At 35.6% G+C, this 57,671-nt stretch carries 47 protein-coding genes (1 of these 47 running past the window's edge); 16 read left to right on the forward strand and 31 right to left on the reverse strand.

Annotated elements, in window-relative coordinates; genetic code table 11:
* The 3 genes from CDH49_RS09320 to CDH49_RS09330 all read right to left on the reverse strand — a co-directional run.
* Positions 1 to 1,018, reverse strand: a 1,018-nt coding sequence (locus CDH49_RS09320) for a hypothetical protein (RefSeq protein ID WP_204524817.1), incomplete at its 3' end; no start/stop codon positions are given.
* A gap of 290 nt (positions 1,019 to 1,308) precedes the next feature.
* On the reverse strand, positions 1,309 to 6,624 hold the full coding sequence (locus tag CDH49_RS09325) for a choice-of-anchor D domain-containing protein (protein ID WP_100615253.1): 5,316 nt from the start codon (positions 6,622 to 6,624) through the stop codon (positions 1,309 to 1,311).
* A gap of 569 nt (positions 6,625 to 7,193) precedes the next feature.
* The gene (locus CDH49_RS09330) at positions 7,194 to 11,303 is read right to left on the reverse strand and encodes a PQQ-dependent sugar dehydrogenase (RefSeq protein WP_162296716.1); all 4,110 of its coding nucleotides are present in this window, start codon (positions 11,301 to 11,303) and stop codon (positions 7,194 to 7,196) included.
* 256 nt (positions 11,304 to 11,559) lie between these two features.
* Here CDH49_RS09330 and CDH49_RS09335 point away from each other — a divergent pair, with 256 nt between their 5' ends.
* Entirely contained in the window at positions 11,560 to 12,150 is a 591-nt protein-coding gene (locus CDH49_RS09335) for an HPP family protein (RefSeq protein ID WP_100615255.1), read from the forward strand.
* 7 nt (positions 12,151 to 12,157) lie between these two features.
* On the opposite strand, the gene CDH49_RS09340 is transcribed toward CDH49_RS09335, so the two are convergent.
* The 3 genes from CDH49_RS09340 to CDH49_RS09350 all read right to left on the reverse strand — a co-directional run bounded on the left by CDH49_RS09340 (position 12,158) and on the right by CDH49_RS09350 (position 15,080).
* Positions 12,158 to 12,706 (reverse strand): NUDIX hydrolase, encoded by a 549-nt coding sequence (locus CDH49_RS09340; protein WP_100615256.1) that lies wholly within the window; start codon positions 12,704 to 12,706, stop codon positions 12,158 to 12,160.
* A complete protein-coding gene (locus CDH49_RS09345) occupies positions 12,707 to 13,867 on the reverse strand; it encodes an aminotransferase class V-fold PLP-dependent enzyme (RefSeq protein WP_100615257.1) in 1,161 nt (386 codons plus the stop codon).
* 124 nt (positions 13,868 to 13,991) lie between these two features.
* A complete protein-coding gene (locus CDH49_RS09350) occupies positions 13,992 to 15,080 on the reverse strand; it encodes a M42 family metallopeptidase (RefSeq protein ID WP_100615258.1) in 1,089 nt (362 codons plus the stop codon).
* A 101-nt stretch (positions 15,081 to 15,181) separates the two neighbouring features.
* On the opposite strand from CDH49_RS09350, the gene CDH49_RS09355 reads away from it, so the two are divergent.
* Genes CDH49_RS09355 through CDH49_RS09365 form a run of 3 tightly spaced genes read left to right on the forward strand, consistent with a single transcriptional unit; the run spans position 15,182 to position 17,008 of the window.
* Entirely contained in the window at positions 15,182 to 15,847 is a 666-nt protein-coding gene (locus CDH49_RS09355; RefSeq protein ID WP_100615436.1) for a DUF4294 domain-containing protein, read from the forward strand.
* A 10-nt stretch (positions 15,848 to 15,857) separates the two neighbouring features.
* The gene (gene trhA / locus CDH49_RS09360; protein ID WP_100615259.1) at positions 15,858 to 16,484 is read left to right on the forward strand and encodes a PAQR family membrane homeostasis protein TrhA; all 627 of its coding nucleotides are present in this window, start codon (positions 15,858 to 15,860) and stop codon (positions 16,482 to 16,484) included.
* A gap of 32 nt (positions 16,485 to 16,516) precedes the next feature.
* Positions 16,517 to 17,008 (forward strand): GNAT family N-acetyltransferase, encoded by a 492-nt coding sequence (locus CDH49_RS09365; RefSeq protein WP_100615260.1) that lies wholly within the window; start codon positions 16,517 to 16,519, stop codon positions 17,006 to 17,008.
* 150 nt (positions 17,009 to 17,158) lie between these two features.
* On the opposite strand, the gene CDH49_RS09370 is transcribed toward CDH49_RS09365, so the two are convergent.
* The 3 genes from CDH49_RS09370 to CDH49_RS09380 all read right to left on the reverse strand — a co-directional run bounded on the left by CDH49_RS09370 (position 17,159) and on the right by CDH49_RS09380 (position 19,118).
* Positions 17,159 to 17,587: a DUF4268 domain-containing protein gene (locus tag CDH49_RS09370; RefSeq protein WP_100615261.1), complete on the reverse strand. Its 429-nt coding sequence runs from the start codon at positions 17,585 to 17,587 to the stop codon at positions 17,159 to 17,161.
* A 111-nt stretch (positions 17,588 to 17,698) separates the two neighbouring features.
* A complete protein-coding gene (locus CDH49_RS09375) occupies positions 17,699 to 18,373 on the reverse strand; it encodes a ZIP family metal transporter (protein WP_100615262.1) in 675 nt (224 codons plus the stop codon).
* A 13-nt stretch (positions 18,374 to 18,386) separates the two neighbouring features.
* Positions 18,387 to 19,118, reverse strand: a complete 732-nt coding sequence (locus tag CDH49_RS09380; RefSeq protein WP_100615263.1) for a class I SAM-dependent methyltransferase — start codon at positions 19,116 to 19,118, stop codon at positions 18,387 to 18,389.
* 99 nt (positions 19,119 to 19,217) lie between these two features.
* Between CDH49_RS09380 and CDH49_RS09385 the strand changes: the two genes are divergently transcribed.
* Positions 19,218 to 20,375: a THUMP domain-containing class I SAM-dependent RNA methyltransferase gene (locus CDH49_RS09385; protein ID WP_100615264.1), complete on the forward strand. Its 1,158-nt coding sequence runs from the start codon at positions 19,218 to 19,220 to the stop codon at positions 20,373 to 20,375.
* Between the two features lie 146 nt (positions 20,376 to 20,521).
* Here the strand turns inward: CDH49_RS09385 and CDH49_RS09390 are convergent, their stop codons facing one another.
* From CDH49_RS09390 to CDH49_RS09420, 7 genes are all read right to left on the reverse strand, one after another.
* The gene (locus CDH49_RS09390) at positions 20,522 to 21,190 is read right to left on the reverse strand and encodes a hypothetical protein (RefSeq protein WP_100615265.1); all 669 of its coding nucleotides are present in this window, start codon (positions 21,188 to 21,190) and stop codon (positions 20,522 to 20,524) included.
* 6 nt (positions 21,191 to 21,196) lie between these two features.
* Positions 21,197 to 22,183, reverse strand: a complete 987-nt coding sequence (locus CDH49_RS09395) for an alpha/beta fold hydrolase (RefSeq protein ID WP_100615266.1) — start codon at positions 22,181 to 22,183, stop codon at positions 21,197 to 21,199.
* Positions 22,184 to 22,347: 164 nt separating this feature from the next.
* Positions 22,348 to 23,214 (reverse strand): helix-turn-helix domain-containing protein, encoded by an 867-nt coding sequence (locus CDH49_RS09400; protein WP_239970631.1) that lies wholly within the window; start codon positions 23,212 to 23,214, stop codon positions 22,348 to 22,350.
* A 637-nt stretch (positions 23,215 to 23,851) separates the two neighbouring features.
* The gene (locus CDH49_RS09405; RefSeq protein WP_100615268.1) at positions 23,852 to 24,994 is read right to left on the reverse strand and encodes a DUF3800 domain-containing protein; all 1,143 of its coding nucleotides are present in this window, start codon (positions 24,992 to 24,994) and stop codon (positions 23,852 to 23,854) included.
* Between the two features lie 137 nt (positions 24,995 to 25,131).
* Positions 25,132 to 25,893, reverse strand: coding sequence for an SDR family oxidoreductase (locus tag CDH49_RS09410; RefSeq protein WP_100615269.1), 762 nt, complete (start codon positions 25,891 to 25,893; stop codon positions 25,132 to 25,134).
* Positions 25,894 to 26,027: 134 nt separating this feature from the next.
* The gene (locus tag CDH49_RS09415) at positions 26,028 to 26,519 is read right to left on the reverse strand and encodes an SRPBCC family protein (protein WP_100615270.1); all 492 of its coding nucleotides are present in this window, start codon (positions 26,517 to 26,519) and stop codon (positions 26,028 to 26,030) included.
* 21 nt (positions 26,520 to 26,540) lie between these two features.
* On the reverse strand, positions 26,541 to 26,969 hold the full coding sequence (locus CDH49_RS09420) for an SRPBCC family protein (RefSeq protein ID WP_100615271.1): 429 nt from the start codon (positions 26,967 to 26,969) through the stop codon (positions 26,541 to 26,543).
* A 128-nt stretch (positions 26,970 to 27,097) separates the two neighbouring features.
* Here CDH49_RS09420 and CDH49_RS09425 point away from each other — a divergent pair, with 128 nt between their 5' ends.
* Positions 27,098 to 28,075 carry a GlxA family transcriptional regulator gene (locus tag CDH49_RS09425; RefSeq protein ID WP_100615272.1) on the forward strand — a complete coding sequence of 326 codons (978 nt, stop codon included), beginning with the start codon at positions 27,098 to 27,100 and terminating at the stop codon, positions 28,073 to 28,075.
* On the opposite strand, the gene CDH49_RS09430 is transcribed toward CDH49_RS09425, so the two are convergent.
* The 5 genes from CDH49_RS09430 to CDH49_RS09450 all read right to left on the reverse strand — a co-directional run bounded on the left by CDH49_RS09430 (position 28,072) and on the right by CDH49_RS09450 (position 33,755).
* Positions 28,072 to 28,989 carry a helix-turn-helix domain-containing protein gene (locus CDH49_RS09430; RefSeq protein WP_100615273.1) on the reverse strand — a complete coding sequence of 306 codons (918 nt, stop codon included), beginning with the start codon at positions 28,987 to 28,989 and terminating at the stop codon, positions 28,072 to 28,074. The genes CDH49_RS09425 and CDH49_RS09430 overlap by 4 nt on opposite strands.
* Positions 28,990 to 28,998: 9 nt before the next feature.
* Positions 28,999 to 29,760 (reverse strand): SDR family oxidoreductase, encoded by a 762-nt coding sequence (locus tag CDH49_RS09435; RefSeq protein WP_100615274.1) that lies wholly within the window; start codon positions 29,758 to 29,760, stop codon positions 28,999 to 29,001.
* 168 nt (positions 29,761 to 29,928) lie between these two features.
* Positions 29,929 to 31,200 (reverse strand): mandelate racemase/muconate lactonizing enzyme family protein, encoded by a 1,272-nt coding sequence (locus CDH49_RS09440; protein WP_100615275.1) that lies wholly within the window; start codon positions 31,198 to 31,200, stop codon positions 29,929 to 29,931.
* 62 nt (positions 31,201 to 31,262) lie between these two features.
* A complete protein-coding gene (locus CDH49_RS09445) occupies positions 31,263 to 32,132 on the reverse strand; it encodes a hydroxypyruvate isomerase family protein (protein WP_100615276.1) in 870 nt (289 codons plus the stop codon).
* Positions 32,133 to 32,216: 84 nt separating this feature from the next.
* Positions 32,217 to 33,755, reverse strand: a complete 1,539-nt coding sequence (locus tag CDH49_RS09450) for a glucuronyl esterase domain-containing protein (RefSeq protein ID WP_100615277.1) — start codon at positions 33,753 to 33,755, stop codon at positions 32,217 to 32,219.
* Between the two features lie 219 nt (positions 33,756 to 33,974).
* On the opposite strand from CDH49_RS09450, the gene CDH49_RS09455 reads away from it, so the two are divergent.
* A complete protein-coding gene (locus CDH49_RS09455; RefSeq protein WP_100615278.1) occupies positions 33,975 to 35,600 on the forward strand; it encodes an ABC-F family ATP-binding cassette domain-containing protein in 1,626 nt (541 codons plus the stop codon).
* A gap of 35 nt (positions 35,601 to 35,635) precedes the next feature.
* Here CDH49_RS09455 and CDH49_RS09460 read toward each other — a convergent pair whose 3' ends face one another.
* The 5 genes from CDH49_RS09460 to CDH49_RS09480 form a co-directional block, all read right to left on the reverse strand.
* Positions 35,636 to 35,872, reverse strand: a complete 237-nt coding sequence (locus CDH49_RS09460) for a putative signal transducing protein (RefSeq protein ID WP_100615279.1) — start codon at positions 35,870 to 35,872, stop codon at positions 35,636 to 35,638.
* A gap of 91 nt (positions 35,873 to 35,963) precedes the next feature.
* Positions 35,964 to 38,390, reverse strand: a complete 2,427-nt coding sequence (gene pheT / locus CDH49_RS09465; protein ID WP_100615280.1) for a phenylalanine--tRNA ligase subunit beta — start codon at positions 38,388 to 38,390, stop codon at positions 35,964 to 35,966.
* 98 nt (positions 38,391 to 38,488) lie between these two features.
* A complete protein-coding gene (miaE, locus tag CDH49_RS09470; protein ID WP_100615281.1) occupies positions 38,489 to 39,070 on the reverse strand; it encodes a tRNA-(ms[2]io[6]A)-hydroxylase in 582 nt (193 codons plus the stop codon).
* A 111-nt stretch (positions 39,071 to 39,181) separates the two neighbouring features.
* Positions 39,182 to 40,117, reverse strand: a complete 936-nt coding sequence (locus CDH49_RS09475) for a T9SS type A sorting domain-containing protein (protein WP_100615282.1) — start codon at positions 40,115 to 40,117, stop codon at positions 39,182 to 39,184.
* A 152-nt stretch (positions 40,118 to 40,269) separates the two neighbouring features.
* Complete coding sequence (locus CDH49_RS09480; protein WP_100615283.1) at positions 40,270 to 42,807, reverse strand: DUF559 domain-containing protein; 2,538 nt, start codon at positions 42,805 to 42,807, stop codon at positions 40,270 to 40,272.
* A gap of 76 nt (positions 42,808 to 42,883) precedes the next feature.
* On the opposite strand from CDH49_RS09480, the gene CDH49_RS09485 reads away from it, so the two are divergent.
* The 3 genes from CDH49_RS09485 to CDH49_RS09495 are packed head-to-tail and all read left to right on the forward strand — an operon-like array spanning position 42,884 to position 46,697.
* Entirely contained in the window at positions 42,884 to 44,836 is a 1,953-nt protein-coding gene (locus CDH49_RS09485) for a M1 family metallopeptidase (protein WP_100615284.1), read from the forward strand.
* Between the two features lie 44 nt (positions 44,837 to 44,880).
* Positions 44,881 to 45,789, forward strand: a complete 909-nt coding sequence (locus CDH49_RS09490; RefSeq protein WP_100615285.1) for a patatin-like phospholipase family protein — start codon at positions 44,881 to 44,883, stop codon at positions 45,787 to 45,789.
* Positions 45,786 to 46,697: a patatin-like phospholipase family protein gene (locus tag CDH49_RS09495; protein ID WP_100615286.1), complete on the forward strand. Its 912-nt coding sequence runs from the start codon at positions 45,786 to 45,788 to the stop codon at positions 46,695 to 46,697. The genes CDH49_RS09490 and CDH49_RS09495 overlap by 4 nt, the downstream gene beginning before the upstream one ends.
* A gap of 2 nt (positions 46,698 to 46,699) precedes the next feature.
* Here the strand turns inward: CDH49_RS09495 and CDH49_RS09500 are convergent, their stop codons facing one another.
* Entirely contained in the window at positions 46,700 to 47,221 is a 522-nt protein-coding gene (locus tag CDH49_RS09500; RefSeq protein ID WP_100615437.1) for a DUF7935 family protein, read from the reverse strand.
* Positions 47,222 to 47,319: 98 nt separating this feature from the next.
* On the opposite strand from CDH49_RS09500, the gene CDH49_RS09505 reads away from it, so the two are divergent.
* Together CDH49_RS09505 and CDH49_RS09510 are read left to right on the forward strand one after the other, a co-directional pair.
* Positions 47,320 to 48,891 (forward strand): hypothetical protein, encoded by a 1,572-nt coding sequence (locus CDH49_RS09505; RefSeq protein WP_100615287.1) that lies wholly within the window; start codon positions 47,320 to 47,322, stop codon positions 48,889 to 48,891.
* Between the two features lie 94 nt (positions 48,892 to 48,985).
* On the forward strand, positions 48,986 to 51,319 hold the full coding sequence (locus CDH49_RS09510; RefSeq protein WP_100615288.1) for an ATP-dependent helicase: 2,334 nt from the start codon (positions 48,986 to 48,988) through the stop codon (positions 51,317 to 51,319).
* Between the two features lie 21 nt (positions 51,320 to 51,340).
* On the opposite strand, the gene CDH49_RS09515 is transcribed toward CDH49_RS09510, so the two are convergent.
* A complete protein-coding gene (locus CDH49_RS09515; protein WP_100615289.1) occupies positions 51,341 to 52,195 on the reverse strand; it encodes an alpha/beta hydrolase in 855 nt (284 codons plus the stop codon).
* Between the two features lie 47 nt (positions 52,196 to 52,242).
* Between CDH49_RS09515 and CDH49_RS09520 the strand changes: the two genes are divergently transcribed.
* Positions 52,243 to 52,863, forward strand: coding sequence for an L-threonylcarbamoyladenylate synthase (locus tag CDH49_RS09520; protein WP_100615290.1), 621 nt, complete (start codon positions 52,243 to 52,245; stop codon positions 52,861 to 52,863).
* Positions 52,864 to 52,882: 19 nt separating this feature from the next.
* Positions 52,883 to 53,224, forward strand: coding sequence for a VOC family protein (locus CDH49_RS09525; RefSeq protein ID WP_100615291.1), 342 nt, complete (start codon positions 52,883 to 52,885; stop codon positions 53,222 to 53,224).
* A gap of 53 nt (positions 53,225 to 53,277) precedes the next feature.
* Here CDH49_RS09525 and CDH49_RS09530 read toward each other — a convergent pair whose 3' ends face one another.
* The 3 genes from CDH49_RS09530 to CDH49_RS09540 form a co-directional block, all read right to left on the reverse strand.
* A complete protein-coding gene (locus tag CDH49_RS09530; RefSeq protein ID WP_100615292.1) occupies positions 53,278 to 54,114 on the reverse strand; it encodes an OmpA family protein in 837 nt (278 codons plus the stop codon).
* A gap of 94 nt (positions 54,115 to 54,208) precedes the next feature.
* The gene (locus tag CDH49_RS09535; protein WP_100615293.1) at positions 54,209 to 55,198 is read right to left on the reverse strand and encodes a glycosyltransferase family 2 protein; all 990 of its coding nucleotides are present in this window, start codon (positions 55,196 to 55,198) and stop codon (positions 54,209 to 54,211) included.
* Between the two features lie 45 nt (positions 55,199 to 55,243).
* Positions 55,244 to 55,690 (reverse strand): type I restriction enzyme HsdR N-terminal domain-containing protein, encoded by a 447-nt coding sequence (locus CDH49_RS09540; protein ID WP_100615438.1) that lies wholly within the window; start codon positions 55,688 to 55,690, stop codon positions 55,244 to 55,246.
* Between the two features lie 98 nt (positions 55,691 to 55,788).
* On the opposite strand from CDH49_RS09540, the gene holA reads away from it, so the two are divergent.
* Both holA and CDH49_RS09550 read left to right on the forward strand, forming a co-directional pair.
* Entirely contained in the window at positions 55,789 to 56,793 is a 1,005-nt protein-coding gene (gene holA, locus CDH49_RS09545; protein ID WP_100615294.1) for a DNA polymerase III subunit delta, read from the forward strand.
* 33 nt (positions 56,794 to 56,826) lie between these two features.
* Positions 56,827 to 57,671 carry the 5' portion of an SMP-30/gluconolactonase/LRE family protein gene (locus tag CDH49_RS09550; RefSeq protein WP_100615295.1) on the forward strand. 22 nt of this gene lie beyond the right edge of the window, so 845 of the gene's 867 nt are visible here — the first part of the coding sequence; the start codon lies at positions 56,827 to 56,829; the stop codon falls past the right edge of the window.

The raw sequence follows: 57,671 nt of genomic DNA on the forward strand, positions 1-57,671 counted from the left end.
CGGCGCAGTTATCGGTGGCTGAGGAGCCATCGACCACGTTCGGTATCGTTACGGTGCACGCCGCTCCAAGGGCTACGTTCTGGTCAGCCTCCTTGGTGAGCACTGGGTCGATATCATCCGTGACATTAATTGTAACCGTTTCAACATTGGTAAAGGTTGAAGAAGAGACGGTAAATGACAAAAGATAAACACCAACCGAAGTGGGGGTGAAACTTGATGGAGGGGTTGTAATACCGTCATCTGTAATATTTCCTGATAAAGAACCTGTACTTATAGGAGTAATTGAGCCATCTGGGTTGATAATATCCCAAGAGTATGTTACACTGTCACTTTCTGTTCCTTCATATCCTCCCGTGAACGAAATAGATTCACAAGAATTTGTTATCGTTGCTGTAGCTGGATCTGTTATTTCCGCATTCAAAACCCCTCCAGAAAGTGTGACTTCCCCAAAGGTATATACGGTTGCTCCACCACCAGCACAACTTGCATAGCGACGAGTCCCAATGTAAATTTCATTATTGTTATTACATGTAGAAGCAACAATAGATCCACCACTATCAATAGCAATAGCGGTAGACGCAGGTAAATTTAGTCTTACTCTGGTACCAACAAAATTAAGAGTACCAGTACTAGAAATATCAATATTAGAAGAATTTAAATCGATTATATCCGGGTTTCCATTTCCTGATATATCAAGAATCAAATCTCCCTGAATAGTCAGAATGCCCATATTTGATGTGGCAATATTAGAAAGCAAAGTAATTGTATGCCCAGCTTGAATAGTCACCGTATACGTACCAGAATTCTGGCCTGGGAATTCTGTAGCAGCAACCCAATCAGTTCCATCCCATCTTTCCCAAGAACCAATATTTGTCCAATCACCACTAGCAGTTGATCTAAAATCACCTGTGACATCAGCAGCTACGGCAAGCGCTGTTGATGTTGAGAGGTTTTGATTGGTTTTAACACTTGAATTCTTATTGGTTTGTAACTCTTTGTTTGGAGAAAACAAATTCACAAAGAAAGAAGCAATCTTATATTGTAAATGTTGGGTTGGTAAAAAATTATAGGATGCTAAACTATTTAAATTACGTGCGTTTAAATTACAACTAATAAGTAAAATTAGCAGAAAACGAATGACTTTGATGAGAGTAATTTTTTTTATCATATGTAGGATTTAGTTGGGACTAAATAGCAATATATCCGTATTTTATATCAAAGAAAATTAACCGCTTTCTTTAAAGCAATAAAATTCGATAAAACACTAAAAACGTTGATAATAAGTTTGTTAAATGCCTTTTGATTCCATTACTTGATTAATACTTTTTTAGAAATGGCGCCCTTTTCGGTTTGTATCTTAATAAGATACACTCCCGCACTTAGTTGATTTGTTTTATATTCCATATAATCAAGAGTATTGTCTATATTGAATGTATTCATTGATTGCCCTAGAATGCTTATTAATTCAACTGATTTCAAATGTTTTGAAGAAGGGTTATGAATGACAATGCTTTCTTTTTCATTTGAAAAGTATACTTGGATATTTTCATTTACAACATCGTCGGTATCTAATGATTGTGAATCGGCATTTTTAAACGTTATTTCAAAGCGATTTAAATAAGTGCCTGGAGCCAGATATACTTCATAGGGACTATTTTTTAAATGGTGCTGGATTCCTAATTCATTATCATTTAGATAAATATCCAAATCGTTAGCGATATTTTCAAGGGCATCAATTTTAATTTTAGTGATGCCAGCTTTGTCTATTTTTATACCTAATGGAAGCAATTGTTCATTGCCAAAATTGCTAACAGCCTGAATTATAAATTTTTTGTTGTTGAAAACCCAAAATATGTCCTCTTTATTGGTTTCAATCAAAGGCGCATCATATCCAATGTCAAAGGCATTGGTAGCATTTTCATCCACACCAGCCAATAATTGACGATGATATCCTTTAGGGGAGTCGAACATTAATCTGATTTTTTCTCTTTTGTCACCCTCAGTTTCTTTTAAAGTTGTGGTCTTGGATTTATCATGGCTTGGTTTTATAAAAAATGAGGAACCCGATGCTTCTGTTTGGAAAATACGCTGGCTATTTTTAAATGTGACTTGTCCGCCAACAACAGGAGATGTTAACCCATCGTCCACTAAATTGGCATCTAAAATGGAAGACACAAAGAATCCTTGGGACACTGGGATGTATCTATCTGGAACTTTTGTCCCAACAGCGCCTGTAGCCGCAATTCTCGTATCATTTGATATGGCGGCCGTACCACCCATTAATGTATAGGTTGCATAACCTCCTTGATATTCGGCTAAAGTATGTGTATTGCTGGCGAAATGATCCCAGAAATACAAGGCACCATTAATGATGTTGGTTGTAGCTCTACCAGATCCATCTTGTATGTGGTCTAATATAAACTCATCTGCATCCAATGCAGACGGATAGGGGTTGCCGATTAAATAATCGTTTCCTGGAGATATGGTAAGCGAAATATTGCCATTATTGGGCTTACCATTAAAAACATAATTTTGTTGTAACGTAATGGCGCCTCCCGTATTTTGAACACCTTTCATTGTAAAACCTTCACCCGCTAACACCGTGCCTGTTCTTCTTATGTGTTGCCATTGGGAATAGGTGTTGCTAATTCTATTTGAATATTTCCATATCCAATAGTCTGCAATGCTTATGGGTGTTGTACCGGGGTTACCAGGATTTCCATTATAGCCAGAACTTAAAAAAGTAATGTTAACAGGTGCGGCGGCAACTGAACCATCCCTTAAAACACTTGGAAGGGTAAAACTATTGTTGTTGCTGGAACTATTGCGTATGCCTACCGGCGACGACCAATAATTATATGTAAATAAATCTTTGGTGCCTTGTTGATCTCTTTCAATATAGCCAGAACTTGTAGCGTCCAATTCGCTATCTGCTCCTTGAACTAATTGCGATTCGCCTTCCAAATCTATAAAACCATCTAATTTTAAATACCAGCTTATATTGAGTTCAGAGTCATTTTGAACACTGAATTCGATAGGATTAGAACTTCCATCTGTGGCATCCACAATAAGGCCCACATGTTTTTGATTTGCATTAAAGGTGACATCATCATGCGAAATTTTTACAATAGACCAATCGTAATTAACAACATCATTTCCGTTTACGCCATTTGCAGGAATATTGACGGCTAAAGGTAAACTTCCGCTTTGTTGCGTTATAAAAGGTAGCGGTGCCGACTGTACGTCAATTATTTTGGTATTGTAAATATGGGCTCCTGTTTCGGTATCTATATTAGTTGTTGTGAGATCATCTATGATATCATCTTTATAAACATCCATTCTAAAATAACGTGCTAGCCCCGACCAATTAAGGGGTGTTATGGTGCCTTCATCTACAAAATCTGTTACATTTTTTGGGATAATAACGCCACGGGTTATACCAGAATTATTTTCAATTTCCTGATAAATCATTTTATGCAATTCATCTTCAGATAGGGCTTTACTAAATACCCGTAGTTCATCCATATAACCATGAAAGTGTTTGTTGCCTGCAGATGATCTTCCTATAATAAAGTTTGATGTATCTGATATGCCGCCAGAAGTGTCACTAGCTTCTTCAACACCATTAATATATAGTTTGGTGCTTCCGGATTTTGTGGTTGCGGCTATGTGAGTCCAAATCCCGTCTGTAATAGCAGTGGTAGATGTAAGTGTGGTTCCTTCTACAATTAAACTTACTGTATTATTGGCATCATTAATCCTTAAATAAAAGTCCTCTTGCCCTGCAATTATTCTATCCTCATTTAGTGTATTGTTTCCGTTAGATTTGATAAAAACCATGATACTGGCTTCTCCAGAACTTATAACATTAGTGTCTTCTCCATAATCATTGCGCCCATCAAAAAATAAATGTAATTTTCGGTCTAAATCCCTTGGTGATCCAAAAATAGTGTCATCTGTATCAAACAAGTCCACAATACCATCTCTGTCCGCATCATTGGTATCATCTATAACGCCATCGTTATTGGCATCAAGATGTGCATATAAAGTTCCTGCAATATCATAAGTTGAACCATTGGACATGGTATCTAGATAATCTGGTATACCATCTAAATCGGTATCCTTAACATAATAAACGGTTCCTGTTACCGTGCCTTGACCATTATTGCCATAAGAACCAGCATAATTATTGGCAGAACTATGAAAATCATAGATGTCCAAGATGCCATCTCCAAAGTATTCGGGCATACCATTACCGTAAACGTCTTTTTCTCGGAATGCTTCAGAGTCTGGACCATCCCCAACACCATCGCCGTTAATATCGCCATCCCCATTTTGGAAGTATATGTCTCCCGAATTTCCAGCGCCAGATTCATCTACGTCGAAAATGCTGTCATTGTCACTGTCCAAATCCAGATAGTCTGGTACACCATCACCATCTGAATCTATTGGTAAGTGGCCAGCAGCACTATCGTGTAAACCATCCCCATTGGCATCAACCCAAGCAACGTCTATTTTGCCTGTTCCATTACTTAAGTGTCCTAAACCAACTTCAATAATATCTGGAATACCATCATTGTCTGAATCTAGATCAAATATATCTGCTATGCCATCATTATCAGAATCACACAAGGTTTGCCGTATTTCGATATCGTCAATGGCTAAATCATTACCCAATCCTCCGGGAGCATCATTATAAAAAATAACTTGAAATTCATTCACGCTAAGAATTAGGTCTTCAGAAAAATTAAACCATCCATTGTCGGGATTTGCTGGATTCCATGGGTCTATATCACCAGTTTCAAAAAAAGCATCAGCGGTTCCTGGCGTGGCTAAATTATCTAATATGTTGCCATTTAAATCTTGGAATTCCACCCTAATACTTGGTCTTATACGTGTTGCTATGTCTGGATGATTCCACCTATCTAAATTGAGGGCATAAAAGCTGTAAGTAACAGGTACATTTGGTAATGCACCCGTAATTTGTGCCGTATAAAAAACACCAGGGTCAAAAGAAGCATTAAAAACGGCCATTCTACCGTTGGTGTCTCCGGGTGTGTGGTCTTCACCAGTATACCATAAATTATCAGCCCAACTGGCAAGTTCACCATTGGGTGTTTGGTTAATGCCATCCCCATTTGCAACTTTGTAATATACCGTGTATTCACCATCGTCTAAATCGGCATCATCAGAAGCTGAATTTGTACAATCATCACCAGTGCCATCTTCCCAACAATAATCGGTCATTGCGGCATAACTTGTATTAATAGTTGTTCTGGTAGTTCCCGTGCCGAACGTTTCTTCAAGAAATTTATAATTTACGGAATATGATGTGGGTGAAGCACTACAATTATTTTCTTCTACAGAATCAATAATACCATCGTTATCGTCATCGATGTCCTGATCATCAAACACGCCATCGTTATCACTATCATAAAATAATTGAACAGTGGTGCCTTCAATAACAAAATCGTAAACCGATTCATTGGGGTCGTTATTATTGATGGTTACCGTACAGGTTTGTGAACCAACAGCAGTATCTGTGTACGTTATGCCGAATGTTGTTGTGCCCCCAGCAGCTACTGGAGAACTGTATGATGTTGTAATTGAAAAATTAGTGGTATTTGATAGCGTAATACTAGAAATGGTTAAACTGGCCGTGCCCGCTGTATTATCAATGGTGAAAATTCTTTGTAATGAATTCCCGACGTTTACATTGCCAAAGATGGTTCCATCTCCGTTTTGTGGTGTTGTATCGCCATCTACTATTTCCGTAAGAACAGAGCCCCCCATGATTTTAATTTCTGGGAATGGGGTTGTGGCAGTTCCTGTAATATTAAAATTATATGGGTTCTCATTACTATCATTGTTGGCTATGGATAATGATGCTGTTTTAACACCAGCAGAAGCTGGGTTAAATTGAATACTAAATGTCGTACTACCGGCACTCGCAATTGTGGGATTAGGTATCGCAGTCACTGCAAAATCGGAGGCATTCGCGCCCGAAATAATAACATAAGGTGACACATCTGTTAAACTTAAGCTTGCGTTTCCTGTATTTTGAATTGTGAATGTTTTGGTTGTTGGAGAACCAACAGAAACGGTACCAAAATTAGTATTGTCCGTAAGCGACGGTGTTGTGTCGTCGTCAAGAATCGTTACTCCATTGCTCTGTATGTTTATTTCAGGGGCTCTTACTGCTCTTATGGTAAAGGTCCAATTACCTCCATTGGAACTATTTACAGTGACTGTGGATGTGTAAGTGCCAGCTGTTAGAGTGGTTAGAGTAATATTGAAATATATATTGTTTCCATCTTGTTTGTAAACCATGTACGGCAATGAAATGGGATTTGACGAAAGGTCTCTAATGTTAGATATGGAAAAGTTAGTAGTGTTAGATAAAGAAATACTTGTAATATTTAAACCTGAACCATTTGAGTTATTGTCAATCTCGAAAGTTCTTGAAGTCGTATTTCCAAAATCTGTATTATCTTCAATTCGAGGTGTGATATCACCATTGGGTATTACTATATTATTTCCTTCAATAGAAATTACCTGTGCGTTCAGCGTACTGATAAATAGCAATAATATTATAGTAGAAAAAGCGAGAGTTAATTTTTTCACAATAGGTTAAATTTTAGCTTGGGGCTAATTATTAGCTGTCAAATATATATTTTTTATCGATGTAAAGCAAAAATAATCGATTAAATGTATTAGTAATTTTTAAAACATTGATAATCAATTATTTAATCTATAAAAAATAAATACGGTGTTCACATTTTTTAGCTATTAAAGAGATATATTTAAAGTATTGTTTTGGGTTTGTTTAATAAAAAACGGCTATATTTAAAGTCAACTATTTGATAATTAATTAATTACAATAATTAACTTTTATTGACTTATGCATAATTCTGATTCCTAATTTCTTTATCAAATAATTTTATGATGAAAAAGAAGGTTTTAAACGCACAGATATGAACTGGTAGAAATCGCAAATCAATACTCGAAAGTAATTTTAAAAATCATAAATTTTTTTAATATTTTTTAATAGCGATAAATTTGTTTAAACTCTTTAAAATGCTAAAAAATCCGATAAAATGTGTTGTTGAATGAGAGGTTAACGATTTACTTTATAACAAAAAATAGGGCGTGCAATTAGCACACCCTGAAAATTTCATGATATATGGAATAGATTACTTTCCTTTAATAATAATGCGATCATTTTTGAGTAATTCCCCATTATTACCAATTACTCTAATGAAGTATAATCCTTCGGACAGTCCATTTATATCTATTTTTTGTCTTTTAGCATTATCGAGAATTGTCGATTTAATTAATTGACCCGTAACATTATATAAATTAAAATGGGCTCTTCTTTCATAACCAATGTAATCAATGAATAATTCCGAAGATGCCGGGTTTGGATAAATCTTAATATCTATATTATTTTCAACTTTTCTACTAATTGAACTTTTTGAAGTAGTATTGTTGGTACAATCTGTAATAATAACATCATCAAAATAAATTTGATCTCCTCTATTAGATGCATTACATCTTATTCGGAAGCGGGTGTTGCTTGTTAATGTTATTCCTGTTACTAATGTTGTTTCATTATAAAAGGTACCATTATTGAAATGAACACCATTTGTCCAAGTTCTGTAAATAGAATAACTGGAACCTCCATTAGTTGAAATTTCTAAAAAGAAGTTCTCATTAGAACTTAGTGTGCTACTATAGAACGAGAAATTAACATATACCTCAGGATGGCTACTTAAATTGATATTGTTAGTGAATATGGAAGCTCCTGTTCCAAAATTTCTTAGCTGTACACAATAAATTCCACTACTTGGAAAGGAGGTTGACAAATTGGCATCTTTTCCGCCTGACATCCAATTAATTAAACCATTTTCAAAACTATTATCATCTAAAATATCTTGACAAAATGGTTCATCATCAGACGTCGCTGGATTACAATCATCATCAATACCATTTCCTGTAACTTCTGTGGCATTTGGATTTACAGCAAAGTTGGTATCGTCGCAGTCAGCATTATTAGTTGAATAACCAGCTGGAGGCGTAGAACTACACAATAATTCTGTTACATTACCACCAAATCCGTCACCGTCGGAATCAACAAAATATAATTGAGGCGTATTAACAGAGCTATCGTTATCATCACAGTCTGTATTGTTTGTCGCATATCCTGTTGGTGCTATGGAGCTACAAAGTAATTCTATAGTATTGGAACCGAAACCATCTCCATCTGCATCAATATAAAAATGTTGAGGCTCATTAACACCAGAATCATTATCATTACAATCGGAGTTATTTGTTGAGTATCCAATAGGAGCAGACGTTTCACATAAGTTTTCAATAATGTTTGAGCCAAATCCATCACCATCACTATCTACATAATATGGAATAGGGGAACTTATAGCTGGATTATTATCATCACAATCTGTATCTGAGTTCACCCCATCATTATCTGCATCTATAGTGTCTGGTGTTGCTGGATTACAATCGTTATCAATACCATCGTATAGTATTTCTACAGCGCCAGGGTTTACTGTGGCATCATTATCATCACAATCATCAGCAATGGCATAACCGTCACCATCTATATCGTCATCTTGTGTAGCGGGATTGCAATCGTCATCAATACCGTTACCTGGGATTTCTGTTTTAGACGGATTTATTTCTGCGTTATTATCATCACAATCATTGATTTCAGGCTCTATGGTTGAGTATTCAGGCCCTGGTGATTCACACTGTGTCAGCGAACTTACACTTCCGAAAAAGGTATCTCCGTCTAAATCTATACCGGCATACCAAATGGTATCGGGGTTTATATTTGGTTTTGTATCATCACAATCATTTGCCTGTATAAAACCATCACCATCCAAATCATCATCTAGAGTAATCGGTTTGCAATCGTTATCTATGCCATCGTATGGAATTTCAGTGTTTCCGGGGTAGGCAAGGGCTTCTGTATCATCACAATCAGTATTGTTCAAGCTGAAACCCTCTCCTGGATCTGATGCATATGCTGTCCCTGGGTCATTGATGTCGCCATACCCATCGCCATCCGCATCCACGTAATAGGTGGTGCCGGTGCTTTCTGGGGCACCAGTATATTCAATTTTTATAACGACTCCTGGGTTTTGTATTGTTTGAGGTGTTGTTCCCGAAGGCCCAGAGGTGCTGCCGCTGGAGTCGGTAATGGCATAGAAGGTTCTGCCGTCCGGTGCGGCGATCACGTCCCTGTATCTGTCGTTTGAGGAGTGGAACTCCTCGTATACCTGGCTTTCCAGTCCGTCTCCCGATGCGTTAAGCTTTGCCCTAAAGATGGTTCCCTTTTTAAGTGTAGGTATCAGCAGTGAGTTTCCCCAACCGGGTACCACGCCGCCCTCATAAACGGCAATACTGGACGGTGCCACCGTTGGCCAGGCAAAGAAGCCGCCAAATGGATCTGCCAACGCGGTAGTGTTATAGGTGCCTATAGGTGGGGCAAAATTTGGGAGTATGGCATTGTTTATGGGGTCGAACTCTGCCGTGCTCGTGGCCCCAACGGGACAGCCGTTCTCACTGAAAGGGCTACAGCTCGCTCCTGCGCTCGACCAGTTGCAGTATTGGTACGCTAGGTTGTCGTAATAGCCCGAAATGGCGGGCCAACCATAGTTCTTGCCGGCCTCGATGACGTTCAGCTCATCATCTACCTTAGGGCCGTGCTCGGATGAGTAGAGCTTGCCGTTGGATGCAAAAGCGATGCCCTGTGGGTTTCTGTGCCCGTAGGTATATATGTGCGTTCTGAAACCTCCCAAGGTTGGGTTGTCCGCTGGGATGGAGCCATCCAGTTCAATCCTCAGTATTTTCCCCTTGTACTCGGCCTTATCGGCAATGGAGGTTGGTGTCTGTCCGCCACTTGTTGGCAGGTATTGAGATCTGATCTCATCGCAGGAGTTGTTATACTGGTTAGCCCCTTGGTCACCCGCGGTATAATAAAGCTTCATGTCTGGACCGAATATGAGTTTGCCCGAGTTGTGGTCGTTGCTGGCATCAAAGCCTTCTAGTATGGTGGTTGCGCTTGAACTATCCAATAGGCCAGTTCCAGCGTTATAGGTATATCTTACAATTCTTAATTTTAGTCCACCGGAACTGTATGTGTATGCCAGATAGACAAAGTTATTTGAGGTATTGATGTCAGTGTAAAGATCGGGGTGGACTGCCATTCCCATGAGGCCATCTTGGCTTCCAGAGGTGGCGGTGGCCAGACCTGTAAGGTCGAGCATCACAGTCTTGCTTCCACCAAGTTCAGGGTCGACCTTCACGACCTTTCTGCCTAAACGTTCCGTGATCCATAGGTTGTCGTCCGGGCCATACACAATGGTATTGGGATTATTCAGTTCAAAATTGGGCGTAAGGTTGCTAACGGTCCAATCGGGACCATCGGTAATAGGGGTGTACACAATGTTATTGCAAGTGCCCGTCAAGATAATGATGTATGGGGCTTCACCACCATCGGGATCATCGTTGTCGATGCTTAGCGTGGCGGTATGCGATCCGCCTGCCGAAGTTGGACCGTATTCTACGGTGAATGTCCCAAAGGAGTTTCCTGCGATTGTGTTTGAACTGGGCTGTAATGCAATTGAGAATTCTGGATCCCCCGAAATGGTTACATAATTTGGGCCTGTCCCCTGAAGGGTCAAGGTAGCTGAAGTGGTATTTTTTATTTTGAAGGTCTCTGATGCGGTAGAACCAGGTGCGACCGTCCCAAAATCGAAGGTCCCCCCACTGTTGATGTAGCTATCGGAACCATCGGTTACATCGATCTCTGGGGTCGGTGCCACGCCCGTACCCTGTATCGTGAAGGTGTACGGCGAGTTTGTGCCATTGGAAAAGGTAACCGTGACCGTAGCTGTCTTAATCCCTGAAGAACTGGGAGTAAACGTTACAAAACGACTTATAGGGTTATCACTTCCTCTTAAATTTCCATGGTTGGTCGATAAAGGACTAAAATCATTGGAACCAGAAACGGTTACTATAATGTTATCCAACCTCTGTTTCGGGCTACCGCTACTACTTGTATTGTCTAGTATAAATAGTAAGGTTTTGTTTTGTCCAACCTCAACATTTCCAAAGTTGGTGTTGTTACTTATTATAGGATTTGTTGATCCTGAAGTAATGGTATTGCCATTGCCACTAACTAATAGTGTTCCTTGACAATAAATATTTGAGCTTGATAAAAGTAGGAAAATTAAATAAAAAAATTTGGTTTTTTGGTTGCTTTGTAAGCATTTAATCATATGGTTAGTTTTATCATAAAATAAATACATTTTATTTTTTCGATGTAGACTTTATTGTTATTATTTTTTTAAAAATATTAACACTTTGTTAACAATTCAAAAATCAATAAACAGGCTTATTTTAGATAAAATTCATACAGTTTTTTTAAAACCAAAATTGTAATGAGGTTTACTCAAGCTAATAATTCTTTACTATTTAATCTCTTTGAATGACTTTCTTTAATTAATTATTATTTTTGCCGCTCAAAAATGCATTATGATTAAAAAAATAAAAAGAACTGCTCGAGTTTCAAGATATATCATCTACAGAGAGACCTTGGTTGATCATAAGGAGTCCTTTTGGTCTTTTCTTGGGGCGTTTATTGGTATTGGGGTCATTTCTTTTTTACAGACACTCTTTTTGAGTGATCTTGAGAATATATTTTTAATAGGCTCGTTTGGTGCTTCTAGTGTATTGATTTATGGGGCTGTAGAAAGTCCTTTAGCACAACCAAGAAATTTAATTGGTGGACATGTGGTTTCTGCCATTGTAGGTGTCACCATTAATATGGTTTTACCGGACATCGTATGGCTTACGGCTCCATTGGCAGTTTCTTTATCTATTGTATGCATGCAGTATACCAAAACGTTGCACCCACCAGGAGGTGCTACCGCATTAATTGCTGTTATAGGAACGGGAAAAATTCAAGAATTGGGCTATTTGTATGTGTTATCGCCAGTATTATCTGGTACGCTTATTTTGTTAGTTATAGCATTGATATTTAATAATATATCTAAGAGTAGGGAATATCCAGTGAATAGTCGTTTTAAACTAAAACGAGCTGTTGAACGAATTAATAATAATTAATGTCGCGTTAGTTTTCTTTTTGAATCGCTTTTAAAACCCTCTTATAATAAGGTGTATTCGAAGCTACAAAATGCCCATTAGTTTCACTATGTTTCAGTAAGTTTTCAAATTCATTAAAGGAGACTAGTTTTAAGGCTTCAACTTCTTCTATTTGAGGTTTTAATTCAGATAATGGTACTTTTAATTCAGCTATATAGGTGTTATGGAATTCATTATCAACAATGCCACTTTCATAACTTTGGAAACATTCAAAAACACCGATTTTTTTTAAATCTGATTCTGATAACGTTAAGCTAATTTCTTCTTGACATTCCCTAATGGCTCCCTTTATAATGGATTCGCCTGCATCGATATGACCAGCCACAGATACATCCCACATGAGCGGACAAATACTTTTTAATGGAGACCGTTGTGATAAAAGTATTTCTCCCTTTTTGGTGTATAGCCATATATGTGCTGTGTGGTGGTATAGTCCTTTTTGATGTATGACCGATTTTAATTCTGAAATCCCCAATAATGTCCCAGTGGCATCAGCAATATCTATATATTCATCCATTTAATTGGTTTTTATAACTTTAGATAAACATTCAAAAAGTGTTTCAAAATCTTTGTTTGTATTGAATAGATGGCAGGACACTCTAATGTAGTGTCCTCTAAATGCTACAAAAACATGTCGTTTTTCAAATTCAGCTTTTAAAATATCACTATTTGTATCTTTTGGTAATTCTATTCCAAACAAGTGCTTCGATCTAAATTCTGAATCTTCAATATTACACCCTAAGGCTCTTATAGATTCTATGACATCCTTTGAAATGGCATGGCAATACTTTTGAATGCCTTCAGGTGTCCATTCCAGCAACAATGCGATAGATTCCTTAAGCATCGATACCGCAATAAAATTGGCATTTTCGCCTACATTATATCTGCTGGCAAAAGGTTTATAGGCGTCTTCATAATTGGTGAGCCCAGCAAAGTTCTCACTATGTAGGCGATTAGACCAGTTTTCCTCAATGGGGATGCCATTGTCGAAATAAGGCCCATAATAAGCTAATCCGCTCGAATAGGGTCCAAATAACCATTTGTAACCAGCGCAAATTAGGGCATCGGGTTGTATGTCTTTAACAGAAAAGGGGAGAGCACCAACAGATTGTGAGCCATCTATGATCAGAAGTGCATTGTGTTTTTTTGTTTTTTTGCTAATGGTTTTCAAATCAAATAAAGTACCATCAGCCCAATGTATATGTCCCATGGCAACCACTGCTGTTTTATTGGTGATGGCATCTAAAATGGCTATGTTCCATTGTCTTCCACAATGTTCTTTTAATACGGGTTTTTTCACTGTTTTTATAACAGCATTGTATTTGTCGGTTAGACGTTTCCAAGAGTAATAATTACTAGGAAATTCGTTTCCAACTAGCAAAATTTCATCTCCAGCGTGAAGTTTTATATTATTTGCAACCGTCGCAATGCCATAGGAAGCCGAAGGAATACTGGCAATACGCAAAGGTTCTTCTAAATCTATAAGTTTAGCATACCTGGATTTAAGTTCTAAAAGCGGATTAAAAAAATCATCCGCTTTAGTCATGTATGGTCTGCTTTTTCTGTCTAAGGCCTGTTTGCCAGCTTCATTAGTGATATTAGGAAGTGGTGATAGATTGGCAGCATTTAAGTAAACAATATCATCAGGAATATCAAATAGATGTTTTTTGTTTTCCATAGAGAGCACTTAAATTTTTAATAGAAAAGAATTCCTCGACGCTTTGTGTCGGGGTTTCCATTGAAATTGTCATTGACTTCGTCGAATCTTCGATTTCCCATGAAAACGGGAATCCAAATGAAAACTATTCAAAATAGCTAAACGTATCGTTTTCTTTAATGTTTAAAAGGCTTTCGTAAATTAATTTAATAACGTTTTCAACATCTTCTCTGTGTACCATTTCCACCGTGGTGTGCATGTAACGCAGCGGTAACGAAATTAAAGCAGAAGCTACGCCACCATTGCTGTATGCAAACGCATCGGTATCTGTTCCGGTAGCTCTTGATAGGGCATTTCGCTGAAACGGTATTTTTTTTGCTTCGGCGGTATCGGTTATTAAATCACGTAATTTTTGTTGTACTGCGGGAGCGTAAGCAATAACGGGACCTTTACCGATTTCCAAATCACCTTGTATTTTCTTTTCAATCATAGGTGTGGTGGTATCGTGCGTGACATCCGTAACAATCGCCACATTCGGTTTTATGCGGTGTGTGATCATTTCGGCACCACGTAAACCAATTTCTTCTTGTACCGCATTCACAACATACAATCCGAAAGGCAAGGTTTTTTTATTTTCTTTCAGTAATCTAGCTACTTCAGCAATCATAAAACCTCCCATACGGTTATCGAGGGCGCGACATACAAATTTATCACCATTTAAAATATGGAATTCATCAGGATAGGTAATAACACAACCTACATGAACGCCTAATTTTTCAACATCATCTTTCGTTTTACAACCACAATCAATAAAAATATTCTCGGGTTTTGGTGGTTCTTCACTACCACTTTTTCTGGTATGTATGGCTGGCCAACCAAAAACGCCTTTTACAATACCATTTTTGGTATGGATATTTACCACTTTACTCGGTGCAATCTGGTGATCACTACCACCATTTCGTATTACATAAATAAGGCCGTTATCACTTATATAATTCACATACCACGATATTTCATCGGCATGTCCTTCAATAACGACTTTGTATGCTGCTTTCGGATTGATAACACCGACCGCAGTGCCATACGTATCAGTGATAAATTCATCAACATACGGTCTAAGGTAATCCATCCATAATTTTTGCCCTGTCCATTCATATCCCGTGGGGGCTGCATTGTTCAAATATGCTTCTAAAAAGTCCATTGACTTTTTATTCAGTATGCTCTTGTTTGCCATCTATAAAATTTTGCACTAAAATAATAATATAAATACAAAAAGAATGTTTTACAGAATGTAAATTATTAATTTTGTGTATGATGGCTCCAACACATTTACAGATGCAATTTTTAAGGTATATATTCTTATTTTTTCCGGTTTTACTTGTTGCGCAAATAACGGATGACGTAAATGACTCCACATCTGATGGGTATTTTATTTTTGAAGGAGATTCCATTCCAACCGTAGAGTTAGATGAAATTGTTCTTTTAAATAAGCTCCGTTTTGCGAATAGTGAAGATAGAATGCGTTATTTGATTTTAAGACGAAAAACATTAAAAGTCTATCCATACGCGACATTGGCTGCTGATAGATTGGAAGATTTAAACGAACGCTTGGCTCTACTAAAAAAGAACAGTGAAAAAAGGCGTTATACCCGAATGATTCAAAAATACATTGAAGGTGAATTTACGGATGAATTAAAAAAGCTGACGAGAACAGAAGGACAAATTTTAGTGAAACTCATTCATAGGCAAACAGGCATAACCACATTTGATCTTGTTAAGGAATTACGAAACGGTTGGCGAGCCTTTTGGTATAACACCACGGCTAGCATGTTTAATATTTCATTAAAGCGGGAATTCGACCCCATGAACGTTCAAGAAGATTATTTGATTGAAGATATTTTACAGCGTAGTTTTCAAAGTGGCTTATTGCCTCGACAAGACTCGAAGTTGGACTTTAAGCTTTCGGATGTAGCCGAAAAATGGGCAGCCAAATCTAAATAAACCTTAATTCATGCGCATACAATCCGATTTTGAGGAAAGACTTAATGCTATTTCTCATGGCATTGGTGCTTTGCTAGGTATTTGCGCTTTAATTCTATTAATAGTTTACGATACCAACAAAACAGATTATAGTTTGTTTAGCGTTATGATGTATGGTATATCCATCATCGTACTTTTCTCGGCGTCTGCCTTATACCATTCTGTTAAAAACGAGAAAAACAGGCATCTTTTCAGAATTATAGATCATATCAGTATTTACTTTTTAATTGCTGGCACGTATACGCCTGTGCTGTTAATCACGTTGGAGCAAAGTAGTGGTTGGATCTTATTTTATACGGTTTGGGGCATCGCTTTATTTGGGGTGGTTTTAAAGTTGTTTTTTACGGGACGGTTTGAAATATTTTCCACAGTGTTGTACTTGGTTATGGGTTGGCTTATTGTATTCGATTTTTCAAATCTATCCGAAGCTATTGGAAGCAACGGTATTTTATGGTTATTTGCAGGAGGCTTATCCTATTCCATTGGCATTATTTTTTATGCCATTAAGTTGATTCCATTCAACCATGTCATTTGGCATATGTTTGTTTTGGGAGGTGCTGTATGTCATTTTTTTATGATTTTCCTTTATGTGATTTAGAATACCATTAATCCGTATACTTAAAAACCGTTATGATTAAAATTCAGCCAGCCACTACTACAGCCGATTTTGAATGCATTTCAAAATTAGCACACGTGATTTGGCATGAACATTACCCTTCCATCATCAGTGTGGAGCAGATTGCCTATATGCTGGAAAAATTTAATTCAGTAGCGGCAATTGACAAACAAACCAAAGAAGGGGTCTTGTTTTTTTACATGACTTATGATTATGCGCCAGTTGGCTACACGGCCATTAAAAAGCAAGCTGATTTTTTATTTTTAGAAAAACTTTATATTTTGGAAGGTTATAGAGGAAAAAAGATTGCCACCGCCACTTTGCAGTTTATGGAAGCGTTTGCCAATTACTTAGGCATATCCAAGATAAAGCTCAACGTCAATAAATTTAATGTGTATTCTATTCTAGCCTATAAAAAAATGGGCTTTGTAGAAACAAAATCCATGGTTATGGATATCGGGAATGGGTTCGTGATGGATGATTATGAAATGGAGAAAGTTTTTTAGTTAGATGGTTAGATTGTTAGAAGGTTAGATAGTTAGATGGTTAGATTGTTAGAAGGTTAGATAGTTAGATGGTTAGATTGTTAGAAGGTTAGATAGTTCGAAAGTTTAATTTTACTTAACCTAAGACCCAAAACCCAAGACCCAAACCCATCAATCCTCAATCACCTCTCGATACTCCTCAAAAAACGCTTCAAAAAGAGCCATTTTTTCATTAAAAAAGACCATGACATCACGCCAATTGTTTTTATTGTGTATGGATACTTTTTGGTCTAGAAGCACATAAATCCGAGAGATTTCTTTACCGATTTCAAGTATGTATGCTTCTTCATAAATGGCTTCTGGTAGATACTCATCCGTTAAAATGGATTTCAAAGACACTAATTTTTCCCAAAACTTGATCCTGCTTTCCAAGTCATCTTCTAAATCCAATGCAACTAAAGCCGACTTCGTATCAAAATGAAATTTAAAAGAGAACCCTTTTAGCTTGGTATCATACAAAATCCATTTTCTAGGAAACGATTTCCCATAACTGGTCCAAAATTCTTGTCGTAATAAGCGGGATTCTTCTTTGCTAAACACGTTTTAAGTTAAGAGTTAAAAGTTAATTTTGCTAAGACCTAAGACCTAAGACCTAAGACCTAAGACCTAAGACCTAAGACCTAAGGCCTAAGACCCAATACCCAGCCCCCACTAAATCAAATAAGCCATACCAACTCCTAAAACAATGGCAGTAAGTTTTGATAAATTGAATTTATGTCCTTCGCTACTTTCAAATAAAATGGTTGTCGAAATATGGAAAAAGATACCAATCACAAAGGCATTGATGATATGGGTATAGCCTTGAACAGCACCAACGGTATTTGAAATTAAGGTTCCTAGTGGCGTCATTAATGCAAAGATTATCAGGAAACTAGCTATTTGTATTTTGCTGTAATTGGATTTCAGTAAAAACATAGAGATAAGTGCGGTAATGGGTATATTATGTATCACGATACCATACACCATATCGTTATGGTCATTTATGGAAAAACCTTCTAAAAAACTGTGGATACATAGACTTATAAACAGCGCCCACGGAAAAGCTGTTGCGTTTTTGTGGATATGGATGTGTCCGTGTTCGGCACCTTTAGAGAAATATTCCAATATGATTTGCAATAAAATACCGCCCATGATAAACAGGCCGGTAAGTTTTGAATCCAAATGTTCGTAAACCTCGGGTAGCATTTCAAATAGGGTCAAAGCCAATAAAAACGCTCCACTAAAAGAGAGTAGGAGCCTGGTGTTAAACATTCTTTTTTTGGTAGTAATAATGGCTAGAACCACTCCAAAAATAACTGACAGTATAGGAAAAAGATAGTTGTTCATTAATTTACAAAGACTATTTAAAAATCATTACCAAACGTTCCGAAGTTTGCGGCCTAAATTTATTCAATTTATAGTCACCAAAAACATCCAATAAATAGGTATCTGCTTGGTCAAAAAGGGCTTCAAAATCTTTCAGGGAAAACGCTTTTACACGTTCTTGATAATGATGCGCTTCGCCATCCGCTTCAAAGGTAATATCTTTTATAATATACCCATTCTCAACAAAGCGTTTCAAGTTAAAATCAATCTCCCCAACAGTTTTAGTTTCTTCAGGTACTAGGTTTTCAATCACCACATCACGGTTCATAAAATCAATCACCCCAAATCCCGTGTCGTTTAAATTAGCTTTGATGGCTTTGATGGTATTTAGGTTACCTTCATCAAAATCGAAATACCCAAAGCTGGTAAAAAGATTAAAAACCGCATCGAATTGGCGTTTGTAGGGTTTGCACATATCGTGCACATCAAAATGCAAGCGGTGGTTTTCAAATTTTTTGGCATGCTTGATGTTGTTTTCAGATAGGTCGACGCCAGTCACATCATACCCAATGGTGTTGAGGTACATGGCGTGTCGGCCCCTGCCACAAGCCAAATCTAAAATAGTGCCTTGTTCTGGAATGTTCAAGTAATTGGTGAGCGTTTCCATAAAGGCGTGCGCTTCGGTATCATTGCGATCCCTATATAAAATATGATAATATGGTGTGTTAAACCATGATGAAAACCAATTAGAAGTGTCTTTACTCATATACTTTTTTAGAAGGTTTTCACAGATAACCTTAAATATCAATAAATAGGATGTTTGCCACAAAATTACATTATTTTTGCAATGTATTTAATGTAAATAATGGAAGAAAATTTTAACATGGTCGCCAAAACCTTATTTGGTTTTGAAGAGCTATTGGCAAATGAATTGACCCAATTGGGCGCACAAGATGTAAAAACAGGCATTCGTAGTGTTAGTTTTACAGGTGATAAAGGCTTTATGTATAAAGCCAATTTGGCGTTGCGTACCGCCATTAAAATTTTAAAACCCATAGAAACCTTTACGGTAAGTAACGAGCAAGATTTGTACAACAAACTCTACGCCATGCCTTGGGAGCAGTATGTAAAGTCAACGGGCACTATTGCTGTTGACGCGACTATCCACACCGAATTGTTTACAAACTCCCTATACATTGCCCAAAAAACAAAAGATGCCATTGTGGATAAGTTTAGGGACACTACGGGCGACCGCCCAAATGTGGACTTAAAATTTCCCGACTTAAAAATCAATGTGCATATAGATCGACAACAATGCACTATTTCGTTGGATTCCTCTGGGGAATCTTTGCATAAACGAGGCTATAAAACAGCGACCAACATTGCACCCATCAACGAGGTGCTGGCAGCAGGATTGATTATGTTGTCTGGTTGGGACGGACAAACCGATTTTATGGACCCCATGTGCGGAAGCGGAACTATGTTGGTAGAAGCCGCCATGATAGCCTGCAACATTCCGCCAAACCTCATGCGTAAGGAATTTGCTTTTGAGCGTTGGCAAGATTGGGATGTGGATTTATTTGAAAAAATTGAAGAATCCCTACTGAAAAAAACTCGTGATTTCCATCATAAAATTACAGGATACGATAAAGCCCCAAGTGCCGTAACCAAAGCCAAAGAGAATATTAAGAATGCCAATCTAGAAGACTTTATTGAAGTTAAGCATGAAGACTTTTTTAAAACCCAAAAAGGAGGCGAAAACAAATTGCACATGGTATTTAACCCGCCATATGGAGAACGTTTAAACATAGATTTACAGGACTTTTATAAAAGCATTGGCGATACCCTAAAACAAAGTTACCCGAATACCGACGCGTGGTTTATTACCAGCAACCTAGAAGCCTTAAAGTTTGTTGGTTTGCGTCCTTCTAGAAAAATACATTTGTTTAATGCCAAGTTGGAAGCCCGTTTGGTGAAGTTTGAAATGTATGCAGGTAGTAAAAAGGGGAAGTATATGAAATAATCGTCATTGCGAGGAACGAAGCACTCTGTACGTCATTGCGAGGCACGAAGCAATCTGTTGAATTTTAGTTCTACATCATGAGATTGCTTCGTGCCTCGCAATGGACGTGGCATGGATGTTAATTTTCTGGCCTTCCCGATTAATAATTATATTTTGTAGTTGTATCCAAACATTAAATAATACGGAATTAAAGGAGTGGTCTTGAAGTCTTGCGTGGTTACGAATCCGATATTGAGTGTGATATCTGACTTCTTAAAAGAATAACCTGATTGAATTCCGTAAAGAAAATGGCCTCCAGTGGTAGGTTCATACCAACCGTCTTTCACATCTTGATAGATGATTTCTCTATAGGATTGCGAGTGCTTGAAATGCGTTACAATGGCTTTATCAAAACCAACTTCTCCTGCCACAAACCACCTAGGTTTATAATATCCAAATGATCCTTTAAACTCACTTCCAAAATTTTGTAATCTTACTAATGGGTTCTCATATCGGCGATAAATGCCATTCAAGGATAAGGCTCCTTTTAGGTTAGGCTTATTTAAGAGTATAACTTGTACACCAATTTTTGTTTTAAAGTCATCCAAAAGCGTTTCGCCTGAGGGTATTGAAAAATTAGCATGGAGAATAAAAGGAGTATTTGTGTCAACTTTATATGCATAACCTAGACTGTAATACAAGCTATAATCCCATCCTATACCTACATTAACAATATGTTTTGTTGAATCTAAAGAATTCCAGTTTAATGTTTGAGAATAGAGATGTAAAGAACCAATCAAAGCTATGGCTACTATGATGATTTTTGTAGGTTTCATATATTTTTAGTTTAATGAGTTTAAATAATTAAGTACTATAGGATGAACTGCATTCCATTTAAAATAAATCATTTCATGTCCTGTATCATCAATCTGTACTATTTCGGAATTTGGAAAAAAGGCAGCCTCTTTTTGTGCAAAGCCCAATCCGTAGGATTTATTGTTTTCACCATAAATAAATAATACATTGGTTTGAAATTGATTTAAGTTTGTGGTAAAATCAAAACCTTCGTTCTCTGCAATATCCATAAAAGCCTGTAAAACAACAGCTCCATTACGCCAAAATGGTGATGGACCTTCAATCCCCTCGTCATTTCCATTTGTATATGAAAAACTTGAAGCGAGTGATAATTTGTAATCTAAAATCTCGTGCTCATTTTGTTTTCCTGTTAGGAATTGATCAAAATACATGACATCATTGGTGGCTTCCGAAAACAAATTCAGTTTTCTGCTTGCTTCTCCATACTCGTCTAAAAGTTGTTTGTTAAAACCTCCTGCTTCTGCAAATATGGCTCCATCAATGCTATCGGGGTATGAATTAATGTAAGCCGCTGCAAGCATAGCTCCCCACGAATGCCCAAAAAGAAATATCTTTTGATTGGGAGATGTTCTGTAATGTTCAATAACACTTGAAAGATCATCTAAATACAATTGAATAGAATACGATTCCTTATCATGTCTTTGGGACAATCCTGTGCCTCGTTGGTCATAAAACAAGACAAAGTAACCATTGTCAGCTAATTGTTTAACATGAAGTCCATTTTGATAATCTGCTCCAGGGCCTCCGTGTAGAAATACTACTATTGAATTATCAGGATTGCCATAGGTTTCAACATGTAAAAGTGTTTCATTTATAGATATAGATGGTAAATTGGGATCTTCAACTACTGTTTTCGGTACTAAATTGCCTGGTTCATTAATATCAAGTTCCTTGTCGCAAGACATAATCAACAGACACGTTAAAATAACAATTGATAAAATTTTAGTGTTCATACTTATTAGATTTAAATTTCAGCACAAAAGTGATACTTATGGTACTGGAAATCGCCCCAAAATGAAAAGTGGAACACATTTACTATCTGGTTAATCTAATAAGTAATAGTATGACAATTAAATATTTATGATGATTAAACCTTTGGTATGAGAAAAGAAATCGATTATTTCAGTGTTATTTTTATTTCTTTCAAGTATTCAGTCGGAGATTTACCTGTTAGGTTCTTAAAGTTTCTGTTGAATGATGTTTTGGAATTGAATCCGCATTCGTAAGCAAGAAATAGTAATGTATATTTTTGATTCTCTGGGTTGGAAACGCGCTCCTTAAATTCTTCAACTCTCAGTGTATTTATGTAATCAAAAAAGTTTTTTTGCTCTACACTATTGATAACTTGTGATAGCGTGTTTGGATGCACATTGAGTTCTTGGGAAACTAGTGTCAATGTAAGTTCGGGTGTAAGGTGTAATTTCTTTTCCTTCATTAGTAGGAGCAATTTATCATGTATCTGTTTAATTTGGTCATCTGTAAGTGAAGATTTTTCATATTTTACATTTTCGGAAAGCATCTCAGGCAGTGCTACTGACACAGTAGAATTCACAGCCAAAGTAAATTCCGGAGGTAGCGGATTGTTAAAAATACCCACTTGTTTGATTCCATAATAACCTATCAACAGCACAAATAGTACAACCGAAGAAAATATAATTTCATCATCAGCAAAGAAAACGATTATCCAAATACACGATAAACCAATGACTAATTTAAAAAGCCATTGCAAATTTATTTTTTCAGTATAGGAATAATTCTCTTTAATCTCATTTTTGTGTTTTATTAATGAACGAATGGATAAAATGGAGTATATAACTCCAGAAAGAATAATCCCCGAAAAAATGATGCTTGTTATAGTGGAATAAGCCTCGCCATCATTCTGATACACCATAATTTTATTTTCTGAACTTAGTAGCAAAAAGGGTATAATGGCTAATAGCACTAATAAAAAAGGCATAAAATGGAAAACCTTTGCGAAAGTCATTCTCTGTCCTTTTGTGAGTGATGTTGTATAAAGAAAAAGAAAAGGGCCATGCAAAAAGGGTAGAGGTAATTCAAGTCCCAAGAGGTGAGGAAACCTGATAAACTCTTGGGATGAAATTATGGCAAATAGGATTAAATGTATTAAAATTACACCTAGCCAGCCTAAGAGTATTTTGTCAGCAGAGATTTTATTCTTTTTTGTCAATAAAATGAATGACAGGAAAAAAGTGATACTAATTCCAATTATGTATATCATTTATAAAATCTATTTCTATTTACTAAAAACACAGCGCCAAAGATATAAATCTGTATAAAGATTTCGGTTTTGTTAAGCACAATATTATAATTTCAGACGATAGTCAAATTTAGAATTTTATCATATCATTTTCTCATAACTTTGATTAGTAAAAGGTTAATTGTTTTGACTTTTGATTTTATATTTAATAATACCGAAGATATTATGTTTGATTCTGGAGGAAACTTATTAAACGTCATTGCGAGGAGGCACGACGAAGCAATATGTTTGTCATTGCGAGGAAGTATGATGAAGCAATCTGTTTGTTTTTAGTTCTACATCATGAGATTGCTTCGTGCCTCGCAATGACGTGAAATGCATACTTGTAACTGAAAAGGAAATTTTAGTTGCCACTGTCTATTAACTCTTTTAATTTTATATAATCTGGTTCGCTCAAAATATCATATTTATTGGTTGTTGCTAGTAAAATTGCATTTCGACATTCTTCAATTCGACGAAGTACTGGTAAAACAATACTTTTTCCATGATTTATAAATTTTTTCATATCACTTGCAGAAGTTGGTATTTTATATCCATCTCTACTACTTGCAATTAAAATTCCTTTGTCTCTTAAATGACCTATAACTGTAGAACTAAATTGTTCTTTGCTTAAAGGTTTATCTCTGTTAACACTTAAATGCCTGACAAATTCAGTTGATGTTGTATATTTTCTTGGATGATTTGATTGATGATATAAAAGTAAAAGCTTTAGAAAGTTTATTCGGTCACGATTATCTTGGTTGTTACCTGTCGTTTTATCAATAAAATCAAACGCTCTATTCAGACTTAAGGTAGCAATAGTTTCATCGTATTCACTAAAAGTTTCTTTTTCGCTGAACTCTTCAGACTTGTATTCCTTGGGAAATTGATTTAGGCTTATTAACTTTTCGTTAATGAGTTCTGCAAATTCTATTGATTTATCCGATTTTTTGAGTTCATCGAAAATATAGCCTAAAGTTCCAGCTATCATATCTGCCAACTGTACCCCAAGGTCATTATGACTTTTTTGAATATGAAAATCAGAGCCAGCAAAAAGATTCCTTATGTGATTTTTTTCAACATATTTTTTGAAGCTACGCATAAAATCATTCCCTCCATGTTCGTCAACTTTTAACTCAAGTTGCGGAAAAGTTCGATAAAGCTCTTTATATAAGATCCCATTCAAATATTTGTAGAAAGATTGTTTATATTTAAATCCTTCTCCATATAGTTTTCTTTTATCTATAACTACTGCATATATTGAAAAGTTCACTTTTTTAAGGTCTCTTAAAATAAGAATTCTACGATTGTGATTATTTTTAACTTTACTTGATTTTATTTCTCCTGTTTGGAAAAATTTCTTTCTTATTTCTTCAAGTTGGGCTTGAATTATGTATAGTTCATCCTCATTCATTATAACACTTGCAATAATAAAATGGCTTCCTTGATTTTCAAAATCAAAAGAGTTGTTTCCAAATTCATCTGCAAAAGCAATTACTTTTTTCATTGTTATGAAATTTTTGGTATTATGAGAATCTAATTCATTTTAACCAAGATAGTTAGAATCAAATTTAGAATTTTCCCACTAAAATAAAGTAAAAACTTATAAAGAGTTTTGAACAAAAAACACTGTATATAAAAGAATTACAACATCATACCGCCAGTGACTTCAATACGTTGCCCGTTAATCCATTTAGCATCTTCGGTACATAAAAAAGCGACCACGCCTCCAATGTCATCAGGGTTTCCCATTCTGCCCAATGCTGTAGAACCAGAAATAAACGCTATTTTTTTCTGATTGGTTTTGTTTTCGCCACCACCAAAATCGGTTGCAATGGCACCTGGAGCAACTGTATTTGCAGCAATTTTTCTAGGTGCTAATTCTTTAGCTAAATATCTGGTGAATACTTCTATGGCACCTTTCATGCAGGCATAAGCCGAAGCGCTTGGGAATGAATACCGAACGAGCCCAGAAGATATATTAATAACCCTACCACCATCATTCAAATACGGCAAGGCTTTTTGGGTTAAGAAATAAACGCCTTTAAAATGGACATTGTACATCTCGTCCAATTGGTCTTCGGTAGTGTTGGTGATATTTTGATAAATGCCTGTCCCTGCATTATTGATTAAAAAATCGAAACGGTTTGTTTCTGTTTCCGACATTAAATAGCTGGAAAGTTGACTGAAAAAATCATCAAATCCTTTGGTGCTACTGGTATCTAATTGAAAAGCTTTTGCTTTTTTACCTAATTTGTTGATTTCGGCAACAACCTCATTCGCCGCAGTGGTATTCGAATGATAAGTAATTATAACGTTGATGTCTTTTTTCGCTAGACTGATAGCTATATCCCTCCCTAAACCTCTACTGCCACCTGTTACAAGTGCAAATTTATTTGTTGACATGTTGAATGCTTTTGTTTTTTACAAAGTTGATAAAATAACCAAACCAAGTGTAGTTAAACTTACACTTTTTCTTGTAAAAAACAAAAACTCCAAGGCTAATGCACTGGAGTTTTAAATATTAGATAAGGGAATTTTTAGTTTAGCTGCCATTTTTCGGCGAGCTCGGCATTAAAACCATCTTTATCTTTTGGGTTTGGTTCTCCTTTGCCAGTAGTAATCAATTTATATAAACTGTTGGTGATGTAGCCAGTCCACGCATCGTTACAAACGGCAAAACACTCGTAAGTAGGCACTAAACCTTCGTGGGTAAAGGTTATTTGTGTTTTAGTATCTTTTTCAGAGATATCAAATATGAGTTTGGTGCCAACCCATTCGGTTTTATCATCGATAAAATTAAACTCATTTTCCAATACTTCATAAACCAATTTTTTATCTGGTATCATGTCAATAAGTTTTAGTTTGCATAAATGGATGTCTTTATAATGATAAAAAAAGGATTCATTAAGTTGGTCGGTTGGACCTTCAATCTCCTCAGACCACCACGCTCTGAAATTTTTAATGGCATTGAAAGCCACAGCTTTTGATTGATTGACCAAAATGGTTTTTGTGAAACTGTTGTTTTCCATAATGTTTTGGTTATTATAAGATTAACGTAATGTATTTTCCAATTGTTGCATATAATTGGTCCACGCACTTGAGCAGGCACCATAACATTCAAATGCAGGTACTAAACCGTCGTGGGTAAAGGTGACTTTGGTTTTGTTTCCGATTTGTGATATATCAAAGCATATTTTGGTGTCATCCCACTCATCAACTTCCTTTAAAAAGGATAAATTACTTTCTGTAACCAACCAAACAATTTTTTTATTGGGGATGACTTCCACCAATTTTTGCACCGTGTAATGCATGCCTCCTCCAGCTTTAAATGAAAATACATCATTCGGTTTTTTGCTCTCTCCAATAATGGTTTCTTCGTAGAAACCAGACCACCATTTTTTAACATCGAGCAATAATGTGAATATGGTTTCAGGAGCTTTTGTCGATTCAAAGCTATAGCTGAAGTTTTTTGTTTCCATAATAAACGGGTTTTTATTTTCCAAAAATAAGGTCTAAAATCAGTCTTATATGTTGTCAATATAGACATTGTTGTGGGTTGATTTGGACAAATATTTAAAGTATATTTGTTTAGAAAAGTACAAACCACATGCAACATATTACGATATTGGTGCCAAATGGAGACGGTAACAACCTAAGTAGCATTGTAGGGTCTTATAAAATTTTTACCAGAGCCAATGCCCATTTTAAAATGATGGGTAAAAAGAAACTTTACACGATAGAAATAGCAGGAACATCAAGTATTGTCGATTATTACGAAGGTTTGTTTTCAGTAAAGCCACATACCCATATTGATGGCATAAAACAAACAAATTTGATTATCATTCCATCCCTTAATCATGATTATGTAAATGCGGTAAAACAAAATCAATCATTGATAGAATGGATTAAAAATCAATATAAGAATGGGGCAGAAGTGGCCGCTATTTGTACGGGGGCTTTTTTGTTGGCTACTTCGGGATTGTTGGATGGTAAAAGTTGTTCTACACATTGGGCTGCTGCCGATACTTTTAGGAATATGTTCCCAAACGTGAATCTTCAAAGAGATAGATTAATAACAGATGAGCACGGTATCTATACCAATGGTGGTGCCTATTCTTTTTTGAATTTGATACTTTACTTGGTAGAGAAATATTATGATAGGGAAACGGCTATATTTTGTTCCAAGGTCTTTCAGATTGAAATGGATAGGCAAAGTCAGTCGGAGTTTATCATTTTTAACGGACAAAAGCACCATAATGATGCTGTTGTATTGGAAGCCCAAAGCTTCATGGAACAGCATTATGGTGATAAAATTTCCATTGAGGATTTATCCAGCCAACTTCATGTCGGACGTCGGAATTTCGACAGACGTTTTATTCGAGCAACAGGCATAACGCCTTTGGATTATTTGCAACGTGTGAAAGTAGAAGCCGCCAAAAAATCTTTGGAAAGCACCAGAAAAACGGTTAACGAAGTCATGTATGATGTTGGTTATAGCGATACCAAAGCCTTTAGGGAGGTTTTTAATAGAGTGACGGGCATGTCGCCCATAGATTATAAAACGAAATACAATAAGGAAGGTTAATTAATGAAATTCTGTCTAAACTCTAATGGTGATTGATTGGTTTTACTTTTAAACAATTTGCTAAACGATTGCGAATGCTCGAAACCCAGTTGAAAGGCAATTTCGCTAATCGATAATTGGGTTGTTGAAAGTTGTTCTTTCGCCTTTTCAATTAATTTTTCGTGAATATGTTGCTGGGTAGTTTGTCCCGTTACATGTTTTAAAGTGCTGCTTAAATAATTGGGTGATACATGGAGTTGCTCTGCGATATAGTGCACGGAAGGCAAGCCAATAACAGTATCGCTATTAAAATAATTGGTTAAAACCTTTTCTAAAGCTTGCAATAGATTATGATTGCTTTTTTGTCGCGTTATAAACTGACGCTCGTAAAAGCGTTGGGCATAATTGAGCAATAATTCTATTTGAGAAATGATTATACTTTGGCTAAACTTATCAATATTTGATTGGTATTCCTGTTTGATATTCTTAAAAATATCAGCGATGATTTTTTCTTCTTTCTCCGATAGAAACAGGGCTTCGTTGATTGAATAATTAAAAAAATCGTAGTTTTTAATGGAAGTTGCTAAAGGCGTATTCCAAATAAAATCTGGATGGATTAGTAAAATCCACCCAGAAGGCTTTTTATTGGAATCGTTAGGAACATATTTAATATTCAATAACTGGTTAGGTGCAAAAAAAGACATTAACCCATCATTGAAATCATAGCTTTGCTGACCGTAACGATACGTTCCAGGGACATCTTTTTTAAGTGCTATGGAATAATAGGTTTGCAACCAGCTTACATCATCATGTTTTGGTGAATGTATGATGCCGCTGTAATCAATCACACTAATCAATGGATGTTCTGGCTTAGGTAATTGCCTAATATCATGAAACTCACTAATGGAATTGATTTTTATGATCTTGCTTTTCATAGTGCAAATTTAAAGAAATATGCCACCAGAAACTTCCAACCGTTGCCCATTAATCCATTTGGCGTCTTCGGTACATAAGAAAGCGACAACACTTCCAATATCATCAGCTTCTCCCACACGCCCTAGTGCTGTAAAATTGGCAACCGCTTCTCGTTTTTTCTCATTCGTTTTATTTTCTCCGCCACCAAACTCCGTAGCGATGGCACCAGGTGCTACCACATTAGCGACGATACGACGCGGTGATAATTCTTTTGCTAAATAGCGTGTAAATACTTCTACAGCACCTTTCATACTTGCATAAGCGGATGCGTTTGGGAAACTGAAACGTGCTAATCCCGATGAAATATTAATAATTCTACCGCCATCATTTAAAAAAGGCAATGCTTTTTGGGTTAGAAAATAAACACCTTTGTAATGAATGTTAAACATATCGTCTAAATCGGCCTCGGTAGTGTCCACAAAAGGTTTGTACAGTCCTGTGCCAGCATTATTTATAAGAAAATCGAAGCGCCCTTCTGTATTTTGGAACTTTAAATAGTTTGAAAGTTGCTTGAAAAAATCATCAAACTCATTGGGTTTACTTGCATCAAGTTGAAATGCTTCGGCTTTTCTACCTAATTGATGGATTTCAGCAACAACGTCATTGGCAGCATCTTGATTTGAATGATACGTTATAATGACATCTATTCCCTTTTTGGCAATATTAATAGCCATGTCTCTTCCCAATCCTCTGCTTCCGCCCGTTATTAATGCAATTTTAGTTTCTGTCATGTTATGTGTTTTTAATATTCATTACAAATTTCGTTAATAGATATTGAATGAATGTAGCCAAATCTTTGTGTTTTGTAGCCGAAATTGTTACTTATGTCTAATTTGGTTATTTCATAAAAAACGCCAACTAAATTGTTGGCGTTTTGTTTTCATTTAAATAGTTTTCCATTAATCCCACCAAGTTTCACCTTTAACCAAATATTTCTCTTTAATGAGTTTTTCATTCAGTTCAATACCAAAACCAGGTCGGTCACTTAATTGAATATGGCCTTTTACAATCATTTCTTTATCATAGCCTAATACATCTGGATCGCCATTAATACCACGACCAGCACGATTCATAGGGTTAAAAATGAAGGCTTCATGAGCGACAAACTCCCTTACCGATGCTGCAAAATTAGCCGATGCAATAGTAGCAATCGGGCCTGCTACATTATGCGTACACACAGGCATGTAATATAGTTCTGCTAGGTCGGCAATCTTTTTAGCTTCCAGTAAACCACCAGCCATGGAGACATCAATTTCAATCATGTTTACCCCTTGGTTCACGATAAATGGACGGAAATCATCACGTGTGTATAGATTTTCACCAGTTAAAACAGGAACAGGCGATTGTTCGGTCAGCTTTACCCATTGCTCATTGTAAGCTATAGGCAGCGGATCTTCAATCCATGCTGGACGCATCGGTGCTACGGCACGGCAAAGGCGCAGGGAACTGTCAAAATCGAATTCCCAATGGCAATGCACGGCAATATCAAATTCAGTCCCCAAAGCTTCACGCATGTTATTAAAACCTTTGGCAATAGTATCCACTCCAGTATTGGATAATCGGCGGTTGTTCAAACTGTTCCATCGTTGGTCACGATCGATATCGCTTTTACAAGCCGTCCACCCTTGGTTTTTCATCAGTTCGGCAAATTCCTGTACGGAATCTTTTTCCAGCATATTTCTGGGTCTGGCGGAGGCATAGGCACGGACTTCATTCACATGCGCACCTCCACCTAATATTTTACGGACGGGTTGGTCGGTGATTTTACCAATCAAATCCCAAAGGGCAAATTCTACACCCGTAATGGCGTGCGTTGCCAAACCGTGATTGCCACCGTAGTACGACGTTCTGGTACTCATTTTAAAGACTAAATATTCTAAATCCATAGGGTCTTTACCCATTAAAATGGGTTTACAAACATTCAGAACAATGTCTTTTGCGCCATGTCCGTTTTCGTCGTGGTGGCATTCGCCAATACCCACTAAACCGGCATCGGTAGTGATTTTTACTATCGGACTTACACGCATACTACCCATTTGGGTAAGGACACATTTAACGTCTGTTATTTTTACTTTTTTAGCTAGCGGATTTGCCCAAAGGTTATAATAGGGCGTAAACATCATGGCAGGTGCGGTAATGGCCATGTTGCGAATAAACGTTCGTCTTTTCATTTTTAGTTTAGTTTGAGTTTGATCAATAAATATAAAAAAATAAAGTAATCAGTTATTTGGAACTATACATCACATATGGTAACACCTTGTTTTAAAGCAGCGATAGGGTCATCCCATGAAGGCACAAACTCTTGGGCAACATAGCCTTTGTAGCCTGTTTTTAAAATGGCTTTCATAATGGCGGGGTAAAATAGCTCTTGGGTGTCGTCAATTTCATGCCGTCCCGGGTTTCCTCCTGTGTGGTAATGACCGATGTATTGGTGATAATCTTGAATGTTTCTAATGATATCACCTTCCATGATTTGCATATGGTAAATATCGTATAAAAGTTTTATATGATTGGAGTTCAGTTTTTTACAGAGTGCTACGCCCCAAGCCGTGTGATCGCACATATAATCTTTATGATCTACTTTGGAGTTGAGTAGTTCCATCTGTAAAACAACACCATGCTTTTCTGCAAGTGGTAGAATTTGTTTCAAACCAGTTACACAGTTTTTTAGACCAACAGAATCATCCATGCCTCTGCGATTGCCACTAAAGCAAATAAGGTTGGTATAACCGGCTTTTGCTACTTTTGGAATCATTTCGGAATAATTTTTAATCAATTGCGCATGGAATTTGGTGTCGCACCAACCATCGGATAGACCAAGTTCTGCTCCCCAGCACATGGAGGCATGGATGTTATATTTTTTCAATAGAGGCCAATCTTCAGGGCCAACCAAATCCATGGCTTTTATGCCTAGGTTATTGAAATGTTGTAATAATTTCTCTAAGGGAATGTCTTTGTAGCACCATCGACAGGCACTGTGATGTATATTATTTTTCAATTTTGAGGATTTTTGCTGGAGGCTGGTAGCGGGGAAAGCATCTAAGTGGGTTAAGGTGCCTACTGAGACTGCCATGGTTGAGGCAATAAATGTCCGTCTTTTCATTTTTGGTTTAGTTTAGTTTCTAAATATAAAAAACTCCAGCGTAAAACGTTGGAGTTCAAAAGTTAAAATTTTATAGGTCTTATATTAATTAGGTTTATAGCCTAATTTCTGACTTGCCCAAGGAATAAAATGTTGAAAGTTCGGTGCATCGGTATGTCCGCCATCATGTTGTCTCCATGCCAATTCACCATCAAGCATGCCGGTTAACATAGGAGGCATCACTTCTTTATTATAATCATTGGAAACACCTAAATCTTTTACACCTAGCAATTTAAATACAGAACCCGCGGCAATGGTTGCTTGATAACTTCCTTTTTGATCCAACCAAAGTGCATCCCCTTTTTCTGGAATGCCATAACTAATAAACGTTAATTTAGGAGCGGCTAATGCAAGAAGTTGATGGGAATCAACCGATAAATCACAACCCGTCATTTTTCCTAATTTTCCTTTTTCAGCTGAATATTTAATGTAGTTACCAGCCATCCAATGATATTCGCCAGAGCTACCAAGGTTTTCAACCGCTTCACCAAATACGCGACGGTGTAGTGTAGCACCACCTTTACCAGAAGAACCAATCAGTCCTAAAGCAAAACTCGGCTCCAAAGCCAAGGTGACCAAAGCGGCTTTTCCATAACGGGAAACGCCTTCAATACCTACTTTTTTAGCATCTACCAAGGGATCCGTTTCTAAATAATCCAATCCGCGAGCAGCGCCCCAAGCCCAAGCTCGAAGTGAACCCCATTGTTCTGGAGTACGTGGTTGGCCTTTGTTTACTAATCCAATAATACCTCTTGTAAGTCCAGCACCATTATCAGCTTGGATACTACCCGTTGAAATGGTAGCATAGCCCCAACCTGCGGCCAGTAATTGCTCGGTTGGCGGTGAGTTGCCATCTACAGGAGGTGCAAAAAAGCTTGGTCCCGCCAATCTGGTGATGGGATTGTATGCAGGATATTTGTTGAAAATAGCTTCCATTTCTGGGTCACTAGCAATCATCATGCTTTTAAAGGATTTATTTATTTTTTCAAGATCTTCTGGAGATGGTTGTGCCGGTGCTGGTAATTGTGGATTTCCAAACATCATAAGCACAGGAACAGGACCTTTTACATTTGTGGGTATAACCACTACCATTTCTATATCTACATTAATTAGTGGATAGGCACTATTATCGACATGGCCAACTAATTTTTTTGCAATAACTGGAATACGTCCAACACGCTCGTTATCCACAATTTCTACTTTCCAGGTTACATTTGGTACGTTATCAGGAATGCGTCCATAAACTTCACGCTCGAATACTTCAACCAATTCTGGTCTTCGGGTATTCCACCACATATCCGGAGTAGTTACTTTTTTGCCTTTGCTGGTTACTAAAATCTCAGGTAATTCTGGACATGGGTTAGCTAAAGCTTCATCATAATTTGCCGAGTTTGGATTTGTAGGATCTCCACTTTTACCGGGTCTTACTTCGGTAATGCCCAATTGTTGCATCATATTGGCATGGTCTTCTTGCGCTGTAAATGTGGTTAAAGGAGGGTGTTTACTGGTGTCTATTGGCGTGTTTTGCGCTATTGTAATATGGATGGCGCTTAACATCATCATGGATAGTACTAGTTGTTTCATAATGTTATTTAGTTAGTTTTTAGGTGGTAGATAAAACTAAACTTTTTTTATAAGCTCAATAAAAAAAATATGTTAAAATATATTTGGTTTATAATTGTAGATTTGAGACAGGTTACGACATCCTGTTAGCATTGGATTTTGCGTTTTATTAAAAACAATGCCCTAAGTTTCGCCTTCCCGTTTCATTTTTCTACTTTTGCAAAAAAATAAGCAAGCATTATGTTATCAGTTTCAAACCTTTCAGTTCAATTTGGCAAGCGCATTCTTTTTGATGAGGTAAGTACTACCTTCACACAAGGAAATTGCTATGGTATTATTGGCGCAAACGGTTCGGGAAAATCGACCTTTTTAAAGATCATTTCGGGGAAGGCAGACCCAACGTCTGGACAGGTACATTTAGAGCCTGGCAAACGTATGTCTGTGCTGGAACAAGACCATAATCTATATGATGAGCATACGGTTTTAGAAACGGTTTTAATGGGTAACAAACCACTTTTTAAAATCAAAAGTGAGATGGATGCTTTGTATGCCGATTATTCTGATGAGAATGCTGACAAGATAGGCGAATTGCAAGTGCAGTTTGAAGAAATGAATGGTTGGAATGCCGACAGTGATGCCGCTGCCATGTTATCGAGTTTGGGCATTAAAGAAGAGTTTCATTATATTTTGATGAAAGACCTTGATGGAAAGCAAAAAGTACGTGTGCTATTAGCACAGGCATTATTTGGAAATCCGGATGTGCTGATTATGGATGAGCCTACCAACGATTTGGATTATGAAACGATTCAATGGTTGGAAAACTTTTTAGCCAATTATGAAAACTGTGTGATTGTAGTATCACATGACCGTCACTTTTTAGATGCGGTTTGTACCCACATTTCAGATATTGATTTTGGAAAAATTAACCATTATTCCGGGAATTATACATTCTGGTATGAATCTTCACAATTAGCAGCTCGCCAACGTGCACAACAAAATAAGAAAGCTGAAGAAAAGAAAAAGGAATTGGAAGAATTTATCCGTCGTTTTTCTGCAAACGTAGCTAAGAGTAAACAAGCTACCAGTAGAAAGAAAATGATTGATAAATTGAATATTTCTGATATCAGACCAACAAGTCGACGTTATCCTGCCATTATTTTTGAACGTGACAGGGAAGCAGGTGATCAAATTTTAAATATTCAAGGTTTAGCAGCATCCGTAGATGGTGAAGTATTGTTTAAGGATATCGATTTGAATCTTACTAAAGGAGATAAAATAGTGGTTTTTTCAAAAGATTCAAGAGCAACCACAGCTTTTTATCAAATATTAAACAATAAAGAAAAACCAGATGCTGGTAAATTTGATTGGGGAATTACAACCACACAATCGTATCTTCCACTTGATAATAGTGAATACTTCAATAATAATTTATCGCTAGTAGATTGGTTACGCCAATGGGCAACCACCGAAGAAGAACGCGAAGAAGTTTATATCCGTGGTTTTTTAGGAAAAATGATTTTTAGTGGGGAAGAAGCCTTAAAAAAATCGAATGTGCTTTCTGGAGGTGAAAAAGTGCGTTGTATGTTAAGCAGAATGATGATGGTAAGAGCTAATGTGCTGATGCTTGATGAACCGACGAATCACTTAGATTTAGAAAGTATTACGGCGTTTAACAATTCACTTAAGAATTTTAAAGGCACTATGTTGTTTACCACCCATGACCATGAGTTTGCCCAAACGGTAGCGAATAGGGTCGTGGAGTTAACTCCAAATGGCATCATTGATAGATATACGACGTTTGATGAGTATATGCAAGACCCAAAAATTAAGGAGTTGCGCAACAAAATGTATTCAGTAACAGCTTAATTTTTTGTCATTTCTGCTTTCACAGGAATGACAAATTATGACTGAAATTCAGCAGTAACGCTTTCAACAACTTCAACAGCTTTGTTAAGTTCGTCCTTATGGACGTAAATTTCTTGAAGTCCTTGAATGGATGCCCCAAAACCAGCTAAACGTCCAGATTCCGTTTCATCTTTTACAACGGGGTTGATGCCAATATGATTTAGTTTCTCTGAGATACGTTGTACGATGATGAAATTTCCAGTAAATATTTTTATATAATTAGAATCCGACATATTTTTTAGTTTAGTGTTTCCTAAATATACAAAATAATAAAGCCAGTTTTAGCTGGCTTTATTATTTTATTAACACTAACAAATCTTGTGATTATCTCAATTCAGCACCTAATTGGCTTTCAAATTGTTTTTGAAGCGTACTCATGATGTTATCAATTTGCTTATCGGTAAGGGTGTTGTTTTCGTCTTGTAATGTAAAACTAACCGCATAGCTTTTTTTGCCTTGAGGTAGATTCTTCCCTTGATACACATCAAATAAATTCACGCCTTTAAGCAATTGTTTTTCACTTTGTTTGGCTATTTTGTAAATGGATTCAAACGTGATATTTTCATCAATTAGCAAAGCGAAATCCCTACGGACTTCGGGATATTTAGGAATGGCTTTAAACTTAATGGCATTCGACTTGATGACTTCTAAAATAGCGTCCCATTTGATATCAGCAAATAGTACCTCTTGGGAAATATCAAAATGTTTAAGAATGGATTTTTTAACAAGACCAAAATCTACCAATTGTTTTTTTCCTAAACCGATGGTTAATCCTTCACTAAATAAATCGTTATTCATAGGGGTTTCAACATATCTTGAAATTCCTAATCGTTCTAATAAAGCATTAATAGTTCCTTTAAGAAAAAAGAAATCGCTTTTTTCGTTTGGAGCATGCCAATGTTCCTGGTTTTTATTACCTGTTACAAAAACGGTAAGGTGTTTGAATTCTTCTCGTTTGTCATTGTAAACATGATAGGTTTTTCCAAATTCGAACAGTTTCAAATCACCACGTTTTCTATTGATATTATATGAAAGCGCTTCCAGTCCAGAAAACAATAAAGATTGTCTTAAAACGGATAAGTCGCCACTTAGCGGATTTAATATGGTAATGTTATGTTCCTCTTTTAATTGGTCGCTTAAAGCTGTATAGTTAGGCGTCGTAAGCGAGTTAGCCATAATCTCCAAAAAGCCTTGTGCGGCTAATTGATTGCCAACGATGTTTTGTATTTTATGATCTTCAAAACGAGAGGAAGTGGAAACCGAAGCATTTAGTTTTTCGGTTACTTGAATATTATTATAGCCATAAACACGCAGAATCTCTTCAATAATATCTGCTTCGCGAAGCACATCATTTCTATAAGCTGGTACCGTTAAACCTAAGCCAGTTTCTGTTACATTATTTATTTTGATTTCTAACGACGTTAAAATACGCTTAATAGTTTCCTTAGGAATTTCTTCACCAATTAACTTTTTGGCATTTTCAAAACTTAAACGTACTTGAAAATCCTCAATTTTTTTAGGATAAATATCAATAATATCACTTGTAATTTCGCCACCAGCAACTTCCTGAATCAGTAATGCAGCGCTTTTTAGCGCATATTCGGTAATATTAGGGTCAATACCTCGTTCAAACCTAAAAGAGGCATCGGTATTCAATCCGTGTCGCTTTGCGGATTTCCGAATACTTACAGGATTAAAATAAGCACTTTCTAAGAAAATGCTTGTAGTGTTTTCTGAAACACCGGAATGGATACCACCAAAAACACCAGCAATGCACATGGGTTTTTCGGCATCACAAATCATTAAATCATCTTCGTGCAGTTCACGTTCAACACCATCAAGGGTTGTGAATTTTGTTCCAGAAGGTACTGTTTTGACTTCAATTTTATTACCTGAAATTTTAGCGGCATCAAAGGCATGGAGCGGCTGGCCTAAATCGTGCAATACATAATTAGTAGCATCTACAATGTTATTTATCGGCTTTAATCCAATAGCTCTAAGGCGGTTTTGCAACCAAATAGGGGATGTTTCTACTTTTATTCCAGAAATGGTTAAGCCACAGTAACGAGGTGCCAATTCTTTATTTTTAACATCAACATCTATTTTTAATGTTCTACTATCAATATGAAAAGCGCTCACAGAGGGTGTGATAAACTCTAAAGTAATATCTTTTTGAATCAACCCCGCTTTTAAATCACGCGCAGTTCCTAAATGACTCATGGCATCTGCTCTATTAGGGGTTAATCCGATTTCAAAAACATGATCGTTTTCAACATCAAAAATATCTGCTACAGGTGTGCCTACTTTACACGATTCATCAAGTACCAAAATACCTTCGTGCGATGCCCCTAAACTAAGCTCGTCTTCAGCACAAATCATCCCATGACTTTCTTCACCACGAATATTTCCTTTTTTAATGGTCCAAGATTCACCTTCTTTGGAGTAGAGTACAGTTCCAATAGTGGCGACGGGTACTTTTTGACCAACAGCTACATTTGGAGCGCCACAGACAATTTGCAAGGGATTTTCTTCTCCAGTATTAACGGTTGTTATTCTTAATTTATCCGCATTGGGGTGTTTAATACACGTTAAAACCTCTCCAACCACAACACCTTCTAGTCCACCTTTTACAGATTGATAGGACTCAATGCCTTCAACCTCAAGGCCTAAGTCTGTCAGCAATTCGGCAGTTTGTTCAGGTGTCCAATCAATCTTTATAAATTGTTTTAACCAATTGTATGAAATCTTCATGAAATATTACTGTTTTAATAAGCTAGCAAAGATAAAATATTGAAGCTAGCATTCAAATATTGCTATATAATTTATAGATAAAATAGTAGACTGATTTTTTAGCCGTGTATGGTTTCATGTTTACCATAGTTTTTAATAACATGGCTTTCAAATTCAACAAGTTCCTTCCAGCGTTTATCTACGTCAATATCTTTTCCATATTTTCTAGCGAAGCCGATAAAGGTTGTGTAATGTCCAGCCTCACTTATCATTAAATCATGGTAGAATTTTGAAAGTTCTGGGTCTTTTATTTCTTTAGAAAGCAGTTTAAAACGTTCGCAGCTTCTCGCTTCAATCATGGCTGAAAACAAGAGCCTATCTACCATACATTGTAGTCTATTTCCGCCTTTGTTCATGAATTTATAAAGCTCATTTACATAACTATCCCTACGTTCCCTGCCTAGTTTGTAGCCCCGTTTCTTAATGATATCGTGAACCATTTGAAAGTGTTCCAATTCCTCTTTGGCAAGTTCCAATAATTCGGTAACCAAATCGGTATATTCAGAATTTAAAGTAATTATAGTGATGGCATTCGTGGCAGCTTTTTGCTCGCACCATGCATGATCAGTAAGTATTTCTTCAATATTACCTTTAACTATATTTACCCACCTAGGGTCGGTTTCTAATTTTAAATGGAGCATGACTTAAATTTTAAGTAAATATAAGCAATAGCAATACGAATACACCTTTCCTTAAATGAATTAGACCAAAAGACTTAGTTTAATAAACTGAATGAAATAAAAAAAATAAAATTATTCTATAACCAATTTGGTAGAGTATAAATGGTCTTTGCTGCTTAAAGTGAAAAAATAAAGCCCTGATTTTAAATATCCTATTTCCAATTCTTCAACATCATTTTTGAATTCTAAATTTACCTTTCTGGATAATTGTTTGCCAACAATATCCATAATGGTAACCTTATAAGAATTAGGTTGAATACCAGTAACGGATAGTTTGTTCGATGAAGCTAGTGGGTTAGGGAAAACCTTGAAGTTTTTCCCATTGGTAATATCTGTAACCGATAATGTGTTAGTTGTGCATTCCGCTTCATCAATACTTAAACTAGTAGGATTGGATACAACGCTTTTACTTAGCACTATTCTATCTAATAGGTGGAATTCTGAACGTGCAGATATTTCCATGGTATATGTCCCAGGAGTATCAAATTGCACAAATATATTATGAGGATCGTTGTCGCTTGTGCTCGCAGACCAATTCCAATTTGTAGTTTCGCTAGAATATACTTTGAACCAGCCGTCCGATCCTGAACCTTCTGGAGTTGGCGTTTTACCGCTTCCTTTTGGATAAACAATGCTTGAGCCCCTTTGGCCGAAGAAATCATCAGCATCTGGAAAACGCAGCCAAGTGTCATTTTCATCAGTAGGGCTAGTGCCAGCGCCAACTTTAGAACGCCATTGAAATCTGTATAGACCAGTATTGTTTATCTTTATATTTACAGAAAATTTACCAGTGCCAGGCGTGTTAAAATAACTTCCATTTCCCCATTCTAAATATCCGCTACCGGAAAATCCAACAACATCATTCTCAACAGACCATAGTCCACCCGTATCAATGTCTTCAGCCTCTATAACAACTATGTTGTTCGTTTCTTCGTAAAAGCAATTTGAGGTCTGGGAAAACACACTTAATTGTATAAATATAAAAGTGTAAAAAGTAATAGATTTCATTTTATGAGGGATTAAATTTTGTATTGAGAGAACAATGAAAAAGTGTCTTTTTTTATTCTGGCAATATTAGTAATTAAATTCTTTAAATAAAAATTAAATATCGAACTAATTAACGCATTATCAACGTGCTAAAGTAAACGGGTCTTGACATGTTAACTTATATAATTCCAGATATTTTTAAATTTAGCTAATTCTTGATAGGTGTTAAGAATGGCTTTGTTTTCAGAATGAGACAGTGATGGATCCGTATTTAATACCTTTTTAGCATAAAAACGAGCATTTTGTAAGATGTCTTTATCTTTAATAATGTCAGCTATTTTTAAATTTAAAACCCCACTTTGCTGCGTTCCCATAATATCACCGGGGCCTCGCAAGCGTAAATCGACTTCAGCAATTTCAAATCCGTCACTCGTTCTCACCATCGTTTCCAATCGGGTTTTACTGTCGACGCTCAACTTATGGCTCGTCATTAAAATGCAATAACTTTGTTCGGCACCTCGACCTACTCGTCCGCGTAATTGATGCAATTGTGATAAGCCAAAGCGTTCCGCACTTTCAATAATCATAACCGATGCATTAGGTACGTTAACGCCAACTTCAATAACAGTTGTTGCAACCATGATGTTTGTTTCGCCTTTTATGAAACGTTGCATTTCATAATCTTTATCGGCTGGTTTCATTTTTCCATGGACAATGGATATTTGATAATGTGGCTTAGGAAAATCACGCTCGATACTGGCATAGCCGTCCATCAAATCTTTATAATCCATAGTTTCACTTTCTTGGATTAACGGATAGACAATATAAATCTGTCTACCCTTCGCAATTTCATCTCGCATAAATTTGAAAACATTCAGTCGGTTTTTATCATAACGATGTACGGTTTTTATGGACTTTCTTCCAGGTGGTAATTCGTCAATAATGGAGATGTCTAAATCGCCATAAACCGACATTGCTAATGTTCGTGGAATGGGTGTTGCCGTCATGATTAAAACATGTGGTGGGATAGAAGCCCCACCAACCTCCCCAGAAGGGAGGCTTTCTAATAATTTCTCAATATATAACAACACATTATCAATGTCTCCAATCACTTGTTGGTTAGTAAATCTAATAACTTTAAAACCAATCTCATTTAATATTTGGGTACGCAAATCATCAGCTTCTTTTTGCTCAATGGTATTATGGTAACCTCCGTCAATTTCAATGATTAGATTTTTTTCAAGACAAACAAAATCAACTATAAATTCATCGATGATATGTTGCCTTCTAAATTTATGGTTAAGTTTTTTATTTCTCAAACATTCCCACAAAATAGATTCCGCTTGAGTAGTGTGTTTTTTGTTTTCAGATTGAAGTTCTTTCAATAAATTATAGGTTGATGGACGAGCCGTCATATATTTTTGGCGGATAGTTTTTGCTTCCTCCCAATGGGAGGATTGAGGAGGGCCTTTTCTCCACAATTTACTTCGTTGCTCTACGCCAAAACGATGTTGTTCATCTATGATAGCAAGCCCTAAATTTTTGAATTTCACTTTGTTTTCGAGCAGTGCATGCGTGCCAATTAAAATGTCTAACTCACCATTTTCAAGCATTTCGTGAATTTTTTTTCGTTCTGAAGTTTTAGTTGAACCAGTGAGTATTTTTATACTGATATTCAATTTATTACATAGTTCTACTAATCCATTATAGTGTTGGACTGACAAAATTTCAGTCGGGGCCATTAAACATGTTTGAAAACCGTTGTCAAGTGCGATTAACATTGACATAAATGCTACAATGGTCTTTCCAGAACCTACATCACCCTGTAACAATCGATTCATTTGTGCATTACTGCCTAAATCGGCTCTAATTTCTTTTAAAACGCGTTTCTGTGCATTGGTCAATTCGAAGGGTAAATGATTATTAAAAAACGTATTAAAATGGGTGCCGACTTTCTCAAAAGGAAAGCCTTTTATTTTCGATTTATGAATGAGATTTTTTAGAATCAGTTGCAATTGAATATAGAAAAATTCCTCAAACTTTAATCGGTATTGCGCACGTGCTAAGAGCTCTTGATTTTTTGGAAAATGCACATTAAAAAGTGCATCACTTTTATTAATTAACTTCAGTTCAGAAAGGATGTTTTCAGAAAGTGTTTCCTTAAATCTGCCATTGGTTTCCAAAAAAAGCTGCTGCATAATTTTGCTAATCACTCGGTTGGTGATGCCTTTATTGGATAGTTTTTCTGTGGATGGATATACCGGTTGCATGGCAGAACGCAAATTTTTTTCATGTTCTTCTAGCAATTCCATTTCGGGATGCGGCATACTAAATCTGCCATTAAACCAATTGGTTTTTCCGAAAATAACATACGGTGTATTTAATTTGATGCTTTCACGAATCCATTTTTGACCCCTAAACCAAACCAATTCCATCACGCCCGTTTCATCTTGAAAGGTGGCGACCAAACGTTTTCCTTGTTGTTGTGCAACTTCTTTGAATTCGGTTATTTTTCCAATGACTTGTACATCGGCATTATTGCGCTGCAGTAGGTTGATTTTGTAATACTGTGTTCTATCAATATATCTATTTGGAAACAAGTTGATTAAATCCTGATAGGTGTGAATACCCAACTCCGTACGTAGCAAATCTGCCCGATTGGGGCCAACGCCTTTTAAATAATCTATGGGAGTTTGAAGATTGGTGTTCATAGAACTAAAATACTGCTTTTGGTAATAATGACAAGGATTATTATTATTTTGGCTTAACCTTTGTTACAAAGAGCTTATGAAGTTTATTATCAATCTTTTCATCATATTCTTTTGTTTCTTGATACAAGCGCAACAGACTGAATATGTTGATTTTAGGACAGCTAAAGCGGATATTGTTTTTGGAGATTTGCTTAAAAAAGAAGTTTCTGGAACGGTGTCTTATGGATTTACTATTTTAAAAGATATTGACTCTGTTTATATAGATGCGGTTGATTTTGCTGAAATAAAGTATGTTTTAGACGGAAAGCAAACGGGGAGTTTATATGATGGAAAGCATCTAATTATAAAGCATCCTTTCAAAAAAAATAGTCACCATAAAATAGATGTTGTTTGGAATACAAGCCCTAAAAAAGCCATGTATTTTATTGATTGGGACAATAGTGGGGACAATCAACAGATTTGGACTCAAGGTCAAGGAAAATACACGAGTAATTGGTTGCCCAGTTTTGATGATATGAATGAAAAGGTTGAATTTGATTTAACCGTCGCGTTTGACAAAAACTATGAAGTCATTGCCAACGGAAAACTAACAAATAAACAAATCAACGACTCAACAGCAACATGGCATTACGATATGCAACAGCCCATGTCCAGTTATTTAGTGGCCTTAGCCATTGGTAAATACGATAGAAAAGTAGAAACTTCAAAAAGTGGTATTCCTTTAGAGATGTATTACTATCCCAACGATTCATTAAAGGTTGAGCCAACGTATCGTTACACCAAACAAATGTTCGATTTTCTAGAGGAAGAAATTGGAGTTGCTTATCCTTGGCAAAATTATAAGCAAATACCGGTTAAGGATTTCCTGTATGCCGGTATGGAAAATACCAGTGCTACCATTTTTTCGGATACGTATTTAATAGATTCCATCTCGTTTATTGATAAAAACTATGTGAATGTCAATGCCCATGAATTGGCGCATCAATGGTTTGGCAATTTGGTGACTGAAATGTCTGGCACACATCATTGGTTGCAAGAAGGCTTCGCGACGTATTATGCATTGTTGGCTGAAAAGGACATTTTTGGAGACGACCATTACTATTGGCAATTGTATCAATATGTCCAAGAATTATTGGAACAAGATAAAGTAGGCGGGGGCACTTCGCTTTTAGATCCAAAATCAAGTAGTACAACGTTTTATAAAAAAGGTGCTTGGGTGTTACACATGTTGAGAGCGCAAGTAGGCGATAAGGCTTTTAAATTGGCTGTTAAGAATTATTTAGAAAAGCATCAATTTAAAAATGTTGAAACCAATGATTTTATAAGTGAAGTTGAGAAGGCGAGTGGACAGGATTTAAGTGAATTTGTGAGAATCTGGTTAGAAAGTAAGGTGTTTGATAATGAAAAGGCTATGGAAAGTTTGAAAAAATCTACGTTTATTCAAGAATATCTAAGTGTTGATTGTAAAGAGAACACCTCTAAATGTGCTGATTATTTAACTTCAAATATGTCTGATGAAGCCAAAATTAGAGTGGTTTCACAAATGTCAAATCAATTAAAAAAGGAGCATTTTAAGGCTAGTTTGAAAGTGCGTCAAGCAATTGCAAAGTCTCTTTCTAAAATTCCTTCAGAATTAAAGAAAGATTACGAAACGCTCTTAGAGGATGAGTCATATATCACGATTGAATTGGCATTGTACAATTTGTGGAATAATTTCCCTGAAGATAGGCATAGGTATTTGACCAAAACAAAACAACTTCAAGGTTTTAATGACAAAAATATAAGAACACTTTGGCTAACATTAGCTTTGGTTACTGAGGGTTTTGAACCAGAAAATAAGTCGGTTTACTTCGAAGAATTGACCAATTACACACATTCAAAGTATCATTTTGAAGTCCGCCAAAATGCCTTTCAATATTTAAAATTGATAAACGCTTGCAATGAAACCTGCCAAGAAAATTTAGAACAAGCTACAAAACACCCTGTTTGGCAATTTTCAAAAATGGCAAAAGACCTGCTTACAAATTAGTAGCTATTTTTAAAATGTTATATTTAACCATTAAAATTTTCTAAATGAAAGCTTTGGTTATATCTGGAGGTGGTAGCAAAGGCGCTTTTGCAGGCGGTGTTGCGCAGTATCTTATTGAAAGCAAAAGGCGAGATTACGACATGTTTATTGGTACATCTACTGGGAGTTTATTGGTGTCTCATTTAGCTTTAAAAAATGTTGAAAAAATAAAAGAGGTCTATACAAGTGTTACCCAAGATTCTATTTTTGATACTTGCCCGTTTCTCATTAAAAAGAAAAAGGGAGGTATTGAAACCATAAAAATACATCACGTTAATGTGATTAAAAACTTTTTAAAGGGCAGTAAAACATTTGGAGAAAGTAATAATTTAAGGCTACTTATAAAAGAAACGTTGACACAAAGTGAATTTGATACATTAAAGAAAAGCAGAAAAGATATCGTAGTTACCGTTTCAAATTTATCATTAAACCAAGTGGAATATAAATCCATCAAAGATTGTGATTATGAAGAGTTTTGCGAATGGATTTGGATTTCATGTAATTATATTCCTTTTATGTCTTTGGTGAAAAAAAATGGCTGCGAATATGCGGATGGTGGCTTGGGTTCTATGATTCCAATTGAAGAAGCCATAAAAAGAGGTGCTACAGAAGTGGATGCCATTATTTTGCAAACCGAGGTGTCCCAATTAAATAGAATGCCATCATTAAATCCATTTTCATTAATGACCAACATGTTTTCGTTTATGCTTGACAGAATAGAAGACCAAAATATAAAAATAGGCAAGTTTGTTGCTTCCAATCAAAACGCCATCATAAATTTTTATTATACGCCTACGGTCTTAACAACTAATTCCTTAATTTTCGAAAAAGAGAAAATGACCAAATGGTGGCAAAGTGGTTTGGAGTATGCCAGATATAAAAATGAACAAGTAAGTCCTTTAAAAGCAGAATGAGAGCATTAGTGATATCTGGAGGCGGTAGTAAGGGAGCCTATGCGGGTGGTGTTGCCCAATATTTAATTCAAGAAGAAGGCAGGGAATATGATCTGTTTTTAGGAACATCAACAGGTAGTTTATTGATACCTCATTTGGCCGCTGGTAAAATTGAAAAAATCCATAAAGTATTTACCAGTGTCAAACAAAGTAATATTTTTAATATTAATCCTTTTGTACAACGAAGAAAGGAAGGTAGGGAATATGTATCCATTAACTTTTTAAACACCCTCATTCAATTCGCAAAAAGGAAACGAACTTTTGGCGAAAGCAAAGCCCTTTTACGCTATTTAAAGCGAAATTTCACTGAAGAAGAATATCATTTAATTCAGATGACTAAAGAAGATGTGGTTGTAACGGTTTCTAACTTATCAAAAAATAGGATTGAGTATAAATCTATAAAGGATTGTACGTATGATGAATTTTGTAATTGGATATGGATTTCCTGTAACTACATCCCGTTCATGTCTTTGGCAACGGTTGATGGATTTGAATATGCTGATGGTGCTTTTGGTTGTGTAGTGCCTATTAGGGAAGCTATTTTAAGGGGCGCTACAGAAGTGGATGCCATTATTTTGGAATCTGAAAACATGGAATACAATAAAGTATTGGGCAAAAATCCGTTTTCACTTATGATGAGTTTGTTTGGTCATTTATTAGATGGCGTTGAGAGAAGCGATATTACTATTGGGAAGCTTGCCGCCAAAAACAAAGATGTAAAGCTTAATTTGTATTATACACCCTCTAAGCTTACCGAAAACTCTTTAGTTTTTAATAAAAATCTTATGGTGTCATGGTGGCAACAAGGTTTTGATTATGCCAAAGAAAAGTGTGCACAAGGCAGGTTTAACGAATTAAGAAGGGATTAATACTAAAATATATCCGCAATTTCATCTTTTATTAAAGAAAGTGCCGCTTCACTAGGTGAGCGCCTCTCCATCATTTCGGTTAAAATAACCTCTCTCAATTTGTCTGCCGAAGTCGTTTTTTCAGATAAACTAGCTTTTCTAATCAATTGAATAGTGGCATTTTTAGCAGCCAAAATAATGTTCCAACATTTCTCACTCACATAAATTTGCTGAGTTAAATTATGCTCTAATTCTATTTCAATGGTTTGTATAAGTAAAGCTTCGTAATCTTCTTTATTTAAATTGTTTGGAGATATTCTAATAAGAAGTTTACTAGGAGACATCCTCTCTAAAAAAAGCGTTAGGCGCTCATAAGCTTGTAGTCGTGTTGGTAAGGCGCTAACCTGTAATTCTTTCTTTAGTAAAAAGCGTCTTCTGCCATCCTCATTTTTGGTATGCTCTTTAAAAAAATAGTATGCAATTAGCCCAGTAATTAGTGAAGGAATGGCAAATAATAGCATATCGATAAACCGTTGAGAATCCATAACAATCATTATTTAAGTTTATAAATTGAAACCAACTTAAAGTGTAAAGATATTTAAAATATGTTGTTATAAAAGTATTGAAAGCCTATCTTTATTTAATGGACAATAGATTGAAAAAAGGATTAGTTATAGGTTCATTGGTGTTGTTGATACTGGTTATAGGGGCTTTAGTGGCAAATGTTATTATTAAAAACAGACTAAAAGAAGGTCTGAATAATTTTTCTGAAACCATAAAAGTTGAATATCAAGACATCCATGTTAATTCCCTAAATGGAAGCGTAGGATTAATAGGTCCAAAAATTTCTGTTTTGGGAAAAACAACCAACAAAATAAATGTTCAAATTAGGTTAAAAGAGTTATCTATTAATGATTTCAGCTATTGGGATTATTTTTTTAATGATAAAATTAATGTAAAAAGCATTTCTTTTGATCAGCCTCAAATAATCTACCATCATAATAGTTTAGTAAACTTAAAATCTTCTCAAGATTCATTTGAAGGTTCCTTTAAGAAGGATGTTGAAATTGGAGCTATTAAAATAATCAATGGCCATTTATCGGTTTTTGATGTGGCTAATGATTCGTTGCTATTAAAATCTGAAGAAATTAATGCCAGAGTTAACGCGGTTGTCATTAAAAAGTCAAACCTTAAAGATAAAATACCCTTTGCTTTTCAGGATTATCATTTAACTTATAATAATATGTTTTATAAGCTTAATGATTATGAAAACCTATTTGTAAGCCAAGCTAATTTCAATGCAGATTTTTATAAGATTAAAAACGTATCCATAAAAACGAAATATTCTAAGGAAGCCTTATCAAAAAAGATTGCTGTAGAACGAGATCATTTTGATTTAACCATCGATTCCTTATTAGTTAATAATCATGATTTTGGGGTAAAAAACGATTCAGCATTCTATTTTAAAAGTGATCAAATTAATTTTTATCAGCCTAAACTTATCATTCATAGAGATAAATTGGTTGTTGATAATTTGAATTATAGATCACTGTATAGTAAAACATTAAGAAATTTTAACTTTGGTATTGCTTTAAGTAAAGTTTATTTAAACAATGCTACTGTGGTTTATACCGAAAAGGTTAATGACGACCCCAAAGGAGGAAGACTTGAATTCTCAAATTTAAATGCTGAAATCAATAATTTGAGTAATACTTATAAAAAGAATGAAACTAAAACAACAATTCATATTGATGCGATTTTTATGAAAAACACGCCTTTGAATGTCCAGTGGGATTTTGATGTGATGGATAATAGTGATGAATTTATATTCAAAGCAGACATAGGGGCATTGGATGCAAACCACATGAATCAATTTATGGAGCCTAATCTTAATTTAAGATTGAATGGGATAATCAATAAAAATTATTTTACTATCAACGGGAACGACCTTACATCACGTATAGATTTGAAATTGCAGTACGATAATTTTGATATTGTAATTTTAAAGAAAGGCGGTAAGGAAAAAAATAAATTGCTGTCAGGATTAATCAATCTTTTTGTTTCAAAAGACAGTAAGAATAAATCTAGCGAATTTAGACATGGTCATGGAACCAACATAGAAAGGGATAAAACAAAATCGGTATTTAATTATTTGTGGCTCAACATAAAAGCAGGTTTATTAAATGCGATGACAGGTGATGGTGAACAAAACTAAACTTATTAAAAGTTAATTGTTTATAATTATTGATTATAAAAACCAGCTAAAAGGTTAACAATAGTTAATTTCACACCACAAATTACAATAAGTTTTGGAAAAGTATTTAAGTCAGTTAAACGATGCACAGTTAGAGCCCACTATACAAAAAGATGGGCCCATGATTATTATTGCTGGCGCAGGTTCTGGTAAAACACGTGTGCTTACATTTAGAATTGCTTATTTGATGAGTCAGGGCGTGGACTCTTTTAATATTTTGGCTTTAACATTTACCAACAAAGCCGCAAAGGAAATGAAGGAGCGTATCGCTACCATTGTTGGAAGTAGTGAAGCTAAAAATTTATGGATGGGAACTTTCCACTCTGTTTTTGCTAGAATTTTACGCAGTGAAGCTGATAAATTGGGTTATCCAAGCAATTTCACGATTTACGATACTCAAGATTCAGATAGGTTGGTAGGTGCCATCATCAAAGAAATGAATTTAGACAAGGATATTTACAAGCCTAAACAAATACGTTCAAGAATATCATCTTACAAAAATAGTTTAATTACTGTTCGTGCGTATTTCCAAAATCCGGAATTAATAGAAGCAGATGCCATGGCTAGACGACCACGTTTAGGCGACATCTATAAAGAATATGTAAACAGATGTTTTAAGGCAGGCGCCATGGATTTCGATGATTTGTTATTGAAAACCAATGAGCTTTTAACACGTTTTCCTGATGTATTGATGAAATACCAGAATAGGTTTAAGTATATTTTGGTTGATGAGTATCAAGATACGAATCACTCTCAGTATTTAATTGTTAGAGCGTTGTCCGATAGATTCCAAAATATATGTGTTGTTGGTGATGATGCGCAAAGTATTTATGCGTTTCGTGGCGCTAATATCAATAATATTTTGAATTTTCAGAAGGATTATGATGATGTTAAAGTTTTTAGATTGGAGCAAAATTACCGTTCTACGAAAAACATTGTCAATGCGGCAAATTCCATCATTGAAAAAAATCAAACGAAACTTGATAAAGTCGTTTGGACGGCCAATGATGAGGGTTCAAAAATAAAAGTACATCGATCTTTAACGGATGGTGATGAAGGGCGTTATGTAGCGAGCACCATTTTTGAAGAGAAAATGAATAATCAGTTGAAGAATAGTGATTTTGCTATTTTGTACAGAACCAATTCGCAGTCTCGTGCGATTGAAGAAGCCTTGCGTAAGCGAGATATTCCGTATCGGATTTATGGTGGCACCTCTTTTTATCAACGAAAGGAAATTAAAGATGTACTATCCTATTTGCGGTTGATAGTCAATCCCGCGGATGAGGAAGCTTTGGTACGCATTATTAATTTTCCACCTCGTGGTATTGGTCAGACTACAATTGATAGATTGGTTGTCGCAGCCAATGGTTATAACCGAAGCATTTTTGAGGTTTTAAAGAATCTTAATAAAGTTGAAATTAATGTAAATTCTGGAACAAAAAACAAGCTTCAGGATTTCGTAATGCTCATAGAGAGTTACCAGGTATTGAATCAAACTGCTGATGTTTTTGAGTTGGCAGAGTATGTTACCAGAACAAGTGGCTTAATTAACGAGTTCAAAAAAGATGGTACACCAGAGGGTGTTACTAGAATGGAAAATATTGAAGAGCTTTTAAATGGAATGAAGGACTTTGTGGAAGGTCAGAAAGAAATAGCCGATACCACAGGGTCTTTAGCGGAATTTTTAGAAGATGTTGCTTTGGCAACCGATTTAGATGCTGATAAAGGCGATGCCAACCATGTGGCATTAATGACCATCCATTTGGCTAAAGGTTTGGAATTCCCGAATGTGTTTATTGTTGGGTTGGAAGAAGATTTATTCCCTAGTGCCATGAGTATGAATACCCGAAGCGAATTGGAAGAGGAACGAAGATTATTTTATGTAGCATTAACACGGGCCGAAAAACAAGCTTATTTAACCTATGCCTTATCAAGGTACCGTTGGGGAAAATTAGTGGATTCTGAACCTAGCCGTTTCATAGACGAAATAGACGAGGAGTATGTGGAAATTTTAACACCACCTGAAGAACTCAGATTTAACCCGATGTTAAGTGCTGATATTTTTGGAGACGTAGAGCCTAATAAAATTCGATTTAAACCAGCCAAACAAGTGGAGTTTAACAAGAGTAAAATTTCAAAAGAAGCCCCTGAAAAATTTCAAGTAACAACGCCTAAAAACTTAAAACCAGTCGGACAAACCAATGGGAACGTTAATTTATTTGATAATAAATTAGTAGTTGGCAATTTGGTTAAGCACATTCGTTTTGGTACGGGAGAAGTCTTGAAAATAGAAGGGACAGGCGCAGATATAAAAGCTGAAATTAATTTTCAACATGGAGGTGTAAAAAAATTATTATTGCGTTTTGCTAAGTTAGAAGTCGTTGGATAACTCTCAAAAACATATGATTGTTTACAGATGTATTTGCAAAAAGGCTTTGAGTTTTATCCAAGTGTCTATTAGTTCTAAGCCTTCCCACCCATGACCTGCGTTTGGATACAATGTGAATTCATGCGTAACACCCAGGTTTTGAAGTTTATCCCTTAAATCCGTTCCTTGGGTAATGGGAATTAAAGGATCTTGTCCGCCATAAAATAAAATAGTTGGTGGTGCCGTAGCGGACACTTGGTGATACGGACTTACTTCTTCTAAGAATGATAACTCCGCATTTACGCCAAAAGAGTTTAGTGATTCCTGTAAAACAGGATCGGTATTGTTTAAGTATGCAGGATCCGTCAAATTGGTAGGTCCCACAATGCTGCAAACCATTTTTATGTTGCTAGAATCATCAAAGGCATAACTCCATAAAAGTGATAAATGCCCTCCCGCGCTAATCCCTATAAATCCGAAATCTTCAGATACAGTGTACTTAGCTTTGTTTTCTTTTAAGTAATTTATAATGGAGGTAATATCCTCAATTTGCATGGGATAAGCACTATTATTGGTATCCGCTAAGCGATAATTAATATTAACAATCGCTACATTTTGGAAATCTCGCTGAATAATATCTTTAATGGGGTTCATATCACTTTTGTCACCAGAAGTCCAACCTCCACCATGGACTAAAATTATTGTTTTAGTAGTTGATGTTCGGTTAGATGGTAAGTATACATCAAAACTTTGGTTCTCATCATTTCCATAAGAAATATCAAATTCTTGATAATATTCAGAGGGGTCTAATGGCTCACCAGACAGTATATCTTCATCCGTTTTGTTTGAACAACTACATATAAGAAATAATAAGAAAATATACTTTAAGTGCTTCATAATAAAAATAATATTTACTTTGTAAACGCTAAAGCAAGATACATATTATGGCAGAGTTTATTAGAATATACGAAGAAAACCCAAATCCGAAAGAGATTGAAAGGGTTGTGGCTATTCTAAAAAGAGGAGGATTGATTATTTATCCTACAGATACGGTGTATGGTTTGGGATGTGATATTACCAATTTGAAAGCGTTGGAACGTATCGCAAGAATAAAGGGCGTAAAACTTGAAAAGGCGAATTTCTCTTTTGTTTGTCACGATTTAAGTCATCTCAGTGATTATGTAAAACAAATTGATAGCTCAACCTTTAAGATTTTAAAACGAGCACTTCCGGGGCCTTATACATTTATTCTTCCGGGTTCCAACACCTTGCCAAATCCTTTCAAAAAAAAGAAAACGGTTGGGATTAGGGTGCCTAAAAATAATATAGCCATTGAAATTGTCAAATTATTAGGAAATCCTATTATTTCGACATCGATACGTGACGAGGATGAAGTTTTGGAATATACTACAGACCCCGAACTTATTTTAGAAAAATGGGATGACTTGGTAGATTTGGTAATTGATGGTGGTTATGGTGACAATCAGGCATCTACTGTTATAGATTTATCTGAAGATGAGCCTATTGTTGTTAGGGAAGGTAAAGGAAGTTTGGAGATATTTTAATTACTAATATTTTAGGATAATGAAAAACAATCAAATAAATTATATCGAATTCAAAGCTCCCTACCTCGAAGAAATCAAAGCGTTTTACAGCAAATGTTTTAATTGGGTTTTTACATATTATGGACCAAATTATATAGCTTTTTCTGAAAGTGGGCTGGATGGCGGATTTGAGAAATCCGACTCAAAAATAATTAATGGTGTATTGGTTGTTCTATATCATGAAGATTTAAGTTTGGTTAAAAATAATGTTGTTCAATTTGCAGGTATTATATCTAAAGATATTTTTTCATTTCTAGGAGGAAGAAGGTTTCAGTTTTTAGATCCAGCGGGTAACGAGCTTGCTGTGTGGTCAGATAAATAATAAAAAAAGCCCAACCTTTCAGTTGAGCTTTCTTATATAATTTTGAATTCTAATTAGTTTTGAACAGAAAGATTTTTCATTTCTTTTTCAACCATCTCATAGAATTGGTCAATTTTAGGTAATACAACTATACGAGTACGTCTGTTTGTAGCTCTGTTTTCAGCAGTATTGTTATCTACTAACGGCACATAATCAGCACGTCCAGCAGCAATAAGTTGTTTTGGATTAACGCCTAAACCTTGTAATACTCTAATGATAGATGTAGAACGTTTAACACTTAAATCCCAGTTATCCAATAACACACCACTTTGGTAAGGCACGCTATCTGTATGTCCTTCAACCATACATTCAAAATCAGGTTTGCTATTTACTACTTTAGCAACTTTTGCTAAAACTTCTTTAGCTCTTGTAGTTACGTTATAGCTACCGCTTTGGAATAATAATTTGTCAGCTATAGAAATAAATACCACGCCTTTTTCAACATTGATTTCAATGTCTGGATCGTTGATACCTACCTCACGTTTTAAGCTAGTCACTACAGCAAGTGTAATACTGTCTTTTTTAGTTAAAGCATCTTGAAGACGAGTAATTTTCATGTCTTTTTCTTTAATGCTTTCTAGTGTTTTTTCTATGTTACTAGCACCTTTTGCAGATAACACTTGTAAATTATCATTGTTTTTTCTTAAATCGGAAACTTGTTCTTCAAGTGCTGTAGCTCTTGCAGTAGCTGTTGCTTTTTCTTCTAAACAAGAATTTAATTTTACTGTTGCAGAATTAAGTAAATCTTGAGTTTCTTTTTGTTTTGCTTGTAAGTCTGTGAACTGTTTTTTTGATACACAAGAACTAAATACCAGCATTGTAGCCAAGCTAAGTAATAAAACTTTTTTCATAATTATTATTAAGGATTAATTTCTAAAATACTAAACACAAAAATATGGAAAATTCGATGTAATTTAACATTTTAACAAAACTTTTATTAATAAACTATAAACATTTATAGGTTGTTTTTTTATTTACGAAGTAATCAATTACAACGGATGTTTTGCTAAAATATTTTATTTTATTTTTTTGGAATTGTCGTTGTTTTAAAAAGTAAGGTAAATACCAATAAAAACTGACATGCGATTTTAAAATGGCTAAGGCATGACTTAGTTTTAAGTCGAATAGAAATTTAATGCTTGCTAACCCATCTAAAAAAAGACGAAAAAACATGAGGGGGAATAAGGGTCCTCTTGCATTTTTGATTAAGGTAAATAAGCTATTTCTAAAATTCAAATACGTTTTTTTTGAACTAGCTTTTGAAAGTGTAGCACCACCTAAATGATACACTTTAGACTGATACACATATTTAATGTTGTAACCCGAATTTTTAGCTCTCCAGCACAAGTCTATTTCTTCTATATGTGCAAAAAAATGTTCGTCAAAACCATTAAGCTTTTTAAATACCTCGCTTCTGATAAAAAAACAAGCGCCAGAAGCCCAAAAGATGTCTGTTATATCATCATATTGTCCTAAATCCTGTTCTACAGTATCAAATAGTCTACCGCGGCAATACGGGAAGCCATATTTGTCAATAAATCCGCCAGCAGCACCAGCATATTCAAAGTAATCTTTGTTCTTGTAATCTAAAATTTTTGGCTGGATGATAGCAGTACTAGGTTCTTTTTCAAATACATTAATAATTGGCGACAACCAATTTTCAGCGACTTCAACATCACTATTCAATAGGCAATAAACATCCGTTTCAATGTGTTTTAAAGCATCGTTATAACCTTTTGCAAAGCCGCCATTTACAGTGTTATTTATAATTTTTATACTTGGGTATTTAGAATTTAAGAAATTAATGGAATCATCAGTTGAAGCATTATCGACCACATAAATCGTAGCCTCTTTTGAATGCTCAACAACAGAAGGCAAAAACTGTTCTAATAGTTTTTTTCCGTTCCAATTTAATATAACGACAGCTATTTTCATTTATGTACCGAATTCAAGACAATTTTATTTTCCCATCACCGTCAACTATACACTATAACTAGGTATATCTTTCAAAAAATTATAAAGTTCATTTTCAAAATCCATTTGGCAATAATAATGATTTAATCCGTTGGTAACAATCAAATATGTAGCCTTTAAAGCCAGGTTATATCTTGCTATTTGGTCAAATGTTACTTGATTAATAGAAATATTCGGTGATTTACATTCGATGATGATTAAAATACTGCCATCTGTATTAAAAACGACTATATCGTAACGTTTCCTTAAATTATTGATTTTTAATTCCTTTTCAACATTAATCAAAGAGATAGGATATTTTTTTTCATTAATTAAATAATGAACGCAATGTTGCCTTACCCATTCTTCGGGTTGTAAAACCACAAATTTTTTACGTATCACGTCGAAAATAGAAATTTTATTTTCGCTATTTTTGAATCGAAACGAAAACTTTGGAAAGTTGAGTTGTTGCAAAACCGTATTTAATATTTTTCCAAAGTTAATCTTCAATAATCAAATACCAAATTCATTGTTTGTTTTTTGAATTTATAATTTTTTGAAATTTCACAGTTTTGGACGACGTAAAACAATTAGTAACCGATATTAAAAATGGTAATATCAAACCTATTTATTTTTTAATGGGTGAAGAACCTTATTATATTGATAGAATTTCAGAATTCATAGAAAAGAATGTCTTGAGCGATGAAGAAAAAGGTTTTAACCAAATGGTTTTGTATGGCAGGGATGTTTCCATTGAAGATATTGTTAGCAATGCCAAGCGTTACCCCATGATGGCAGAACGTCAAGTAATTATTGTTAAGGAAGCGCAAGATTTATCCAGAACCATTGAAAATTTGGCTGGGTATGCTACCAATCCCCAACCCACAACAGTTTTAGTTGTCAATTATAAATACAAAAAAATTGATAAACGCAAAGCCTTATACAAAGCCGTCAATAAAATTGGCGTTATTTATGAGAGCAAAAAATTATATGAAAATCAGGTAGCCGATTGGATTCGTAAAGTGTTAGCTTCTAAGAATTATACCATATCGCCAAAAGCGGCACAAATGCTTGTTGAGTTTTTAGGAACCGATTTAAGCAAAATAAACAATGAACTGGATAAACTCCAAATCATTTTACCAAAAGGAAGTAATATCACGCCAGAAGCTATTGAAGAAAATATAGGGATTAGTAAGGACTACAATAATTTTGAATTACAAAAAGCCATTGGCGAAAGAGATGTTCTAAAAGCACATAAAATTGTCCATTATTTTGCCGAGAATCCAAAAGATAACCCCATGGTTGTTACGGTTTCTTTATTGTTTAATTTCTTTTCGCAATTGCTACATTTTCATGGTTTAAATGATAAGTCGCCTAGAAACATGGCTTCAGCATTAAAAATTAACCCGTATTTTGTTAATGATTATATTATAGCTGCCCGAAATTACCCAATGAAAAAAGTAAGTGGTATTGTTTCTACCTTGCGCGAGTTTGATGTAAAAAGTAAAGGCGTAGGCTCAAACGCCGTTCCTCAAGGCGATTTACTTAAAGAACTATTGGTGAAAATAGTATCTTAGTGTTTTCAATAATCACAATTTTAATATTTATATATGAATAAATATATCTCTGTAGCAGCGATTTTTATCATGATGTTCCAGATGGGCCATTCGCAAAGTAAGCAAACAGAAATGTCATTGACCAAACTTTGGGAAACGGATACGATATTAAAAACAGCCGAAGCTGTGAGATATCATCCTGAAAAAGACATTATTTATGTCTCAAATATTGGAGACGTGCCGCCCAATAAAAAAGATGGTGATGGCTATATTTCTTTGCTTTCTAAAGATGGCAAAATCGTTAAAAAAGATTGGATTACAGGAATCCATGCGCCAAAAGGACTTAACTTTTTTAATGGTAAGTTATTTGTTGGAGATATTGACACGGTTGTTGAAATAAATATAGAAACAGGGAAAATAGAGAAAACACACACTGTAACTGATGCTGTTTTTATTAATGATTTGGATATAGATACCAATGGTGATATTTATGTAACCGATTCTCAGGACGAAAAAATTTTTAAGATTGTTAATGGTGAATCTTCATTGTGGTTAGATGCAAAAGGATTTTATCCGAATGGTATTTTAGTTGAAGAGAATCGTATACTCATATTATCTTCCAGCAAAGGAGAATTGATAGCAATCGATAAAATAACCAAAGAGAAAACGGTATTGGCATTAGGCGTTAGAGGAGGCGATGGTATTGTACCAATCAATGAAGGTTATATACTTTCAGCTTTTCAGGGTGAAATATATTTTGCAGATAAAAATCTGATAAACATGCCTGCAGTAAAATTATTGGATACAAGAGCCAATAAATTGAATACTGCCGATATGTCTTTCATACCGAAAGAAAATGTATTGTTAGTACCTACATTTTATGGAAATACGGTGGTCGC

This window comes from Confluentibacter citreus (assembly GCF_002807055.1).
Taxonomy (GTDB): Bacteria; Bacteroidota; Bacteroidia; order Flavobacteriales; family Flavobacteriaceae; genus Confluentibacter; species Confluentibacter citreus.

Excerpts from the sequence above, each read along its gene's own strand:
- CDH49_RS09380 (WP_100615263.1), bottom strand. The coding sequence starts at position 19,118 with ATGAGTAAAGACACTTCTAATTGGTTTTCATCATGGTTTAACACACCA.
- pheT (WP_100615280.1), bottom strand. The coding sequence starts at position 38,390 with ATGAAGATTTCATACAATTGGTTAAAACAATTTATAAAGATTGATTGG.
- CDH49_RS09350 (WP_100615258.1), bottom strand. The coding sequence starts at position 15,080 with ATGGCAAACAAGAGCATACTGAATAAAAAGTCAATGGACTTTTTAGAA.
- CDH49_RS09500 (WP_100615437.1), bottom strand. The coding sequence starts at position 47,221 with ATGGATTCTCAACGGTTTATCGATATGCTATTATTTGCCATTCCTTCA.
- CDH49_RS09460 (WP_100615279.1), bottom strand. The coding sequence starts at position 35,872 with ATGTCGGATTCTAATTATATAAAAATATTTACTGGAAATTTCATCATC.
- CDH49_RS09435 (WP_100615274.1), bottom strand. The coding sequence starts at position 29,760 with ATGACAGAAACTAAAATTGCATTAATAACGGGCGGAAGCAGAGGATTG.
- CDH49_RS09395 (WP_100615266.1), bottom strand. The coding sequence starts at position 22,183 with ATGAACACTAAAATTTTATCAATTGTTATTTTAACGTGTCTGTTGATT.
- CDH49_RS09335 (WP_100615255.1), top strand. The coding sequence starts at position 11,560 with ATGATTAAAAAAATAAAAAGAACTGCTCGAGTTTCAAGATATATCATC.
- CDH49_RS09345 (WP_100615257.1), bottom strand. The coding sequence starts at position 13,867 with ATGGAAAACAAAAAACATCTATTTGATATTCCTGATGATATTGTTTAC.
- CDH49_RS09520 (WP_100615290.1), top strand. The coding sequence starts at position 52,243 with ATGGCAGAGTTTATTAGAATATACGAAGAAAACCCAAATCCGAAAGAG.
- CDH49_RS09530 (WP_100615292.1), bottom strand. The coding sequence starts at position 54,114 with ATGAAAAAAGTTTTATTACTTAGCTTGGCTACAATGCTGGTATTTAGT.
- CDH49_RS09430 (WP_100615273.1), bottom strand. The coding sequence starts at position 28,989 with ATGAAAAGCAAGATCATAAAAATCAATTCCATTAGTGAGTTTCATGAT.
- CDH49_RS09445 (WP_100615276.1), bottom strand. The coding sequence starts at position 32,132 with ATGAAAAGACGGACATTTATTGCCTCAACCATGGCAGTCTCAGTAGGC.
- CDH49_RS09495 (WP_100615286.1), top strand. The coding sequence starts at position 45,786 with ATGAGAGCATTAGTGATATCTGGAGGCGGTAGTAAGGGAGCCTATGCG.
- CDH49_RS09450 (WP_100615277.1), bottom strand. The coding sequence starts at position 33,755 with ATGAAACAACTAGTACTATCCATGATGATGTTAAGCGCCATCCATATT.
- CDH49_RS09440 (WP_100615275.1), bottom strand. The coding sequence starts at position 31,200 with ATGAAAAGACGAACGTTTATTCGCAACATGGCCATTACCGCACCTGCC.
- CDH49_RS09340 (WP_100615256.1), bottom strand. The coding sequence starts at position 12,706 with ATGGATGAATATATAGATATTGCTGATGCCACTGGGACATTATTGGGG.
- CDH49_RS09475 (WP_100615282.1), bottom strand. The coding sequence starts at position 40,117 with ATGAAATCTATTACTTTTTACACTTTTATATTTATACAATTAAGTGTG.
- CDH49_RS09410 (WP_100615269.1), bottom strand. The coding sequence starts at position 25,893 with ATGTCAACAAATAAATTTGCACTTGTAACAGGTGGCAGTAGAGGTTTA.
- CDH49_RS09455 (WP_100615278.1), top strand. The coding sequence starts at position 33,975 with ATGTTATCAGTTTCAAACCTTTCAGTTCAATTTGGCAAGCGCATTCTT.
- CDH49_RS09425 (WP_100615272.1), top strand. The coding sequence starts at position 27,098 with ATGCAACATATTACGATATTGGTGCCAAATGGAGACGGTAACAACCTA.
- CDH49_RS09525 (WP_100615291.1), top strand. The coding sequence starts at position 52,883 with ATGAAAAACAATCAAATAAATTATATCGAATTCAAAGCTCCCTACCTC.
- CDH49_RS09390 (WP_100615265.1), bottom strand. The coding sequence starts at position 21,190 with ATGAAACCTACAAAAATCATCATAGTAGCCATAGCTTTGATTGGTTCT.
- CDH49_RS09405 (WP_100615268.1), bottom strand. The coding sequence starts at position 24,994 with ATGAAAAAAGTAATTGCTTTTGCAGATGAATTTGGAAACAACTCTTTT.
- CDH49_RS09420 (WP_100615271.1), bottom strand. The coding sequence starts at position 26,969 with ATGGAAACAAAAAACTTCAGCTATAGCTTTGAATCGACAAAAGCTCCT.
- CDH49_RS09415 (WP_100615270.1), bottom strand. The coding sequence starts at position 26,519 with ATGGAAAACAACAGTTTCACAAAAACCATTTTGGTCAATCAATCAAAA.
- CDH49_RS09400 (WP_239970631.1), bottom strand. The coding sequence starts at position 23,214 with ATGACTTTCGCAAAGGTTTTCCATTTTATGCCTTTTTTATTAGTGCTA.
- CDH49_RS09385 (WP_100615264.1), top strand. The coding sequence starts at position 19,218 with ATGGAAGAAAATTTTAACATGGTCGCCAAAACCTTATTTGGTTTTGAA.
- trhA (WP_100615259.1), top strand. The coding sequence starts at position 15,858 with ATGCGCATACAATCCGATTTTGAGGAAAGACTTAATGCTATTTCTCAT.
- CDH49_RS09490 (WP_100615285.1), top strand. The coding sequence starts at position 44,881 with ATGAAAGCTTTGGTTATATCTGGAGGTGGTAGCAAAGGCGCTTTTGCA.
- CDH49_RS09375 (WP_100615262.1), bottom strand. The coding sequence starts at position 18,373 with ATGAACAACTATCTTTTTCCTATACTGTCAGTTATTTTTGGAGTGGTT.
- CDH49_RS09505 (WP_100615287.1), top strand. The coding sequence starts at position 47,320 with ATGGACAATAGATTGAAAAAAGGATTAGTTATAGGTTCATTGGTGTTG.
- CDH49_RS09485 (WP_100615284.1), top strand. The coding sequence starts at position 42,884 with ATGAAGTTTATTATCAATCTTTTCATCATATTCTTTTGTTTCTTGATA.
- miaE (WP_100615281.1), bottom strand. The coding sequence starts at position 39,070 with ATGCTCCATTTAAAATTAGAAACCGACCCTAGGTGGGTAAATATAGTT.
- CDH49_RS09480 (WP_100615283.1), bottom strand. The coding sequence starts at position 42,807 with ATGAACACCAATCTTCAAACTCCCATAGATTATTTAAAAGGCGTTGGC.
- CDH49_RS09515 (WP_100615289.1), bottom strand. The coding sequence starts at position 52,195 with ATGAAGCACTTAAAGTATATTTTCTTATTATTTCTTATATGTAGTTGT.
- CDH49_RS09365 (WP_100615260.1), top strand. The coding sequence starts at position 16,517 with ATGATTAAAATTCAGCCAGCCACTACTACAGCCGATTTTGAATGCATT.
- CDH49_RS09330 (WP_162296716.1), bottom strand. The coding sequence starts at position 11,303 with ATGATTAAATGCTTACAAAGCAACCAAAAAACCAAATTTTTTTATTTA.
- CDH49_RS09535 (WP_100615293.1), bottom strand. The coding sequence starts at position 55,198 with ATGAAAATAGCTGTCGTTATATTAAATTGGAACGGAAAAAAACTATTA.
- CDH49_RS09355 (WP_100615436.1), top strand. The coding sequence starts at position 15,182 with ATGCAATTTTTAAGGTATATATTCTTATTTTTTCCGGTTTTACTTGTT.